A 56,208-nucleotide genomic window follows, 5' to 3' on the forward strand; every position below is an offset into this window, starting at 1 on the left:
TCTTTAGCCTGATGGTGGACCTGCTGGCGAGCCACGATGACGGCAAAGCCTATACCCGCTACCTGCCACAGCTGCAGAAAGAGTATGACTACTGGATGGCCGACAGTGACAAACTGGCCGCCGGCTCAGCCAGTAAACGCGCCATCAAACTCAGCGATGGCACGGTACTGAACCGCTACTGGGATGCGCGCGATGTGCCGCGTACCGAATCCTGGATGGATGATGTGACCACCGCGAAGAAAGCGCCACAGCGCGACAAGGCGGAGCTTTATCGCGATCTGCGTTCTGGCGCGGCATCGGGCTGGGACTTCAGCTCCCGCTGGTTCACTGATGCCCACAATCTGGCGACCATCCGTACCACCCAACTGGCACCGGTCGATCTCAACAGCCTGATGTTCCATCTGGAGCAGACGCTGTCGAAAGGCTATCAGATGAATAAGCAGGACGATCTGGCGAAGCAGTTTGCCGACCGTGCGGAGAAGCGTCAGGCCGCGATTAACCGTTACCTGTGGGACAGCAAACAGGGCTGGTATGCCGATTACGACTGGCAGAAAAAACAGGTGCATTCGCAGCTGACCGCCGCCACGCTGTTCCCGCTTTATCTGCGGGTTGCCAGCGATAAGCAGGCTGAAAGCACCGCCAGTGCGGTGGAAAAACAGCTGCTGAAACCGGGCGGACTGGTGACCACCACCGTCAATAACGGTCAGCAATGGGATGCCCCGAACGGCTGGGCGCCGCTGCAATGGGTGGCAGTGGAAGGTCTGGAACACTACAACCAACCTAAACTGGCGAAAGAGGTCGGGCTGCGCTTCCTGCAGAACGTGCAGAACACCTATGACCGCGAACACAAGCTGGTTGAAAAATATGTCGTTGAAGGCAAAAACCTCGGCGGCGGTGGTGGCGGTGAATATCCGCTGCAGGACGGCTTCGGCTGGACCAACGGCGTCACGCTGAAACTGCTGGATAAATATTGCCCGAAAGATAAAACCTGTAACAGCGCCCACGATATTCCTCAGGCGTCTGCCGCTCAACCCTGATGTTCTCTGGAGACCGTCGGCCTTGCCGGCGGTCTCTGCCCTCGCCTTTTAGCGAAATTTACTTGACGTTCTTCGATTGCCAGGCAAAATTGCAGCGAACTTACAAACGGTAATAATTCTCACTCTGATAATGAGAATGCTTATCGAGGCTATTATTCACCTGCTGAACCTCTGCCATGAAAGGAATTTCAATGAGATTGCCCTCGCCGCTGAAAGGTTATGTCCCGTTCTGCACCCTGGCGCTGACCGCGCCGGCTCTGAGTTTTGCTGCTGATATGGTGGTCACAGCCCAGCCGCAGGAGCAAGCTGACTCCCCGACACAGGGATATCTTGCCACGACCAGCCAGGGCGCGATGAAAAGCGATCGTCCGCTGATCACCACGCCACAGTCGGTGTCGGTGGTGACGCGCCAGCAGATGCAGGATCAGGGCGCGCTGATCCTGAATCAGGCGCTCGGCTATACCTCCGGCGTATTTACCAACTTCGGCGGTGCCGCGACCCGTTATGACACCATTGCCCTGCGCGGCTTCCACGGCGGCGATGTTGATAACACCTTCCTCGACGGATTACGGGTGATGAGCGACGGCGGCAGCTTCAACGTGTTGCAGGTCGATAACGCCTTCCTGGAACGGATCGATGTGATTAAAGGCCCCTCTTCTGCTCTGTATGGTCAGACGGTACCGGGCGGGCTGGTCAACATGGTGACGAAGCGTCCTCAGTTCAGTGAAGAAGGCCATATCCAGTTACAGGCGGGTAATAACGCCACCACCGGGGCGATGTTTGATTACACCAACGCGATTAACGATCAGTGGGCGTTTCGCCTGACCGGTGTGACCCGCAACAGCGATACGCAGTACGACCATACCCGTGAAGAGAAGTATGCGCTGATGCCACAGCTGATGTGGCAACCGGATGAAGATACCCATTTGATCCTCAAAGCCTATCTGCAGAAAGATCCGTCCGGCGGCTATCACGGCTCGGTGCCGGGCGACGGCAGCCTGAGTGAGCATAACGGCTATAAGCTGAGCAACGGTTTCTATGAAGGCAACAGCGATCTGGATCAGTTCAAGCGCCGTGAACAGATCTACAGCTACGATTTCGCCCATCGCTTTAACGACGTCTGGTCGTTCTCCTCCACCGGCAGCTACAGCCATTCCAACGTCGATCTCGATCAGGTTTATCAGATTGGCTGGAGTGCGGTAAATCCTGACCTGCTGAATCGCTACTATTCCGGTGAGCGCTCCTCTCTGGCCGGCTGGGCTACCGATAACCGGCTACAGGCGGAGTTCGCTACCGGGCAAGTGGAACATCGGGTGGCGATCGGTGCGGAGTATCATCGCTATAAGAATGAGATCAGCAGCGCGGCCGGCGGTGCCTCACAGCTCAATGCGGTGACCGGCGAACAGGTTGGCGCAATGCCGGCCTACAGCTGGAGCGATGAAACCCGCCGCTACTATCAGACCGGCCTCTACCTGCAGGATGAGATGAAGCTGGATCGCTGGCATCTCGATCTCTCTGGCCGCTATGACCGGATTGTCGCTAACAACAGCGGCAACGATCGGCGGCAGGATGACCACATCAGCGGCCGCGCGGCGCTGCTTTACGCGTTTGACAACGGTATCTCGCCTTATGTCAGCTGGAGCCAGGCGATCACCCCAACGGCACTGACCGATCCTGATAACAACCTGCTGAAACCAACCACGGCAGAGCAGTATGAAGCCGGGGTGAAATATCAGCCGAACGGCACCCGCGATCTCTATACGCTGGCGGTCTATGACCTGACGCAGAAGGATGTGGCTAACCGTAATGTCCAGGACGGCACCTATACGCCGTCCGGTAAAGTGCATTCGCAGGGGATTGAACTGGAAGCGCGTAATCAGCTAACGCCACGTCTGAGCACCGTCGCCAGTTACACCCTCAATCACCTGCGCTTTAAAGATTCAGTTGATGGCAATGAAGGTCACACGCCTTACGTGACGCCGAACAGCATGGCGGCCCTGTGGGGTCATTATCAGTTTGATTATGGCTTAAGCGCGGGCGCGGGCGTGCGTTACATCGGCAAACAGTGGGCAGACAACGAAAACACTACCCGTGTGCCGTCAGTTACCCTGTTTGATGCTTCGGTGCGTGCCGATCTCGGGGTCTGGAACAGCAGTCTGAAAGGCGCGTGGCTGCAGGTTAACGCCAATAACCTGACTGACCGTAAATATGTGGCGGGCTGCTACGGCACCGGCTATTGCTACTGGGGCGCGGAACGCAGCGTGATGGCGACGATAGGTTACGATTTCTGATCGCCAGAAGTGAAAAAGGGGACGAAGCGATTCGTCCCCTTTTTTTATTAAACTGTTACGATCAACTGCGTACTTTGCGGTAGATAAACAGCACCACGATGGCACCAATGACTGCAACTACGAAGCTGCCGAAGTTAAACCCATCGACACGACCGAAGCCAAACAGCGTACTGATCCAGCCACCCACTACGGCACCGATAATACCCAGCACGATAGTCAGAATGAAACCGCCACCGTCTTTACCCGGCATGATCCACTTCGCCAGAATACCTGCGATTAAGCCAAAGACGATCCAGGAAATAATACCCATCTGTTGCTCCTTCCTTTTTTTGATTAAATCGTGAACGCTTGATTAATCAAGCGGTTTACCGCGATAAGTATAGACAGGTTTTCAAAAAATGTTTACTTGCTCACAGTTATTATTGACCGGACAGAGGCTAAAGCTTTTTTTTGCCACGCCGATAACGGAGATGAGGCAAAAAAAACAGAACAAATAAAGCACTAACCTTTTGGAGCCAGGAAGTGAAAGAAGCCGATCAGGAACAATATTTAAAACGGGGCACGCTGGCCGTGCTGGGCGTAATGAAGGATCTGCTGCGTTTACAGACCCCGCTACTGGTGAGTTTTTCCCGTGGGCAATTTATCAGCCGCATGCTGGCTGCCGATGAAGGCCAGTTGCTGTTTGACCTCGGCAGTAACAACCTGGATAACGACTACGCCCTGAACTGCGATGACCTGAGCATTACGGCGGAAACCTATGGCGCTAAAGTAGAGTTCAGTCTCGCTGCGCTGACGCGGGTTGAGTTCGAGGGACTGCCTGCCTTCAGCGCGCCGCTGCCTGAACTGCTGTGGCAGATCCAGCGTCGCGAATTTTTCCGCGTCAATGCGCCGCTGGAACCGCAGTTCTGGTGCCACACCGAGTGGCCCGACGGCAATAAAGCGCGCCTGCGACTACAGGATTTATCGCTGGGCGGAATCGGTGTGCTGGTGGATGAACCCCTGCCTGAAGGGTTACAAACCGGCGACAACTTCAAAAAATTTCGCGTCGAGCTGGGCGAATATGGTCATTTTGAAGTGCCGGTAAAGCTGTTGCACATTGGCGAACGCAGCGTGGTCACCCATAAAAACGAAACCCGCATTACGCCGCGACTCAGCTTTCGCTTTTCAGCCCTCGATCCGGTGCAGGAGCGACAACTGCAGCAGGTTATTTTTGCCCTTGAGCGCCTGGCGCGCGATAAATCGACCCGTTTTCAATAAGTTCTTTTTCCGGATGCGCCGCACAGTTGCGCCGCATCCAGGCTATGCTTCTTGCTTGTTTTCTTTTAAACCGGAACCCAGCAAGGAGTATCTCCCCAATGGAAAACTGGCTTTCTTCACGTCATTTTCAATCCATTCTGTTTAATCAATCTTTCTGGCTCAACAGTGCCATCGTCATCGTCGCTACCCTCGTCATTTACTGGCTGCTGCGTACCCTGATCCGGTTTATCTCTAACCGTATTGCCCGCTATAGCGAACATCGCCATATTCGGGCCACCGGCATCCTGGTGGAAATTCTGCGCAGCACCAGTCAGACCCTGCTGCTGATTTTTTCGCTGCTTATCGCGCTGAAATTTGTCGATTTACCCGCCTCGTGGCGCGTAGCGATATCGCACGGCTGGTTCCTGGCGCTGATCGTTCAGCTGGCGCTGTGGATCGACTGCGGCATACGGCTCTGGCTGCACAGCCTGCTGCGCGATCCGCTGCACGTGCGCAATCCGGTCACCACGGTGATCCTCGGTATTTTGCTGCGCGTGGTGGTGTGGATCATGATGTTCCTCGCCATTCTGTCGAATATGGGCATCAACATTACCGCGCTGGTTGCCAGTCTCGGCGTCGGGGGTATCGCCATTGCGCTGGCGATTCAGACGGTACTCAGTGATGTCTTCGCTTCACTGGCCATCGGTTTCGATAAACCGTTTGAGCACGGCGACTTCATCGTGTTTGGTGATATTGCCGGTTCGATTGAGCATATTGGCCTGAAAACCACCCGCCTGCGCAGCCTGAGCGGCGAGCAGATTGTCTGCTCAAATACCATTCTGTTGCAGCAGACGATTCATAACTACAAGCGCATGCAGCAGCGCCGCATCGTGTTTAAGTTCGGTATCAGCTATGCCACGCCATCTGAGCAGGTGCGTGAAATCAGTCCGCTGGTAAAAGAGATTATCCAGAGCGTTGAGACCACCCGCTTCGACCGTGCCCATTTCCTGGCGTTTGAAGATTCGAAGCTTACCTTTGAAGTGGTCTACTTTGTGCTGGACGCCGATTACAACAAGTACATGGATATCCAGCAGGAGATTAACCTGCAGCTGATGGCAGCGCTGGAACAGCGCAACATTCGCTTTGCCTTCCCGATCCGTCAGGTCGAGTTCAGCGGCGGTAATCTGCCGCCGGTGGATCTGGTGGCGGTGGACAATGAGGATGGCGAGGTACGCAGAATGGCGCGCTAAGCCGGTTTTCTCGCCGATGCCGGCCTTCCCGCTGCTTAACGGCAAGGCCGGCGAAGATCATCCGCGCCTGTACTCGCCCGGCCCGCGCGGTCCAACGTGGGCCAGGCGAGCCACCTCTGTCCTGCTGACGCTCTCCTCGCGTACCGGCACTGAGCTACTGATGGCGGTAACAGCTGACGCCCAGATACTGGCTGAACGCCTCCTGTAACACCTCTGCCGTGGCGGAGTGGTTCATTGCCACATGATGTTCGAAACCGTTACGGCAAATCCACGCCAGCAATGACTCCAGCTGTGGCACCTGAATCACGGCGCGACAGCCCACCGTATCCAGCGGATCCTCTACTGAAAGGCCTTCGCCGACGTAGGCCTTAATTTCGCCGCTGAAATCATCAGTCGAGAGACGGAAATAGGTCAGATCGCCGCTTTTCATCCGACCATGCACCGCACCGCAGGTGTTCTCTTTGCCTACCGTGGTGCCAATAATGTCGGCCGTGCCCATAGTGGGCGATTCCAGACTGGCGCTGGCAAAATTGCCGCAGTGAAACAGCACGCATTTATCGCGATCGTCACCAAAGTTGTTATTCCAGTCCGCCAGCGAGGCGGGACTCAGCGAGCAGCTGGCCAGGGCATACATTGACAGCGCCCCCATGACATCCACTTCGCAGGCACTTGGCATCAGCTGTCCCGACATGACGCTCATGATCGAGCAGACGTTAATGCCGAGATTTTCCTGCAGCGAAGTCCAGCACTGAATCGCGGTGGTGTCGATATCGTTGTCACTGACCCACTCGCTGATCACCACGAACAGTTTCGCCATGGTTTGCAGTTTTTCGCCCGGTATGCCGCGCGCATCGGCGTTGGCTTCGAGAATCTCGCGCTTCTCCGCTACGCGGATATCATCATCACGCAGCCGGTTGGTACGGGTGAAAATCTCCGACAGATCGAGCGTTTCGACCGCAATACCCATCTTCTCCAGCAGCTTTTCGCTGTAGCGCACGGTATTGAATCCGGCGGGCCGGGCACCGATGGCCCCCACCCGCACCCGCCGCATCGCATTGACTACCCGGCAGAGCTGGCTGAACCGTTGCAGATCCTGCATGAAAATCTCACTGCTCAGGGCGCAGACGTGCTGACGGGTCAGGCTAAAGGGAATGCCATATTGCCGCAGGTTGTTGCACAGCGATATTTTGCCGCAGAAGCTGTCACGGCGGGTCGCCAGCCCCATTTTGTCGAGGTTATCTTCCTCGGCCTGCACCAGTACCGGCACATTCAAACCGGCGAGGCGTAACGCCTCTGCGATCGCTTTTTCGTCACCAAAGTTAGGCAACAACACCACCACACCGTGAATGGCATCCCGGTGCTGGCGAAACAGTTCGGCGCAGATTTTGGCTTCCTGCCGGGTCTCCACCCCGCCGAGATTGGTCTGGCTCTCATCCAGCATCACCGTATTGATGTTCATTTTTTCAAACAGCGCGACCGCCTGCTGGCGCGCCTCACCCACCAGATAGCTGGGAAAGAACCCGCGGTTGCCAATAATGACGCCGAAGGTTAACTGCTGAGGTAGTTTTGACATGGCTCTGCTCCGAAAGGGTTAATGTGGCTGATAACGACAGCGAGCGACGGCGTCGATCCAGCCTTTATAGTTTTCCTGCATCCGCTGCGCATACGCCTCACGTGGCGCGATTACGTTGCCGCCCTGCAACGCCTGCATATCACTGCCCTGCTGCCACCAGCCCAGTACTTTACCCGCCAGCAGCGCGGCTCCCAGCGCCGAGACTTCGGCGGTCGGGGCCCGCAGCAACGGGCGCTGCAACACATCCGCCTGCAGCTGCATCAGCCAGCTGTTTTCGGTGGCACTGCCATCAACACACAACGCTGGCAGCTGCTGGCCGCTGGCCTGTTCCATGGCAAAAAAGACGTCGGCGATCTGCCAGACAATCGACTCCAGCGCCACCCGCGCCAGTACCGCCGGGGTGGCCGCATCCGTCAGGCCGCACACCATGCCGCGTGCCTGCAAATCCCACCAGGGCGCGCCCAGCCCGGAGAGCGCCGGCACAAAATAGATGCCCTGATTATCTTCACTGGTTTGCGCCAGCGCGGTGAGCTGACGCGGGTCCTGAACCCCCAGCATGCTGCCGAGCCACGCCGCGCCGGAACCGGTGTGGGTGATGTTGCCTTCGAACGCAAAACGCAGGGTGCCGTCATGCCAGGCCACCGTGGTGCTGAGGCCGTTTTCGGTCAGCAGCGGCGTCGCCATTGACATCATCAGCGACGATCCGGTGCCGTAAGTGGCTTTTACCACTTCCGCTGTGCCACGCCGTTGTGCCTGCAGCGCGGCGTGGGAGTCGCCGATGCGTGCCAGAATCGGCGTGCCCGGCGCTAAGCCCGCAATATCATTCACCGCGACCACGCCCTGTTCGCTGGCGGAGGCGACAATACGCGGCAGCGCGGCGCGCGGCAGCCGGAACAGCGCCAGCAACTCATCGTCCCAGTCGTTAAGATGCAGGCTGTAGAGCTGGGTGCGTGAAGCATTGGCATGATCGGTAATAAAGGTCTCGCCCGCGCTGAGCTGCCAGCTAAGCCAGCTGTCCACGGTGCCAATACAGAGTTCACCCGCTTCGGCACGCGCCACGCCGTCAGGGATAGCTGCCAGCATGCCGGTCAGCTTGGCAGCCGGGAACATCGGGTCGACCGCCAGCCCGGTCAGGCCGGTGATACGGGGCGCTTTACCCGCCTGATGTAAATCCCGGCAGAACGGCTCGGAGCGCCGATCCTGCCAGCTCACCAGCGGCGTCAATGGCTGACCGTCGTGGCGCTGCCAGATCAGCACCGACTCACGCTGATTACTGATCGCCACCGCCGCCACGCTGGCCCCGCCACAGGACGCCAGGCACTGCGCGATCGCCTGCTTTACTGCCTGCCAGATCGCCAGCGGATCCTGCTCCGCCAGCCCCGGTTGCGGATGCGCCAGCGTTAACGCCTGGCTACCGCGCGCCACTACGCTGCCAGAACGATCAACCGCAATCGCTTTGGCATTGGTGGTGCCTTCATCAATCGCCAGGATCAGGGGTCCCACCATCGTTACGCTCCTGCGCAGATACGCGCTGCACTGTTAACCACGCTGCTGGCATCAATGCCATGGTGGGCTCGGGTTGAGGCGCGATCGCCGGCAATGGCATATTCGCCATCCGGAATACCGAGCCGCAGCAGCGGAATCGCACAGCCGCCTTCCGCCAGCACCTCAGCCACCAGGCTGCCGACACCGCCATTGACGTTATGCTCTTCAACGCTGATTACCGCTGGGTAGTGATTTAACAGGTTGCGCAGCTGTTGGGTATCACAGGGTCGAATCGATGGAACCGCGATCACACCGGCTGAAATCCCCTGCTCAGCCAGTTGCTCAGCCGCGTGAACCACCTCGTGAACCGTGGAGCCCATCGCCACCAGCGCAATGTCATGACCTTCGCGTAATACGTCGATCTGCCCCGGCCTGAACTGGTAGCTTTCATCGTGCAATTGCGGCAGATCTTTGCCATCCAGACGGATATAGACCGGCCCGACGTGCGCCAGCGCATAGTCGATAATCTGGCGGCACTCCAACGGACAGGAGGGCGCGTAGATCTCAATATTGCCGAAGCCGCGCATCACCGCGATGTCGTCGATACTGTGATGGGTACTGGCGAGCGGGCCATAGCTGGCACCGGCATTCAGGCCGAACAGTTTGACGTTGGTGTTGTTGTAGCAGACGTCGACTTTCACCTGCTCATTGGCCCGCGACACCAGAAACGGTGCGGCATTGCAGGTGACAGCAATTTTACCGCCCAGCGCCAGGCCTGCCGCAGTGCCGACCAGCGTCTGCTCAGCAATGCCGACGTTGATTAAACGATCGGGGAATGCCTTGATAAACGGCGCGATTTTGGCGGTTGAGGTCGAATCCGCCACCACCGGCACCAGATCCACGCCGCGATTCACCGCGTCAATAAAGGCCGTTACCATTACACTGGCTAAATGTTGTGCATTACTCATCTTTTAACTCCTCCAGCGCCTGCTCAATTTCCGCCCCTTTTGGTACCCGGTGATGCCACTCGGCTTTGCTCTGGATAAAGGAGACGCCAAATCCCTTCTCGGTATGCGCCACAATCACCTGCGGTTTGCCGTTCTGCGGCAGGCTTTCGATGGTTTCAACCACCGCCGCCATGTCATTGCCGTTGCACTCGGTGACTTCCAGTCCAAAAGCACGCCATTTTTCCGGCAGCGGATCGGTGTTCATGATCTCGCGGGTCGCGCCCGCCAGTTGCAGCTTGTTCTTGTCATTGATGATGATCAGGTTGTCGAGACCGTAATGGGCCGCCACCAGCGCCGCCTCCCAGTTACTGCCTTCCGCCAGCTCACCGTCGCCGGTGACTACAAAAATGCGGCGCGTGCTGCGGTCTTTCTTCGCCGCAATGGCAATCCCGACCGCCACCGGCAGCCCGTGTCCCAGTGCGCCGGTATTCAGTTCAACTCCAGGGGTTTTTTGCCGTACCGGATGCCCGGGCAGATGGGAATCCGCATGCTGATAGGTGGCGAGCCAGTCGGTCGGGAAGTAGCCCGCCTCCGCCAGCACGCAGTAGTAACCGCCGACCGCGTGCCCTTTTGACTGGATGTAGATGTCACGCTGCGGGTCATCGGTGCGATCCGGCGCGCAGTTGAGAATGCGAAAATAGAGCGCCGTGAGGATCTCTACCTGCGACAGATCGGCTCCGGTATGTCCCCCCGCCGGACTGCCCGCGTTAAGCTGGATAATACGACGACGGATCGCTCGTGCTCTGCGCTTCAGATCGTCTACCGGAAGAGTGAAAGGATTCATACGCTACCTCTGAATTTTAAATCGTTTATGAATAAATATTCACAAGGGTTAAAAAAAATGGCGTGCAAAGCGGCCGGCAAAACAGGCCTGCTTTATGGCTGCTGGCTGTTGTGGCGGCGGATGGACACGGAATATCGGATTCACCTGCGGGTTATCCGCTGATCGCCGGCTCAGTAAGCAGACAGAACGATTAAGGTTTGAGTGGCGCGCCCTCCTCTATCAGTGCTTTTTGCGCGACCACGGCCGCTTTTTGCTGCATCCGGCTTTGGGTCTGATCGATGATCACCGCAATGATGATCACGATGCCTTTAATCACCATCTGCCAGAACTCACTGACGCCCATCATGATCAATCCGTCCGCCAGGAAGCCAATCACAAACGCCCCAATCAGCGTGCCGACAATGGTGCCGCGCCCGCCCGCCAGCGAAGTGCCGCCCAGCACCACCGCGGCAATGGCGTTCATCTCGAATGCAGTACCGTTGGCCGGGTGGCTGGCGACCAGCTGCGATGAGACCACAATGCCGGCAATCGCCGCGCAGAAGCCGGAAAGCGTATAGACCAGTATTTTGACCTGACGGGTTTTCACCCCCGATAGCTCGGCGGCGCGTTCGTTATCACCGATGGCGTAAACCTGGCGTCCAAACGGCAGGCGGCGCGCGACATAAGCAATCACCAGCGCCAGCAGCACCATCATCCAGATGGCGTAGGGCAAGCCAAGAAAATGACCGGCACCAATCTGATCGAAACCGGTGTTGCCGAGCAGCGGATTACCCTGCAGGCCGGGAAAAGTTTCTCCGCCCGAGGTCAGCATTGCCGCGCCGCGCAGGATATACATGGTGCCGAGGGTGCAGATAAACGGCGCAACGTTATAGCGGGTGATAATCCAGCCGTTGCCAGCACCGATCAGCGCGCCGACCAGCAGAACAAACGGCACAATCAGCCAGACGCTGGGGAAGATCGCAATGCCGAACATCGGTAACACAATGCCTTTGGTGATCAGCCAGCCGGCGATCATGCCGCACAGCCCCAGCGTGGCACCAATCGACAGGTCAATGCCGGCGGTGATAATGACGAAGGTGATGCCGAGCGCCAGAAAAGCGTTGATGGCAATGTGTTTCACCATAATCACCAGGCTGCCGACCGCCAGAAAATCCGGCACGGTAATAGCAAAGAACCCGACGATCAGAATCAGCGCAATAAAGGTGCGCAGCTTCAGTAACAGCAGCAAAAAATTTTCACGCGAGTTAAACGCTTTAGCGGGAAGTGTGGCCAGCGCCACGCTGTTATTGCTTTTCATGCTCAGAACCCCTGCGCACTTGCTTTTACCAGCGCTGCCTCTTCCGCCTGCTCACGCGGAAGATCAGCCGTAAGTTTGCCGCCCGACATCACCAGGATGCGGTCGGCTACCGCCATGATCTCTTTCAGATCGGAAGTGGAAAACAGCACCGCAATACCCTGCTGCGACAGCGCCACCATCATGCGAAACACTTCCGCTTTTGCCCCGACATCAATGCCGCGACTCGGTTCATCCAGCAGCAGCAGGCGCGGATTGGTCAGCAACGCGCGGCCAATCACCACCTTTTGCTGGTTGCCTCCACTCAGGGCGCTGATTGCCACCTCCGGCGAGGAGATCTTAATCGCCAGATTGCCCACCGTCTGACTCACCGCCTGCTGCTCCTGCTGATGAGCAATGGCAAAACGGTGCGACAGCCGCCGCCACAGGCTGGCGATGGTGAGGTTACTCGCCACCGAGGAAACCGGAAAAATCCCTGACCGCTTACGGTCTTCCGGCACCAGACTCATGCCCATCCGGATGCGATCCGCAGTCGGCAGGCGGGTTGGCAGCGGTTTGCTGTCGAGCCACAGCTTGCCCAGGTAGTTGCGCTGGCTGCCCAGCAGGCACTCAAACAGCTCGGTACGGCCGGCCCCCATCAGGCCATAGATGCCGACAATTTCACCGGCCCGCACCTGGAAGCTGACATCATCGACCAGCGTATTGCCGTTCGGGCTGACGCAGGTGATGTGTTGCGCTTCCAGCATCGGGGCCCCGAACTGGCGTGATTCCGGCAGAAAAGTGGTGACCGGCTCGCTGCCCAGCATTTCCCGCACAATCCACGGCACGTCGATGCTGCTGACCGGCGCTTCGGCCTGGAAACGGCCATCGCGCAGGATGGTGATGACATCGCCAATCGCCATCAGCTCCTCCAGCCGGTGCGAGATGTAGATGATTGAGACCCCTTGCTGCGTCAGATCGCGAATCACCCGGAACAGGATCTCCACTTCGGTTTTGCTCAGCGCCGAAGTCGGTTCATCGAGGATCAGAATGTCCGCATCTTCGGCCAGCGCTTTGGCGATCTCTACCAGCTGCTGCTGACCGACTTTCAGGTTACCGACCCGTTCATTGGGCGAAATCGGCTGGTCGAGACGCGCCATCAGTGCCGCGGTGCGACGTGCCTGCTCCGCCTCATTAATCGGCGCTAAGCCACGCTGCAGTTCGCGTCCCAGAAACAGATTTTCCGCCACCGTCAGGTTCTCAAACAGATTGAGTTCCTGATGCACCATACCGATGCCGTGCCGTGCGGCGTCGCGGGTGCTGCTGAGCGTCAGCGGCGCGCCGTTGAGAAACAGCGCACCGGCGGTGGGTTGCTGCACGCCGGCAAGAATTTTCATCAGGGTCGATTTACCGGCACCGTTTTCACCAATGATGACGTTAACTTTGCCACGCCATACCCGGTAGTCGACGCGATCCAGCGCCAGCGTGCCGGGAAACAGCATTGAAATCTGCTCAGCCCGCAGAATGATCTCATCGTCCATCAGGGCGTCCCCCGCTTCAGTTCGACTGCCACCACCTCATCAACGCTGCCGTGTCCGATGCTCACCGCCAGCAGCGCCTGTACCGGCTGGTTGACCCAGCTGGCGTCCAGCGTCGGCAGCTGCTTCACCGCATGGCGATTAAGCGCCCGGGTCAGCTGGGCGTACTGCACCTGATTAGTAAACTCTTCAAAACGAAAACCGGCGGCATCGCGGATTGCATTACTGCGCAGCACCGGCCCGACGCTGACTTCAACCGGTTTGCCGTTCAGTATCAGGGTCAGGATACGCTCACGCGGATTGCTGTCATTCAGTGCGCTGACCGTGCCGCTGGCCCGGACAAACACGCTTTCACGGCCGCCCGCCTTCACCGTCTGACTTTTGGTTTGCATATCAGCCCAGCTCAGCGCATGGCTGTTGGCGGTGTCCATCACCCGTGATTGCCAGCTTTCCTCCGCGATTTGCTGCGGCGTCTGAGTCGCATAACCCGGTTTCGCCTGCGGATCTTTCGGCAGAATCGGCTGACCGTTTGCATCCAGATCCACCACGGTACAGGCGCTGAGCAGCGCCATCCCGGTTAATACCGCCAGTATCCGTTTCATGATTATTTCGCCAGGTTGAAGTTTTTCAGTCTGGCGGCGTTGCTGTCGTCAATCAGCACGCAGTCCATCAGCTGCTTCTCCTCTTTCTGCGCTTTGCCATTTTTCAGGTAGTAGTCGGCCTGACTGACCGCCATCTGCGCCTGATCCCAGCCCGGTTGCAGCACCGTGGCTTTGATATTGCCTTTATTGATAATCGAGTCGCGGGTGTAGTCGCTGCCGTCAAAGCCCACCACGATTACCGCGGTTTTGCCGGCGGCTTTCAGCGCGGCTTCAGCTCCCAGCGCCATGGTGTCGTTGCCGGAGATCACCCCGACGATATTGGGGTGCTTCTGCAGAATGGTTTCCATCCGGCTGAAGGCTTCAGTCTGGCTCCAGTTGGCGCTCTGCTGAGCCACCATTTTCATCTCGCTGTAATCATCCAGCACGTCGTGGTAACCCTGCGAACGCACGCCAGCGTTGGTGTCGGACTCTTTGCCGAGCAGTTCAACGTAGTCCCCTTTACCGCCCAGCAATTTGGCAAATTTCTCAGCCCCCAGCTGCGCGCCCTGATAGTTATTCGAGACGATCTGCGCCACCGCAATGCCGGTTTTATTGATCTCCCGGTCGATCAGGAAGGTCGGGATACCGGCATCTTTGGCTTTTTGCACCGGCCCGACCGTGGCATCGGCACCGGCGTTATCCAGAATGATCGCTTTGGCTTTGCGGGCGATCGCCGTTTCAATCAGCTGGTTTTGTTTGTTGACGTCATCATCATGCGAGGCCACCAGCGTGGTGTATCCCAGCTCTTTGGCTTTGGCTAACGCGCCTTCCGCCTCCGCTTTAAAGAAGGGGTTGTCGTGTGACGGGGTGATAATCGCCAGCAGCCCGGTTTCCGCTGCCAGCACCGAGGATGAGAAAGCGATGATTGAAGCCAGCAGGGTCAGTTTGATCAGAGGACGAGTCATTATTTTTCTCCGCTTGAATATATATTCACACGCGATTTTATATGCATAATGACTATGCACCGGCGGCGACACGCCGTCCAATGCGCGATCACTAAAAAGCGAAAACGATCACAAATTAACCTGCGTTGTGATTTTGGCGATCCTGGTTAACAATACCGGGCAGAATCAGAGAGGGAAAAACCGATGGCAAAACAGGATGAACAGCGACTGATGGTTAAGATTGCCACCCTTTACTACGTTGAAGGGCTCAAGCAGTCAGAGATTGCGCAGTCACTGAAGTTATCGCAGTCGTTTGTCTCACGCATTCTTAACCGCAGCGTCAAAGAGGGCGTGGTTAAGATCAGCGTGGTTCCGCCAGCCAATGTTTTTCCTGAACTGGAGAAAGCGATTGAGCAGACCTACGGCCTGCCGCAGGCGATCGTGGTGGATGTGCCGGATCAGGCCTCGACCTTACAGATTAAGCAGGCGATTGGATCGGCGGCGGCGCACTATCTTGAGACTCGCCTGCGGGATGATGAACTGATTGGCATTTCATCGTGGAGCGGCACCATCCGGGCGATGGTCGATGCGCTGCATCCGCTGAACAGCTCCTGCAAAGGGGTGATCCAGCTGCTGGGTGGGGTCGGCGCGAACGGCAATGTGCAGGCGACTATTCTGACGCAAAACCTGGCGGCGTTGCTCAACTGCCCGGCCTGGCTGCTGCCCTCGCAGTCGATTGAACGATCGGTCAGCGATCGCCAGCGGCTGTCGGCCAATGCTGAAGTGGCGGAGGTGTTGGGTAAATTTGATCAGGTCGATCTGGCCATCGTCGGGATTGGCGATCTCGAGCCGTCGGCGCTGCTGCGCAATTCCGGCAACTATTACGATGGCGAGATGCTCCGGACCCTGGCAGCGCGCGGCGCGGTCGGCGATATCTGTCTGCACTATTTCGACGCCAGTGGGCAGCCGGTATTGCAGGCTGAAGAAGATCCAGTCATCGGTATGGAACTGGCGCAGGTGAAGCGGTGTCCGCAGGTGGTGGCGCTGGCGGGTGGAACAGAGAAAGCCCAGGCGATCCGGGGCGCGCTGCGCGGCGGTTATATCAATGTGCTGATTGTCGATTATCCGACGGCGCGGCAGCTGCTGGCCTGCTGACGCGGCTAAGCAGCGTGTCGCCCGGCGGGTCCATCAGTGAACTCCGCCGGACGGATCATCAGATGGTGCGATAAGCGGTGGTCACTTTCCACAGATAGCGCGGTGCCTGAGCCGCCGGATGTTTATTCTGCACATGCTGATAAAACTCGTCCGGCGACATCGCATTAATCATCGCAATCGCCCGATCGCGGTCGCGCGAGAAGGTGCGCAGCAGTGCGCCAGCGCCGTTGGCATAAGAGACGATGGTGGCATAACGCAGCGTCAGCGGATCGCGGATGCCCGACAGGGCGGAGTCCTGCAGGATGCGGATATAGGCGGTGCCGATATCGATATTCTTCGCCGGATCGCGCAGCTCAGCGTTGGAAGGCTGTCCGCGGCGTCCGAGCGTTCGGTAGACTTCGCGACCCGCAGTAGAGGCTTTGATTTGCATCAGCCCGACGGCATTAGAGCGGCTGACCACACCCGGATTCCCACCCGACTCGACACTAATAATGGCGCTGATCAGCTTCTCATCAACACCATAATGACTGGCGGCATCTTCGGTAAACATCGACCAGGCATCATTGACGCTGGAGGGCGGTGCCTGGGTTAACGGCGTATTCCGCTGTTTAACAGCATGATGCGACGGCTCGCTGGCACAGCCGGTCAGGAATAACGCTGACAGGATAAGGTGTCGGAATTTCAGCAATTTTTCATCTCGTTGCAGAAGTGGCGAATGCTATCATACCCAGACAGACTCAGAGCAAAATTACCGTTTATCCTAAATGCAGTAATTCGCTTTCCGTACCGTGACTTCAGCGGCGCTTTTCGTCATCATCGGCCTGAGTCAGGTGCGCTAACAGCAGGAAAGTATGATGATTTCACGTTCAATCCGTCTTATCTCCCCGTCCGGTTACTGTCACAATCAGCCTGCAGCCCTGCTTGGCGTTGAACGGCTGCGCGCGGCGGGCCATCAGGTTGATAACCAGCAGGTGATTACCCGCCGTTTCCAGCGCTTTGCCGGCACTGACGCCGAGCGGCTGGCGGATATCAACCAGCTGGCTACGCTCAGCACCCTGCCCGATGTGGTGCTGGCGGTGCGCGGCGGCTACGGTGCCAGCCGGTTACTGGACGCGATCGATTACGTGGGACTGCAGCGTCGCCTGCTGAATCAGCCACTGGCGCTGAGCGGCCACAGCGATTTCACGGCGATCCAGCTCGCCCTGCTGGCGCAGGTAGGCTTGATCAGTTTCAGCGCGCCGATGCTGGCCGGCAATTTTGGCGCAACGACTTTATCTGAATTTACCCTGCAGCACTTCTGGCAGGCGCTGACATCACCTACAGTCAACGTAGACTGGCAGAGCGAATCGCCGGATCAGGGCGAATGGCAGGGTACGCTGTGGGGCGGTAACCTGGCGATGATCTGTTCGCTGATCGGTACGCCGTGGATGCCACAGGTCGAAAACGGCATTCTGGTGATCGAGGATGTGAATGAGCACCCGTTCCGCATTGAACGGATGCTGATTCAGCTGCAACAGAGCGGTATTCTGGCCCGCCAGCGCGCCATCGTCACCGGCAGCTTTACCAGTACCGGCCTGTCAGAATATGACAACGGATTTGATTTCAGCACCGTCTGGCAACGGCTGCGCGACACCTGCGGCTTGCCGGTGATCAGCGAGTTAGCGTTTGGCCATGCGGCTGACACCGTAACCCTGCCTTTAGGGGCCAGTGCCAGCTTACAGGTCAGTCAGGGGCACGCCCATTTGCAAGCGACCGGGCATCCCGTCCTGCGCGGATAAAAAACGTTTCAGGAGATCGACATTGAAGCCGTTGTATGACGATTTGTGGATCTCAACCCCGGAATTTCCGGTGGAAGATACCGTTAACGACCTGATGATGCATGGGTTTATGCTGCGTCACCCGCGCGGTAATCTGCTGATTGGCCGGGTGGAAAATCCGCTCGATCATGAAGTGATCGCCGATACCGGCGGAGTAATCCGCCACTATCTGACGCACTGGCATGAGTCTGCACCGGGTGCCGCGCTGATTCAGCAACGTTTCAGCAGTGCGCTTTACTGTCACAGCCGCTCGCTGGGTCCGATCAGCCGTTTCGTGGAGCCTGACGATACGTTTTCGCAGCAGGAGACCCATTTCGGCAATTTCCAGCTGCTGCCCACGCCGGGCCATACGCCGGGCAGCAGCAGCTTCCTTTATCATTCGCCACTCGGCCTGACCTATCTGTTTGTCGGCGATACGGTGACGCGGGCGCATGACCGGTGGGTTACCGTGCTGGTGCCGGACAGCAATCCGGCGGAGCTGAGCCAGACGCTGGAGTTTTACCGCACGCTGCGACCCGATGTGGTGCTGATGAGCACCACCCGTGGTCATCTGTCGTGGAAAAAAGTGACGCTGCAAAGCTGGCTGGCTGCGATTGATGAAGCAGAACAGCAGCCGCTGGATTTGCGCCAGCAGCCGCTGTTCTGATCACAAAGCTTTGGTCAGATAATGCCGCTGATGCTGGCGGGGATAGTGGTCAAGGCTGAAACGCAGGGTGAAGCCGAGCTTTTCATAGAAAGGACGAGCCTGAAAACTGGCGGTATCGACCTGAGCGAAACGGCAACCGCGCTGGCGCGCTTCCTGCTCTGCCGCCCTGATTAACCGGCTACCGACGCCCTGCCCGCGCAACGTATCACTCACCCACAGCATGTCGATTCGCAGCCAGTTGCCGGCGGTTGAGCCGGTCAGCCCCGCCTGCTTCCTGCCCTGCTCATCGCAGATAAACACCCCAATCGATTTGATCTCATCAACATTAATAAATTTGCTGTTGAACGCATTCAGCCCCAGACGGACTTCATCCAGATCCTGCGGTGTTACCTTATCGGTGATACTGAGTTGCATAGCGGCTCCTGTGACGAGGGATTAAGAGTTGGGCTGCTGACGATCATCGTAGCGCTCCAGGGTCAACGCATCGACATCACGTTTTTCGCTGCGGCTACAGGGCACCAGCTTATCGCTGTCGCGGTAAACAAAGAAGGTCGCCTGAGTGCGCTGGTTAACGATTAACTGGTCGCCGTTACGAAAGCGGGTTATCGCCACCTTATCGCCAGCCTGTAACTGGGTGCGCTGCTGGCCGGCAGCAATCTGGAAGTGTCGCTGCGGCCACATTAAGGTGGTTAAGCCGTACTCAGCGCGTGAGATGGTCATGGTCGGACGGCCAGGACAGGTAATCTGAAACTCGCTCTCGCTCCAGGCGGGGGCGATATAACAGGCCAGCAGGCCGAGGGTCATCAGTGCTGTCTTCATCTGATCTCTCCGCTGAATGGATGATTTTATTAGCAATTTTTTAGCTTAACACATCACAGGTGAGAGAAAATGTCATGCGGCGGGTAAAATAAGACCAGTGAAAGGTAGAATCGGGCGGAGGAGAATCTGAAAAGTTGAGCGTTTTTAAAGTAATCAGGCCAGCGTCCGGATCGGTTACGCTGGCCTGTCTGCCGTTATGCTGACGAGACCTCTGCAGCCACTAACATCAGGGCCAGTCCCGCATTTTCGCCGTCATATGCCTGCATGGCGGCGCGAATATCCGCTGCACAACTGACCACCTGATGCTTTTTATCGCTCTCAAGTTGCTCAATCGCGTGACGAATAATCATTAGATGTGCTTCTTCTTCGTTCATCATTTATCCCTGGTTTTGCCTAAGTGGTGCGCAAAGAAGCCAAGAATAACGTTAATTAATTAGCAAAGTCACCCTTTTACATTCCTGTTGCTTACCGATTAAACAAATTGCAAATGGGAAGCGGTGTTGAAACTGCTATGATCAAGCTATTAGTGACGCAACAAGATAGAATCAGCGCCACGAGATTCCCAGGGACTGAAGCAGGTAGAGGATCATGTTGCGACTCAGCATTTTCATATTCATCATACTGATGACTGGATGTTCATCTGGCCCGAAAGGCATTGAATGTCCCGGCGAAGTATCGACGATTTATGGCCAATCAATGGGACAAACGCAGGGTGTCATCTTTGACCTGGTGAGTTCGTTCAGCGTCAGCCGCGATGATGTCAGGGTAGACAGCGGGCCGCTGCAGTCGCTTGATCGTTTCAGGTATGTCCCTTCCGCCGTCACGCGCGAAGGTTACTATGCCCAGCGCCTGTCCGATAAACAGTTCCGCCTGATCAATCCGTATCAGAACACCCAGATTACCTGGACATGTCCATAAGGGGTGAAACCTGCTGCCAGATGGTTTATTGTCACGAAACGTCAAGCAGCAGGTCTCTTTCCCATGGAAAAGCGTCTGGATAACAACGGTTACATCGATTTCCCCTTCCCCGCCACCCGCAATGCCGATGGCTCGGTTAATCCGTGTGGTTTCGATCTTACGCTGGAAACCGGCCGGCTGGAGGAGATCGCGGTGCTGGCTCATTCGGTCAATCTGCGTCGGCTGGTGGAAGAGATTAATTTGCAGGATGGACTGTTTATGACGCTGGCCTGCGACTGGCAGCAGCAGACCAATGCGGTATGTGGCTTTGTTGACGTGGCGTTTCGCCCCGATCTGCCGCATCACGGCCATGATGAGGCGCTGGAACTTGAAGCCCGCTTTAATCTCTATCTGGCCGAGCAGGAGAAGCAACATCAGATGCCGCCCGGCACGCTGGTAAATTATGCCCGCTCGGTGCTCGACTGGAGCTGGTCACCGCTGCGTCAGCGGCAGCGCGAATATGAAAAAATCACCATTCAGTTCTATTGCCCGCAGGCTGATGACGCCGAATGGTGTTTCGACCATCTGCGCCATTTCCTGGTGAGCTGGTATCCGGCTTGCGTGGCGTCCCGTTAATCCCGCTTTCCCCTGCTACCGGAGCCGCTATGCGCCCTTTTGCGCTGCCTGTTGTAACGCTGATCTGTTCACTGTTGTTCACTGGCGCGGCCGCGGCCGAGGCGTGTCAGCAAATCCGGGCCGGCCTTGATATCGGCTCCGGCAGCACCAAAATCGCCGTCGCCCGGGTGGATGTCTGTCAGCATCGCATCGAGAAAATGCTGTATCAGGATCAGCGCGCCGTGCCGTACAACGACGCGTTGTCGGCGGCCAGCGATAACCGGCTGAGTCCGGCGATTATCCATCAGGGTGAAGTGGCGCTGCGGCAGCTAGTGAGCAATGCGCAACGTTATCACCCGCAGCGCATCAGCGGCGTGGCAACGGCGGTATTTCGTCGCGCCAGCAATGGTCCGGCGGTGGTGGCCGCGCTGGCCAGCCAGACCCGCACCCAACTGACTGTCATCTCACAGCAGCAGGAAGCAAAGCTCGGTTTTCTCTCGGCGAAAGCGGCGCTTAACGATCCGACACTCCGCGATGATCAGCTGCTGGTGTGGGATATTGGCGGTGGTTCGATGCAGATGACCGCCTGGCGACAGCAGCAGGGCCAGCCGGTCGCCGATATTTATCAGGGTAAGCTCGCCTCGGTGACGCTGAAGAATTTCATCCTGACGGTGCTGAAAAACACCCCGGACGCCGCGTCGCCAAACCCGATTGGTTCGTGGCGGCAATCGGTGCTGCGCTTTGTCGGGTTGTTTGCCCGTAACGATATCAGCCCCGAAATCATGCAGGATGTGGCCAGCCGCCGGGTGATTGGCATTGGTGGCGTGCACGGTTTTTCTATCCGTAATCAGTTAGCAGGCAAACCTCAGCATTACAGTCTGGCCACCTTAAGCGCGCTGGCGAAACAGCAGGTCTGGAAAGGCGACAGCGAACTGACCGGCGATTATCGGGCAACCGACGTCAGTAATCTGTTGCTGGTTGAAGGCTACATGCGGGCGCTGAAGATAGACGAGGTAACCATAGTCAATGCCAGTCTGATTCAGGGTGTGCTGTTGCAGTAGCGGAGTGGCAAGGTAAACCGGCCTCAGTGCCGGTTTTACGCTTCCGGTCTGGCGCAGAAAGCTCAGGGTTTGATCAAACGGATAGCGTGTTCCAGCATCTTTTGCTCGTCCCGTTCGCTGTGGGCGCGGTGCTGGCGGGTGCGTTTCAGCACGTCATAGATATCATCGCGTTTGGTTTCATGGCCACACTCCACCAGCATAATGACCGCGTCGCCTATCACCCGGCACACTTCGTCATAGTCGTCTTCTTTGAGTACATCACGTTTCATCGCCTCTCCTCCCATTACGCTTAACATCGACCCGGTTTTACAAAGGCTAGACAGGAAACGCTTTGCCTGCAAACAGAACGCCATTCACAGCCAGAAACGATTTTTACCGCTTCATTTACCGCTTAACGGCGCAGAGTTCGCCATCTTTGCTACGCTTGGAGAGTCTCACTAAAACCAAGGAGCACTAAATGTCAGGAAAAATCGAAGATAAAGTTAAAGAAGCCGCTGGCGCAGTTCAGGAACAATTTGGCGCAGCAACCGGTTCATCTGAGCATCAGGCGAAAGGCGCGGCCCGTCGTTATACCAACCAGGCCAGTTATGCCGCGCGTGATGCAGCGGATTGCATCAAGGATCAGGTTCAGTCTAATCCTTTTGCCGGTCTGGCTGTTGCCGCAGGCGTGGGCGTATTCATCGGCTTCCTGCTGGGCCGCAAGTAATTCGGCAGAATACGTGACAGAACGGAAGCCGCTGGCTTCCGTTTTTTTTTGGCTGTCGCGTCCCGCCCGGTGCTGAGAAATCTCTGAAAAATCAGATCCCTTCAGGCTGAATGTTATTTTTCAACCAGGCTTAGTCAGGTACGTGCTTACAGATTCTTTTTACTTTTCTGAATAAATAAAAGGTGGTCACATGAAAGCATTCCCTGCCCTGTTGCTGGTTGCAGCAACCCTGACGTCACTGGCAGGCTGTTCACACCAGAGCAGCGCGATTAAAGAAGATGGCCGTCCTCATGCGCCAAGCGGTCAGTCTTCACCAGGCGGTACGCTGGGTTCAGGCCCGGTCGGTCAGCCTCAGTCATAACACGCTCCCCCGGCACCGTTGCCGGGGGCTGTTTCATCTGTCCGGCAGATAGTTAAGCGGGCAGTCATATAAATAGCATGCAGACTAATAATTACCCGACTATTAATCACTGATAAAATAAAAAAACATCCTCTCACTTATATTAATTTGCAGAATCATCCTAATCCATTCCTGAATATTTCCCTTACGCCAACGCCCTATTGTAAAGATTATACTCATATACAGTAAAAAGACTGTTTATAAGTTCAACGCTTGCTCTACGGCCACCTGAAATAAGCCATGAGAATGAACTTTCCCCGTTACCTTATTATCTAATTCTTCATACTGCTTTCTGTTCAATAAAATTAATACGTTTAAGAGAATCCAGACGTGAAGAAAAAAAAGATTTATCTGATAGATCGGTTGTTAACGCTTTATTCCCGATTCTCCAGCCGGAAAAAACCCCACAGCCTGCAGGGTCTGACACCAGAGACGGTGGTTATCTACTCCACCACCGCGCTGGGAGACTTCCTGATGAATACGCCGGCAATCTGGAGCCTGAAAAACCGTTTTCCCACCAGTAAATTTATTCTGGTCTCCAGTAAGAAAAATAAAGATTTAGTCACCCGCTATCACTGGTTTGACGATATCTATATCTGGGATAATAAACTGCTGAATTTTTTACCCTTGCTATTCAAGCTGCGACGTAAAAAACCCGACCTGTCCGTGATATTACACGCCCATTTTCCGTACGATATTTTGAGTTCGGTTATCACCGGCAGCCAGACAATAATTCGCGATCACTATGGCAGCGAATCCACGCTATTAAATAAACACCTTGACCATTACTCGGGTTATTTCGACGATCACACCATTAAGCGCAAATTAAAATTAGTAGAATCGCTGGGTGCCGAAACCCACCAGACGGAGATGCATTTGCCGGGGCTGGACAGCCCGGCCGCTGCACCCTGTGCCCATCGGCGGATTGGGTTTCAGCTGGGCGCGTCGAAAGATATCCGGCGCTGGCCGCTGGCGCATTTTAGCCAGCTGGCCACGGACTTGCTGGAGAGCTGGCCTGACTGTGAAATCATTGTCACCGGCACCGCAGCAGAGCAGCCGCTTGAGCAGCAATTTATCGACAGCCTGCCGCTGCAATACCGTAAAAACGTCACGCCAATGGCGGGTAAAACCAATCTCAGCGGACTGATTACGCTGATCCGCAGCCTGGATTTGCTGGTCACCGGTGATACCGGCCCGCTGCACATCGCTGTCGCGGCACAGGTTCCCACCGTCAGCCTGTTCTCCACCGCCAACCCGCGTTATACCGGTCCGTGTCAGGACAGCGATCGCCATATCGTTATCCATCGTCCGGAACGCCACGCCTCACAACATCCGATGGCCTCAATCAAGGCTGAGGAAGTCCATCAGGCCGTGACCCAGCTGGTGGGATAATGGAGACGTCCCGCAAGCCCTGTTCGCCACAAGCAGTGATCGATTTGATTGAGTACCATAATCAGCCAACGGTGTTTGGCCGGTTCAGGAAAATTGATCGTCACGACTTCTACCTGCAGCAGTTGCCGCTGAGTGAGGTGGAATTCGCGATACTGATGAGTGATTTTTTTATTACCTTTGACGTCTGTTCAAAACGCTACGATGAGACCCGCTATTTTCCGGCGTCACCTTCCGCGCTGTTGGTGCTGGCCGGGCGGTTGGGGTTCAGTGCAGGCTTACCCTACCGTCCACTGACGGTAGCATTACTGTGTGAGGCGGCCAGCCTGGGCCGCTGGCCTGAGGGGAATGACTGAATAACGGTGTTCGCAAACGCGTCGTATACCTCGCGGCTGCTGAGCGAGGTCACGTCACGCGATGCCGGTTGCAGTACCTGATGCTTCACCTGCCACGGATGCCAGCAGGCCGGATCGCTGTCGCCAAACATCGCCACAACCGGCAGACCAAGCGCCGCCCCGATATGCATCGCCCCGCCATCACTGGTGACCAGTCCCTGACACAACGACATCGCCGCAATCAATTGCGGCAGGCTGGTGGTCGCCACCGCTTTCAGCGCCAGCTGCGGGCACAGCGCCATAATCTCGTGGGCCTTCTCGTCATCGCCAGGATGGCGCGGATTATCGCGACGACCAGGCGACCACAACAGCATGATCTGGCATGAATGCCGGGCGGCGAGGGTTTCGGCCAGTTCAGCAAAGCGCTCAGCTGGCCACTGCTGGCTCGGCTTACGGGCGCTGATTTGTAATGCATAGACCGGCTGAGAGGAGTCGATGGCGTAGCTTTTTCGCAGGTCGGCGGCAATCTCTGCATCCGGCATCAGCGTCAGCTTGCCCGGCGCAGCGGCGGCAAGGTTGAAAGGACGGGCCAGACTGTACAGGATCTCAGCGATATGAGCCTGCGCGGATGCCTGCGGCGCTAACAAGTGGGTGATCAGCGGATGTGGCTCTTCTCCCAGCGCAATCACCTGCCCCGGACGCACCATTTTCACCCACTTCAGGCCATGCTGATCCCAGCGGCTTTTCGCCAGAATCACCGTATCGTATCGGTTCTTTTTCAGCGTCAGCATCAGTTGCAGACGCTGCAGCAGGCAGGCGATTCTGCCCTGTCCCGCCTCGCGATGATGCGACTTGGTATAGTAAAACAGTTGCCGGATATCAGGATTGTGCTGCAGTACCGGTGCCGCATAATTGTTGGTTAACACATCAACCTGATGCTCACATGACTGATGCAGCGCGCTGATCAGCGGCGTAGTCAGTAAGGTATCGCCAATATTATCCCGGCAAATAATCAAAACCCGCATCTCTGACATCCTTTGCGCAGCGGCTATGCCGTCTGGCTGGCTAAAAATAAGGCTCGCCACTGGCGTCCGCAAAGGGATAACCGTGACGGCATAAGTCAGCAATTAGTCAGCGCAGATCGGGGTTGGTTCAATAGCGGGAATAGCGGAAAGGGTAAAGCAGGCAACAAATAAAACAGGCCGCCCTGCTGGCAGCCTGAGAACATGCCCCACCCGGCGCTTATCTCCGGCACTCGCAATGGCTTAGCTCTTGAAGGGGCGTAAGAATCATCTCATTGTGCGGAGTTACCGGCTTAACAATAATTGCGGTTGTTACTATTAATCTGCGAAGTAAAAATGCACCCCCCACAACACACTCCGTTTCTGGCGGCGGGTTACTTTTCAACGTCACGAGCGGGCAGAACAGCGAACGTCGGGGTGACCGCAACGACGATATCGTTCTGGTCTGCCGATAATTCGATTGTTCTGCCTGGGTGATCGGCGCTTTACTGGCTCTGATTGATGGCCGATTGGGTCAGGGCTGGTCACAATCGACGCTACGCAACCCCAGCGCCAGACAGAAGGAAATCCTGTGCCCTACCAGCGCTTTATGTATCTCACCACCATACTGGCGGTGGTATTGAGTTATCTGACCCTGCCCGCGGTGATTAAGGGAATAAAGGTCAATCCGCAGATTGCCTGGCTGATCGCGCATCCCGACATCACTTTTGATCGGTTCAGCGAGTGTAAGCAGCACGTTTCTGATGCCAATGGGTGTTACAACGCTTACAGCGCCGCGGTTCAGCTTGCTGAGGCGCATGACTGTTCAGAAGATGGTCTTAAACGCAGGCTCAGATTCAAACGGCTGACCGAACATGCTGCGGATAGCGTGCTTGAAAGTGAATTAAACAAGGCTTGCCCGGGACGGGTTGAAGCCAGCCGAATTGCCACTGATCAGCTCACAGTAACGCCGTCAGCGGCCAGGTGAGACGGTTAGCGCGGCTGTTGCCAGGTTTTAGTATGACCTTAGTTTTTCCAGCCTGACGCCGGATGCGCTCTGGCTGGCGAGCCAGTTTTTCCATAAAAAAACGGGAACGTTTCCGCTCCCGTTTTTAATCCACGTCATCCCGTCAGGGATTACATATTTTCGATGATCGCGTCACCAAACTCTGAACATTTCAGCAGTTTAGCGCCATCCATCAGGCGTTCGAAATCGTAAGTCACGGTCTTGTTAGCGATAGCGCCTTCAACACCTTTAACAATCAGGTCTGCCGCTTCGAACCATTCCATGTGACGCAGCATCATTTCTGCTGACAGGATCACTGAACCTGGGTTCACTTTATCCTGACCGGCATACTTAGGTGCAGTACCGTGCGTGGCTTCGAACAGCGCGCACTCATCACCAATGTTAGCGCCTGGTGCAATACCGATACCGCCAACCTGCGCCGCCAGGGCGTCGGAGATGTAGTCACCGTTCAGGTTCATACAGGCGATAACGTCATATTCAGCCGGACGCAGCAGGATTTGCTGCAGGAACGCATCGGCAATCACATCTTTAACGATGATCTCTTTACCGGTGTTCGGGTTTTTGAACTTCATCCACGGGCCGCCGTCGATCAGTTCGCCGCCGAACTCTTCTTTCACTAACTGGTAACCCCAGTCTTTGAACGAGCCTTCGGTGAACTTCATGATGTTGCCTTTGTGGACCAGAGTCAGGGAATCACGATCGTTGGTGATGGTGTATTCCACTGCCGCGCGTACCAGACGCTTGGTACCCTCTTCCGAGCACGGCTTAACGCCGATACCACACTGCTCAGGGAAGCGAATTTTCTTCACGCCCATCTCTTCGCGCAGGAACTTGATCACTTTGTCCGCTTCGGCAGAACCCGCTTTCCACTCGATACCGGCATAGATATCTTCGGAGTTTTCACGGAAGATCACCATGTCGGTCTCTTCAGGACGTTTAACCGGGCTTGGCGTGCCTTTGTAGTAACGTACCGGACGCAGGCAGACGTAGAGGTCCAGCTCCTGACGCAGGGCAACGTTCAGTGAACGAATACCGCCGCCGACCGGGGTGGTCAGTGGGCCTTTGATGGCAACGCGATATTCTTTAATTAAGTCGAGGGTTTCCTGTGGCAGCCAGACGTCCTGGCCGTAAAGTTCCACGGATTTCTCACCGGTGTAAATCTCCATCCAGGAGATTTTGCGCTCGCCGTTGTAGGCTTTCTTCACCGCAGCGTCGACCACTTTCAGCATCACTGGTGAAACATCAACGCCGATACCGTCACCCTCAATGTAAGGAATGACCGGATTATTCGGGACAACCAGTTTGCCCTGGTTCAGGGTGATTTTTTGACCTTCCGCCGGAACAACTACTTTGCTTTCCATTAACCTCTCCTAGGCGATTTTGTTAATGATTTGTAAGATGCGGGTCAATACTACTTGAATATTTCCGTCACGCCAATCACCGCAATTTCGCGTTATAATGCGCCCATTGTTTCTGACTGCAAAGCCCATGCGAAAAACATCTCAACGAATTCACCAGGATAAACGATTCAGCCGCCCGACGCGTGATGCGCGACGGGCCCCTGAGCGTAGTGCCGCGCCGCGCCGCGTGGTGCTGTTTAACAAACCCTTCGATGTTTTGCCACAGTTCACCGATGAAGCGGGCCGTCGTACCCTGAAAGATTTCATCAGCGTGGCCGGGGTCTATGCCGCGGGCCGTCTCGATCGCGACAGCGAAGGGTTGATGGTACTGACCAACGAGGGTGCCTTACAGGCCGCGCTAACCCAGCCCGGCAAACGCACCGGCAAGATCTACTATGTTCAGGTCGAAGGCGAGCCGCAGGAGAGCGACCTGCAACCGTTGCGGGATGGGGTTAGTCTGAAAGATGGCCCAACCCTGCCGGCGCAGGTCGAGAAAGTCGTCGAACCGGCGTGGCTCTGGCCGCGCCAGCCGCCGATTCGCGAGCGTAAAAATATCCCGACCCAGTGGCTTAAAGTGACGCTGTATGAGGGCCGCAACCGCCAGCTGCGCCGGATGACGGCCCATATTGGTTTTCCAACTCTGCGGCTGATCCGTTATGCGATGGGCGGCTATACGCTCGATAATCTGGCACCCGGCGCATGGCGCGATGCTGACGACAGTCCAGCCTGACAGGGCGATTTTTTATAACGTCAGGTTAACAATTCCGGAGGAACGATGTTTAAACCTCATGTCACGGTCGCCTGTTTAGTGCAGGCGGAAGGTGAACTGCTGGTGGTAGAAGAGACCATTAAGGGACAGCCTACCTGGAATCAGCCAGCCGGACACCTTGAAGCGGACGAAACGCTGCAGCAAGCCGCGCAACGTGAATTATATGAAGAGACCGGTATCGCGGCAGAAATGGCCTATTTCATCACCGTTCATCAGTGGATAGCGCCTGATAATACGCCTTTTGTGCGTTTTCTGTTTGGCCTCGATCTGGCCAAAAAGCAGCCAACCCAGCCGCAGGATAGCGATATCGATTGCTGCTGGTGGTTGCCGCCAGCGCAGATTCTCACCGCGTCTAACCTGCGTTCACCGTTGGTGGCGGAAAGCGTACGGCTGTGGCAACAGGGCGCGCGCTATCCGTTACATCTGGTCAGCGCGTTCCGCTGGCCGTTTCATGAGGGTGCGCGCCCGTCTTCTGCATGGTAGAATGCGCCGCCTGTTTTTTTATCGTTATGCGAGCGTGTCATGTCTGACAACAGCCAGAAAAAAGTGATCGTCGGTATGTCCGGCGGCGTCGATTCTTCCGTTTCCGCCTGGTTACTGCAACAGCAGGGCTACCAGGTCGAAGGCCTGTTCATGAAGAACTGGGAGGAGGACGATGGCGAGGAATATTGTACTGCCGCGGACGATCTGGCGGATGCGCAAGCGGTGTGCGACAAACTGGGTATTAAGCTGCACAAGGTCAACTTTGCCGCTGAATACTGGGATAACGTCTTTGAGCACTTCCTCGAAGAGTATAAAGCGGGTCGTACGCCGAACCCCGATATCCTGTGCAATAAAGAGATCAAATTCAAAGCGTTCCTCGAGTTCGCGGCTGAAGATCTCGGCGCGGATTTCATTGCCACCGGCCACTATGTTCGTCGTCAGGACGTAGAGGGTCAGAGCCAGCTGCTGCGCGGCCTGGATGGCAACAAAGATCAGAGTTACTTCCTGTATACCCTGAGCCACCAGCAGATTGCTCAGAGTCTGTTCCCGGTCGGCGAGCTGGAAAAGCCCGAGGTGCGCCGCATCGCTGAACAGCTGGATTTAATTACCGCCAAAAAGAAAGACTCTACCGGCATCTGCTTTATCGGTGAGCGCAAATTCCGTGACTTCCTGGCGCGTTATCTGCCGGCTCAGCCCGGTGAGATTGAGACCGTGGACGGTCAGATCGTCGGCGAACATCAGGGTCTGATGTACCATACGCTGGGCCAGCGCAAAGGTCTGGGTATCGGCGGCCTGAAAGAGAGCAAAGATGATCCCTGGTATGTGGTCGACAAAGATGTGGCGCGCAATCGCCTGATTGTCGCACAGGGTGGCGATCATCCGCGTCTGATGTCGGTCGGCCTGATCGCGCAGCAGCTGCACTGGGTCGATCGTCAGCCAATCGCGGCTCCGCTGCGCTGTACGGTTAAAACCCGCTATCGCCAGACCGACATCCCGTGTGAGATCATCCCGCATGGCGAAGACCGGATTGAAGTCCGTTTTGATGAACCTGTCGCGGCGGTCACGCCCGGACAATCTGCGGTGTTCTATCTTGGCGAGGTCTGCCTGGGTGGCGGCATTATCGAAGAGCGTCTGCCGTTAGTCGCAAAATAAGCCGCCTTAACCCGGCGTTCATGACGCGTAAACAGGAGTAACCGTGGCTAAGAACTATCAGGAAATCACACTGGCGCTGGCAGGCATCTGTCAGTCGGCCCATCTGGTGCAGCAGCTGGCACAGCAGGGTCACTGTCAGCCCGAGGCGTTTACCGTGACGCTGCGCAGCGTGCTGGATCTCAATCCCAGCTCGACGCTGGCGGTGTTTGGCAACAATGAAGCCAACCTGCGCCTCGGCCTCGAAACCCTGATGGCGGTGCTCAACAGCAGCAGTCGTCAGGGCGCGGGCGCTGAACTGACGCGTTATACCCTTAGCATGATGGTGCTGGAACGTAAGCTCAGCGCCAATAAATCAGCGATGGCGACGCTGGCCCAGCGTATCAGCCAGCTCGACCGTCAGCTGGCGCACTACGAACTGGAATCCGATACCATTCTGAGCGCTATGGCCGGCATCTACGTTGACGTTATCAGCCCGTTAGGTCCGCGTATCCAGGTGACCGGTTCACCCGCCGTGCTGCAGAACCCGCAGTTGCAGAGTAAAGTCCGGGCCACGCTGTTAGCCGGCATTCGTGCCGCCGTTTTGTGGCAGCAGGTCGGCGGTGGCCGTCTGCAACTGATGTTTTCGCGCCAGCGTTTGCTGCGTGAAGCAAAGACCCTCTTATCCCGGCTGCCACTGACTTACTAAGTCGGTGCGGCAAAATACTGTTAAATGATTCAGGAGTTGCACTGATGGAATTATCCTCTCTGACCGCCGTCTCACCTGTCGATGGTCGTTACGGCGATAAAGTCAGCCCGCTGCGTGCGATTTTTAGCGAATTTGGTTTGCTGAAATTCCGCGTTGAGGTTGAAGTTCGCTGGTTACAAAAACTGGCCGCGACCGCAGAGATCAAGGAAGTTCCTGCATTTGATGCCGACGCAAACGCTTTCCTTGACGCGATTGTCAGCAACTTTTCGGAAGACGATGCGGCGCGCATCAAGACCATTGAGCGCACCACCAATCACGACGTTAAAGCGGTCGAATATTTCCTGAAAGAGAAAGTGGCGGACGTCCCTGCCCTGCATGCGGTATCTGAGTTCATTCACTTCGCCTGCACCTCCGAAGATATCAACAACCTCTCTCATGCGCTGATGCTGGAAACCGCGCGCCGCGAGGTGATCCTGCCTTACTGGCAGCAGCTGATCGCCGCTGTAAAAGGCCTGGCGTCAGAATACCGTGATATTCCGCTGCTCTCCCGCACGCATGGCCAGCCCGCCACGCCGTCCACCATGGGCAAAGAGATGGCCAATGTCGCCTATCGTCTGGAGCGCCAGCTGCGTCAGCTGAGCCAGATTGAGGTGCTGGGCAAAATCAACGGTGCGGTCGGTAACTATAACGCCCACATCGCCGCGTATCCGGAAGTTGACTGGCATCAGCTGAGCGAGCGTTTTGTCACTTCGCTGGGGATCAGCTGGAACCCCTACACCACCCAGATTGAGCCGCATGACTACATCGCAGAGATGTTCGACTGCATCGCCCGCTTCAACACCATCCTGATCGATTTCGATCGTGATATCTGGGGCTACGTGGCGCTGAATCATTTCAAACAGAAAACCATCGCTGGCGAAATCGGCTCCTCAACCATGCCGCACAAAGTGAACCCGATCGATTTCGAAAATTCCGAAGGCAATCTGGGTCTGGCAAACGCGGTGATGCAGCATCTGGCCAGCAAGTTGCCGGTCTCCCGCTGGCAGCGCGACCTGACCGACTCCACCGTACTGCGTAACCTCGGCGTCGGTATTGGCTATGCGCTGATCGCCTATCAGGCAACGCTGAAAGGTATTTCAAAACTGGAAGTGAACCGCGATCGTCTGCTCGATGAACTGGATCACAACTGGGAAGTGCTGGCCGAACCGATCCAGACGGTGATGCGCCGTTATGGCATTGAAAAGCCGTACGAGAAGCTGAAAGAGCTGACGCGCGGCAAACGGGTTGATGCGGCGGGCATGCAGGCCTTTATCGACAGCCTGGCGCTGCCGGAAGAGGAAAAAGTGCGTCTGAAGCAGATGACGCCAGCCAACTATATCGGCCGTGCTATCCAGATGGTTGACGATCTGAAATAATCCCCTCCGCAGACCGGTTCAGGCCGGTCTGCGTTAACATCTTGTTTAGTTCATTTCGCGTATACTTTCTGCAATTTGACTCATTCAGATAGTAAGGAATTCCTATGCGTGTTCTGGTAGTGGAAGACAATGCTCTGCTGCGCCATCATCTCGCCGTGCAGTTACGTGATATGGGCCATCAGGTTGATGCCGCCGAAGACGCCAAAGAAGCCGACTATTTTCTTCGCGAGCACCTGCCGGACATCGCGCTGGTCGATTTAGGCCTGCCGGATGAAGATGGCATGTCACTGATCCGCCGCTGGCGCAGTGATGCCGTGCGTCAGCCGATTCTGGTGCTGACCGCCCGTGAAGGCTGGCAGGCAAAAGTGGAAGCGCTGGAAGCCGGTGCGGATGATTACGTCACCAAGCCGTTTCATATTGAAGAGGTGGCGGCTCGGCTGCAGGCGCTGATGCGGCGCAATAGCGGCCACGCATCGCAGATCATCGATATGTCGCCGTTTCAGGTTGATTTGTCCCGTCGCGAACTGACGGTGAATGAGCAGCCGGTGAAGCTGACCGCCTTTGAATATACCATCGTCGAAACCCTGATTCGCAACGCCGGTAAAGTGGTGAGCAAGGATTCGCTGATGCTGCAACTCTATCCCGACGCAGAACTGCGTGAAAGCCACACCATCGACGTGCTGATGGGGCGTCTGCGCAAAAAGATTCTGGCGTTGCATCCCGCCGACGTCATCGCCACCGTGCGTGGCCAGGGTTACCGCTTTGATCTCTGACCATGTCCTGGTTTAGTCGTTATCGCCCGATTTCGCTGCGCGCCCGTTTTCTGCTGGCCTCCGCAGCGATTGTCCTGTTCCTCTCCCTCTCCTATGGCATGGTCGCGGTTATTGGCTATGTGGTGAGCTTCGATAAAAACACCTATCGGGTGATGCGGGGCGAAAGCAACCTGTTCTTTACGCTGGCGCAGTGGCATGACAATCAGCTCACCATTGCCCAGCCGGAACGGATGACGCTTAACTTCCCGACGCTGGTGTTCATTTACGACGAGCACGGCAAGCTGCTGTGGCAGCAACGCGACGTGCCGGAGATCCGCAAGAAAATCCACCGTGACTGGCTGATCAAACCGGATTTCTACGAGATTGATACCAGCAACGGCACCAGCCTGGCGGCGATGGGGGATAACCTCAGCGCGAAACGGCGACTGCATGCCTGGGATACCGACAGTGACGATACCTTCACCCACTCCGTTGCGGTTAACCGCTATGACGCTACCACCAATCTGCCAGCGCTGACCATTGTGGTGGTCGACTCGATCCCGCAGGAGTTACAGCATTCGGATGTGGTGTGGTCATGGTTCAGCTATGTGCTGGCGGCTAACCTGATCCTGATCGTGCCGCTGCTGTGGCTGGCGGCGCACTGGAGCCTGCGTCCGATTGGCGCACTGACTCAGCAGGTGCGGGAACTGGAGACCAGCCAGCGTGAAAAACTGGATGATAATCCGCCGCAGGAATTGCGCAGCCTGGTGCGCAACCTCAACCTGCTGCTGACGAACGAACGGCAGCGCTATACCCGTTATCGCACCACTCTGTCGGACCTGACGCACAGCCTGAAAACCCCGCTGGCGGTACTGCAAAGCACCCTGCGGTCGCTACGCAGCGGCAAAGAGTTGACGGTAGAAGAGGCTGAACCGGTGATGCTGGAGCAGATCAGCCGCATCTCGCAACAGGTCGGTTATTACCTGCATCGCGCCAGTATGCAGGCCGATCACAATCCGCTGCAGCGCGACCTGCATTCGGTCTCCGGTCTGCTCGACAGCCTGTGTTCGGCGCTGAACAAGGTTTATCAGCGTAAAGGGGTGGCAATCACCCTCGATATCTCACCGGAACTCACTTTCGTCGGCGACCAGAACGATTTTATGGAAGTGATGGGTAACGTGCTGGATAACGCCTGTAAATATTGCCTCGAGTTTATTGAAGTCAGCGCTTATCAGAGCGAAAAAGCGCTGCATCTCTACATAGACGACGACGGTCCCGGTATTCCGGAGAGCAAACGCGATCTGGTGTTTGTCCGCGGTCAGCGCGCCGACACCCTGCGCCCCGGTCAGGGACTGGGGCTGGCGGTGGTGCTGGATATACTTGAGCAATATGCGGGTAAGGTTATCGCTTCAGGCAGCGCACTGGGTGGCACCCGGATGGAAGTAGTCTTTCAGCGCCAGGAAGTCGAACATCGCCGCGAGTAGAAAACCGTCCGGGCTGTTATACTTGCTGGCATTTACAGCCCTAAGCGGAACCCTTGTATGGACTATCAGCTCGATCTCAACTGGCCCGATTTTATTCAACGCTACTGGCAAAAACGCCCGGTGGTACTGAAGCGTGGCTTCAAAAACTTTGTCGATCCCCTTTCTCCGGATGAACTGGCCGGACTGGCGATGGAAAACGAGGTAGATAGCCGCCTGGTGAGCCATCAGGATGGCAAATGGCAGGTCAGTCACGGCCCGTTTGAGAGCTACGACCATCTGGGTGAGAATAACTGGTCGCTGCTGGTGCAGGCGGTTAATCACTGGCATGAACCTTCTGCCGCCCTGATGCGCCCTTTCCGCTTTTTGCCTGACTGGCGTATCGATGACCTGATGGTGTCGTTCGCGGTGCCGGGAGGCGGTGTCGGTCCGCATTTCGATCAGTATGACGTCTTCATTATTCAGGGCAGTGGCCGTCGCCGCTGGCGCGTCGGTGAAAAAGTGCCGATGAAGCAGCATTGCCCTCATCCGGATCTGCTGCAGGTGGAACCGTTCGATGCCATTATTGATGAAGAGATGGAGCCGGGCGATATCCTCTACATTCCGCCTGGATTCCCGCACGAAGGCTATTCGCTGGAAAATGCGCTGAACTATTCGGTGGGTTTCCGTGCGCCAAGCGGACGTGAACTGATCAGCGGCTTTGCCGATTACGCGCTGTCCAACGAGCTGGGCAGCCTGCGCTTTAGCGATCCGGACGTGCCGTCGCGCGAGTGTCCTTCACAGATCCTGCCGCAGGAGATTGAAGGCGTCCGTCAGGTGATGCTGGACGTGATCAACCAACCGGAACACTTTGCTCAGTGGTTTGGCGAGTTTATTTCTCAATCCCGTCATGAGCTGGATGTCGCGCCGCCAGAGCCGCCTTATCAGCCTGATGAGATTTATGACGCGCTGCAACAGGGTGATGCGCTGAGCCGGTTAGGTGGCCTGCGGGTCCTGACAATTGGCGATGCGGTCTACGTCAACGGTGAGCGGGTTGAATGTTCACATCCTGAAGTGATGGCCGTGCTGGCGCATCATTATCGCATCACGCTGGAAGATCTCGGGGATGCGCTGGACGATCCGGCGGTGCTGGCGCAGATTGCCGGTCTGGTGAATGCCGGATACTGGTATTTTGGCGAAGAATAACTGACCTGGAGGGCAGACGCACCCGCCGCCTGCCCTCCGCAAGCCCTCCGCAAGCCAATCTCCTCATCAGGCTCTCCGCCATTAGCGGCAGAGAGCCTGCTTCAGTAAAACCCCGTTCGCAACTTAACCTTTCTTCTGCGCCGCCAGTTCCGACAACCGCACAATCACCTCCACTGACTTCGCCATGATATTCAGCGAGGCAAATTCATGTTTGCCGTGATAGTTGTAGCCGCCGGTAAACAGGTTCGGACACGGCAAGCCTTTCCATGACAGCGCGGATCCGTCAGTACCGCCGCGAATCGGTTTGACCACCGGCTCAATAGCGCAGTCACGCATCGCCTGTAGCGCTAACTCAATGATATGCGGGAAAGGTTCCACCTTTTCACGCATGTTGCGATAGCTGTTGGTGATCTCTACGGTGACGGAACAATCTTTATGCAGGGTTTTGGTCATCTCCGTCGCAATCTGCTGTAGCGTCTGTTTGCGCTGCTCAAAACTGTCGGTATCAAAGTCGCGAATAATGTAGTGCAGCTCAGCGTGTTCAACCGTGCCTTTCATCTGGTGCAGATGATAGAAGCCCTCATAGCCTTCGGTGTACTGCGGTTTTTCATTGGCCGGCACGGCAGCATGAAACTGATTGGCCAGATCCAGCGCGTTAACCATCACCCCTTTGGCTGAGCCAGGATGCACATTATTGCCCACGATTTTGACCGTGGCGGAGGCGGCATTAAAGTTTTCATACTCAAACTCCCCCAGGTCGCTGCCATCAACGGTGTAGGCCCAGTCAGCGGCAAAGCCTTCGACATCAAAATGCGAGGTGCCGCGCCCAATCTCTTCGTCGGGCGTAAAGGCGACGCGGATGGCACCATGCGGAATATCGCTGTCCGCCAGCCGCGCCATCGCCGTCATAATTTCGGCAATACCGGCCTTGTCGTCCGCGCCCAGCAGGGTTTTGCCATCGGTGGTAATCAGCGTGTGGCCGATCAGCTTGTGCAGCACCGGAAACATCACCGGCGAAAGGATCTCATCGCCATTGCCCAGCGCAATGTCACCGCCGCGGTAATTCTCAATAATCTGCGGATTAACATGTTTCGCGGTAAAGTCAGGCGAGGTATCCATATGGGAGATAAAACCAATCACCGGCGTTGGCCAGTCTACATTGGCCGGCAGCGTGCCCATGACGCAACAGTGATCGCTTAACGTGACGTCAACAAAACCCAACGCCAGCAGTTCTTCCTGCAGCTGACGCGCCAGCGTCCACTGCCCTTCACTGCTTGGCACCTGACGCGCCTGCGGTTTTGCCTGGGTTTCGACTGCGACGTAACTCAAAAAACGCTCAAGTAACTGTTCCATATCCCATCCTTTAAAAGTGCCGTCCGTTATTATTCACAGACCAGCCGGACGCAACGTTGCGTCAAATCATCAGCAGACAGGTTAGCGCTGTCGATCCCATTTGGGGAAGCGATCACGCCGAAAAAAAAGCCGGATTGTGAGATTGTTGCGGCAAGTCTCGCAATGTGTTGTTAACAATCCTGATTATCGCCTGCCCGGTGGGGTCAAAACATGGCATTGCCACATTTTTCAGGTATCATCCGCCCCTTCTTGCTGGCTGGCCGCATTAGACGGCTATGCTGTAACCTGTTCGACCTTTGACAGACTGAGACTAAAATGACGCAAACACGCGCACAGCAGGCGCTGGTTACGCTTTCTGGCATCAGTAAAGCTTTCGATGGCAAAACCATCATTGATGATTTTAATCTGACCATTCATCACGGCGAATTTATTACCCTGCTCGGTCCGTCGGGCTGCGGCAAAACCACCATTCTGCGACTGATCGCCGGTCTGGAAGAGGCGGATCGCGGTCGCATCCTGCTGGACAATCAGGATATTACTGACACCGTGGCCGAACACCGCCACGTCAATACGGTGTTTCAGAGCTACGCGCTGTTCCCGCATATGACGGTATTTGAGAACGTCGCGTTTGGTCTGCGGATGCAAAAAACGCCGGCGGCACAAATCACTACCCGGGTTAATGATGCGCTGGCAATGGTGCAGCTGGAAAGCTTTGCCGATCGGCGTCCCCATCAGCTGTCGGGCGGACAGCAACAGCGCGTCGCTATCGCCCGCGCGGTCGTTAACCGGCCAAAAGTTCTGCTGCTGGACGAGTCACTCTCTGCGCTGGACTACAAGCTGCGTAAGCAGATGCAGAATGAGCTAAAAGCGCTACAGCGCAAGCTGGGTATTACCTTTGTTTTCGTCACCCACGATCAGGAAGAGGCGCTGACCATGTCCGATCGGATTGTGGTGATGCGCGACGGGAAAATTGTGCAGGATGGCACGCCACGTGAGATCTACGAAGAGCCTGATAATCTGTTTGTCGCCCGCTTTATCGGTGAGATCAACGTCTTTGATGCCGAAGTGATCGCCAGCGACAGCGCGCCATTAATACGCGCCAGAGTGGAAGGTCGTGAGTGTGATATCCACTGTGCTTTCCCGGTCCGGCCAGGCGATCGGCTGCACGTGATGCTGCGCCCGGAGGATTTGCGGGTGGAGGAGATTCATGGTGATAGCGCGGCTGACGGCCTGATCGGTTATATCCGTGAGCGTAACTACAAAGGCATGACGCTGGAATCTACCGTAGAACTGGAGAACGGCAAGCTGGTAACGGTGAGCGAGTTCTTTAATGAAGACGATCCTGACTTTGACCACTCACTGAACCAGAAAATGGCGGTGAACTGGGTGCCCAGCTGGGAGGTGGTATTGCCGTATGAAGCTGATGCGTAATGGTTTCCAGAAAAGCGTCATTGCGCTGATAGTTGGCTGGCTGGCGCTGTTTGTCTTTCTGCCCAATCTGATGATTTTTATCACCAGCTTCCTGACACGTGACGATGCACACTTTGTCAGCGCGGTATTTACCCTTAGCAACTACACGCGCCTGCTTGATCCGCTGTATGCCGAAGTGCTGCTGCATTCGCTTAATATGGCGCTGATTGCCACCCTCTGCTGCCTGCTGCTGGGCTACCCGTTCGCCTGGTGCCTGACGATGTTACCGGCGCGACTGCGTCCGCTGATGCTGTTTCTGTTGATAGTTCCGTTCTGGACCAACTCACTGATCCGCATCTATGGGCTGAAAATATTCCTCAGTACCCGCGGCTGGCTGAATGATTTTCTGCTGTCGATCGGCCTGATCGATAAGCCGTTTCGTATTATCTATACCCCGGAAGCGGTGGTGCTCGGGCTGATCTACATTCTGCTGCCGTTTATGGTGCTGCCGCTTTACTCCAGTCTGGAGAAGCTGGATAAACCGCTGCTCGAAGCGGCGCGTGATTTGGGTGCCGGAAAAATACAGACCTTTTTCCGCATCATCCTGCCGCTCACCATGCCGGGAATTATCGCCGGATGCCTGCTGGTGTTGATCCCGGCGATGGGGCTGTTCTATGTGGCGGATTTGATGGGCGGTGCGAAAAACCTGCTGATTGGCAACGTGATCAAGAGTCAGTTCCTCAACATTCGAGACTGGCCGTTTGGTGCCGCCACCAGCATTGTGATGACGCTGTTAATGGGCCTGCTGCTGCTGATTTACTGGCGCGTTGCGCGACTGCTGAATAACAAGGTGGATTTAGGATGATGACACGCCTGTTACGCGGCAGTTTTATGACGCTCATTTATGCCTGGTTCTATATTCCGATTGTGATTTTAATCGTGAATTCGTTCAACGCTTCCCGCTTTGGCATTAACTGGCAAGGGTTCACTACCCGGTGGTATCACCTGCTGCTGAACAACGACAGCCTGCTGCAGGCGGCGCAGCATTCGCTGATCATGGGCGTGCTGTCGGCCAGCTGTGCGACGCTGATAGGCTCGCTCACTGCGGTAGCGCTCTATCGCTATCGCTTTCGCGGCAAGCCTTTTGTCAGCGGCATGCTGTTTGTGGTGATGATGTCGCCAGATATTGTGATGGCGATTTCGCTGCTGGTGCTGTTTATGCTGCTGGGGATCTCGCTGGGATTCTGGTCGCTGCTGTTCTCCCACATCACCTTCTGTCTGCCGTTTGTGGTGATCACCGTTTACTCGCGGCTGAAAGGCTTTGATGTGCGGATGCTGGAAGCGGCAAAAGATCTGGGTGCCAGCGAGACCACAATTCTGCGCAAAATTATCCTGCCGCTGGCTATGCCAGCCGTCGCGGCCGGATGGTTGCTGAGCTTTACCCTGTCAATGGATGATGTGGTGGTCTCTTCGTTTGTGACCGGCCCCACCTTTGAAATATTGCCGCTGAAAATTTACTCAATGGTAAAAGTGGGCGTTTCGCCTGAAGTGAATGCGCTCGCCACGATTCTGATGTTGCTGTCGTTGCTGCTGGTGGCGGGCAGTCAGTGGTTACTGCGTGACAGAAATAAATAACCGAGGATTGATAATGAAAAAATGGTCTCACTGGCTGGCGGCTGGCGCGCTGGCACTGGGGATGCAGTCTGCTCAGGCGGACGACGGTAAAACGCTCTACTTCTATAACTGGACCGAGTATGTCCCGCCGGGTCTGCTGGAACAGTTCACCAAAGAGACCGGCATCAAGGTGATCTACTCGACTTATGAATCCAATGAGAGCATGTACGCCAAGCTCAAAACCTGGAAAGATGGCGCTTACGATCTGGTGGTGCCCTCAACCTATTTTGTCGCCAAAATGCGTAACGAAGGCATGTTGCAGAAGATCGACAAGAGCCAGTTGAGCAACTTCAGCAATCTGGATCCGAATCTGCTGAACAAGCCGTTCGATCCCAATAACGATTACTCCATTCCCTACATCTGGGGTGCGACCGCCATTGGCGTGAACAGTGACGAGATCGATCCAAAGAGCGTCACCCGTTGGGCCGATTTGTGGAAGCCTGAATATAAGCAGAGCCTGTTGCTGACCGACGATGCGCGGGAAGTGTTTCAGATGGCGCTGCGTAAGCTGGGTTACTCCGGAAACACCCGCGATCCGGCGCAGATCAAGGCTGCCTATCAGGAGCTGAAAAAGCTGATGCCCAACGTGCTGGCGTTCAACTCCGATAATCCGGGCAACCCGTTTATGGAAGGCGAAGTGAATCTGGGGATGATCTGGAACGGATCGGCCTATGTGGCCCGGCAGGCGGGCACCCCACTGACGATCGTCTGGCCTGCAGAAGGCGGCATTTTCTGGATGGATAATCTGGCCATTCCCGCCAACGCGAAGAACAAAGCGGGCGCGCTGAAGCTGATCAACTTCCTGCTGCGCCCGGACGTGGCGGCAAAAGTGGCGGAAACCATCGGTTACCCGACGCCGAATCTGGCCGCGAAGAAGCTGTTACCGGCCTCGGTGGCAAACGATCCGTCACTCTATCCGTCTGCTGACGTCATTCAGCACGGTGAATGGCAGGATGATGTCGGCGATGCCAGCGTGCAGTACGAGACGCTGTTCCAGCAGCTGAAAGCGGGCCGCTAAGCCACAGAAGCCGGGCGGCCCGTCGTCACCCGGCTTATTTATACAGGCCACGCAGCAGCGTATGCACAAACTCCGGCACCACTTCACTGGCCAGGCCGTAATGCCGCTCGGCAAACTCATTGCCAACCTGACTCGGTTCCAGATTCAGCTCAACGGTATGCGCACCCTGCAGTTTGGCTTCATGGACAAAGCCTGCTGCCGGATAGACATGGCCAGAGGTCCCGATAGCAATAAAGTAATCGGCCTGCTCCAGTGCCTGATAGATCTGCTCCATGCCCAGCGGCATTTCACCAAACCACACCACATGCGGACGCAGCGCTGAAGGAAACTGGCAGCAGGTACAGCGGTCGTCAGGAGTAATATCCCCGGTCCACTCAATCACCTGACCGCTGTTGACGCAGCGCACTTTCAGCAGCTCACCGTGCATATGCAGTACCCGGGCATTGCCGGCACGCTCATGCAGATTATCAATATTCTGGGTTACCAGCAGGAAGTTATCGCCTAACACCTGTTCCAGTTCGGCCAGCGCCAGATGGGCGGCATTAGGCTGAATCTCTGCCTGCTGCAGTTGCTGACGACGGGCGTTATAGAAACGTTGCACCAGCGCAGGATCGCGCTGAAAGCCTTCCGGGGTCGCAACATCTTCGACATGATGCTCTTCCCACAAACCATCAGCGGCGCGGAAGGTGCGGATACCGGACTCGGCTGAAATGCCAGCGCCGGTCAGCACCACAACGTGCGGCTGTGGATGGGCGGCCAGCTCGGCCTGACGATCACGCTCGAAAATTCGCTGGCGAAAGCGCTGATGCACCTTTCTCCGGGTCTTTTTAAGGCGGGCAAGTCGTATGCGGCGACGTGGTGTACGCATAAAATCTCCTGGAGCAGCGGCTTCGGCGAGCCGCTATAAACAAATTCTGGGCTGAATTCACCCGATAATAACGGTTGCGCATGACAGCGCCATGCAGCAGAGGCCGAAAATGTGCGCGGCGCGAAGAGTGAATTCGCGCCGCGTGTCAATTACTGTCCGCTCAGTACCCGAGCCGGGTCGATGCGGCTGGCGCGTCTGGCTGGATACCAGCTGGCCACCAGGCTCAGCACGATGGCGGTGATCAGGACCGAGAACACATCGACCCAGTGCAGCTCCGACGGCAGGAAGTCGATAAAGTAGATATCGCCGGCCAGCAGATGATGGCCGGTGAGCGACTCCAGCCCGCGCACCAGATGCGTCAGGTTCAGTGATACCAGCACGCCCACCACCACGCCGCTGACGCTGCCGAGCAAGCCCGCCAGCAGACCGTACCAGATGAAGATGGCGCGGATCAGGCGATCTTTGGCACCGAGCGTCCGGAGCACCGCAATGTCGCTGCTTTTGTCTTTGACCGCCATCACCAGGGTGGAAACGATGTTGAAGCAGGCGACGCCAATTACCAGCACCATCGCCAGATACATAATGGCGCGAATCATCTGAATGTCGCGGTACATGTAGCCGTAGGTGCCGATCCAGCTTTTGATATAGACATAGGAATGGGTCGCTTCACCAGCGTCACGCACCAGCTTAACCGCCTGGAACGGATCGTTCATTTTCAACGCAATGCCGGTTACGCTGTTGCCCATATCAAGATACTGTTGCGCATCGGCCAGCGGCACCAGCGCCAGGCTGTGATCGAGCATGCCACTCAGTTGCAGGATACCACTGACCTGAAGCCGGATGCGCTTCGGTTGCAGCAGTTTGTTATCCCCATCGTTATTCGGGATCATGATGGTGATCCAGTCACCCTGTTTGACTTTGAGCGTAGTGGCAATGCCGCCGCCGAGGATGATCTGCTGCTTACCGGCGGCAAACGTCGACCAGCCGTTGTTAGCGACAAACTGCGGCAGTGCGCTCAGTCGCGGCTCCTGCGCCGGATCCACGCCTTTAACCTGCAGCGCTTCGAGTCGCGCACCGCTTTCAATCAGTCCGGTGAAATTGACATACGGGGCCGCCGCCGCAATGCCGGGCACCTTTTCAATCGGCGCAATCATTGATTGCCAGCGCTGAAACGGCTGATTGACCGCCTCAATCTCACCGTGCGGGACCACGGCCAGAATGCGGTTATTTAGCTCACGCTCAAACCCGTTCATCGCGCTCAGGCCAATGATTAATACCGCCACACCCAGCGCAATACCGATGGTTGAGATCACCGAAATCAGCGATACCATGCCGCCACGGCGGCGACCACGGCTAAAGCGCAGGCCTAACAGCAGCGATAACGACGATCCCATTACTCTGCTCCTGCCATGCTCAGCTGTTCGCTTAACTGACCATCACGCATCTCCATCTGGCGCGACATCCGTTTCGCCAGTTGCAGATCGTGGGTCACCACCAGGAACGCGGTGCCCTGACGCACGTTGAGTTCACCCAGCAGGGCAAAAATGGCATCGGCGTTGCGCGCATCAAGGTTACCGGTGGGCTCATCCGCCATCACCAGACGAGGGCGGTTGACCAGTGCCCGGGCAATCGCCACGCGCTGACGCTCGCCACCCGATAATTCTGACGGGCGGTGTGCGGCGCGATGATCCAGCCCGACGGCAGCCAGCATCTCGCGGGCGCGGTCCTGCGCTTCAGCTTTGGCGACTTTGCCAATCAGCAGCGGCATCGCCACGTTCTCCAGCGCACTAAAATCGGGCAGCAGATGGTGGAACTGATAGATAAAGCCCAGCTCGCGGTTGCGCAGATCCGCTTTAGCGGAGGAGGACATGGCGTTCAGCGACTGACCATCAAAGATCACGTCACCCGAGGTCGGGGCATCCAGACCGCCCAGCAGGTGCAACAGGGTACTTTTACCCGATCCGGAACTGCCGACAATCGCCGTCAGTTCGCCAGGCTGCAGGCTGAAAGCCACATTGCGCAGCACATCGGTCTGCACGCTGCCTTCCTGATAGCGTTTGCACAGGTCGCGACACTGCAACAAAGGAGAGTTACTCATAACGTAAAGCCTCAGCGGGTTGAACGGCGGCAGCGCGCCACGAAGGATAGAGCGTAGAAAGCAGCGCCACTACCATCGCGCTCAGGGCGATGGTCACCACTTGCCACAGATTAATGTCGACCGGCAGCGCTGCGCCATCGAGGAACAGGCCGATCACCGGCATCAGGTTATTCAGCTGGCTGGCCAGCAGTACGCCCAGCAGCGTACCGAGTAAGGTGCCGATAATGCCGGCGCTGGCGCCCTGTACCATGAACACCGCGACAATCTGCCGGCGTGTCAGCCCCTGCGTTTGCAGAATCGCTACTTCACCCTGCTTCTCCATAATCAGCAGGCCCAACGAGGTAATGATGTTAAAGGCGGCGACCGCAATGATCAGGCTCAGCAGCAGCCCCATCATGTTTTTCTCCATCCGCACCGCCTGGAACAGATCGCCCTTACGCTCGCGCCAGTCTTTCCACACCAGCCCGGCCGGCAGAGTTTGCTGACTGAGACTATCAACCTCCAGCGGCTTATCCAGCCATAAGCGCCAGCCGGTAATATTCCCGGCCGGATAGCGCATCACGCGCGACGCATCCTGTTGATTGACCAGAATCTGGTAGCCATCGACTTCGCTGTTGGCGGCATAGGTGCCCGCCACGGTGAACAGACGCTGACTCGGGACCCGCCCCATCGGGGTAAACTGACTGACCGACGGCACCATCAGACGCAGCTGATCGCCGCGCTTCACGCCAAGTTGTGATGCCAGCTGTTCGCCGAGGATCACATTATACTGGCCGGGTTGCAGCACGCTCTGTTGGGTATTGACCAGGAAAGGCGTCAGCGGATCTTTTTCATCCGGCTGAATACCGAGCATCACGCCGACCGAGACGCTGTGCGGACTTTGCAGCACCACGTTAGCGGTGGTCAGCGGCGCAATGCGGCTGACGCCCTGCAGCGCCAGGCTGGAAGGCGGTTGTTGTTGCGGGTTGAGACTGCCTTTGTCGCTGGTAATCAGCGCCTGCGGCATCAGCCCAAGAATATTGCCTTCAAGTTCACGTTCGAAGCCGTTCATGACTGACAGAACCGTCACCATCGCCAGCACGCCAAGCGTAATGCCAATAGTAGAAAGCCAGGAGACAAAGCGACCGAAGCGATCCGATGCGCGTCCGCGCATGTAACGCAGACCGATAAATAGCGCGACAGGTTGATACATGGAATCCAGTAAGCCGTTGCCTGAAAATAGGTAGTGGGATGATAAAGGAGCCGCTGCCTTTATGAAACCTCTAACCCTCTGAGTCGGCAGCAAAGTTGCATCAGAATAGGTCACGGCGAGCCACAAAGCGCAGGTATAGCGCCTAAAGCAGTCGGTTATTGGCGGATCATCCGCCACTCATCGCGCTAGACTACAATCAGTAAGACGATAAAGCGTGACGTTATCGCACAGCGGTAGAGGTAGCGACCATGTTTAAATTTCCCAAAGGCAGCATTGTAAAACATAAATCCGGGGAGATCAGAGGCGAAGTTATCAACGTCTTTGCGCAGGGAGATGCGCCAGCCGGCTACTACATAAAATGGGATGATGGCAATCATAGCTATCATTCTGAGCAGGAATTAACCTGGGCGAACATTGACCGCCCGCGCATGTATTACACACAGCAATCTATAAAATAAAATCCCCCCTGTCCGGGTCTTAACCCTCGTCGCCAGCGCGCGACGGGGGTTTTCCCGTTCCCTCTTCTCTGCAGGCCATTACCGCTGACCGTCGGGCAGCAGGAAAATTGTGCCGCAGAGGTGATCGCCATGACGTAATATGGAATGATTACGTCATGGTAAAAATGGAGCAACCCCGAGATCCCATGTCCGAACAGACTCGCTATACCCTGCCCGTTAAATCCGGCGATCACCGTCAGCTCGGCCAGCTCATTGGCGCTGCGCACGCGGTGGAGTGTGCCAGCATTACCGAGCGACATGCCGGTCCGGTGTTAATGATTACACCCGATACCCAAACCGCTCTGCGTCTGCTGGACGAAATCCGCCAGTTTACCGACCTGCCGGTGGCGCATCTCGCCGACTGGGAGACGCTGCCCTACGACAGCTTTTCACCGCATCAGGATATTATCTCTGCCCGTCTGTCGACGCTTTATCAGCTGCCGGTGATGCAGCGCGGCATGCTGATTATGCCGGTCAATACCCTGATGCAGCGCGTCTGCCCGCACAGCTTCCTGCACGGCCATGCGCTGGTGATGAAGCAGGGACAGAAACTGTCGCGCGATCGCCTGCGCGATCAGCTGGAGCAGGCGGGTTACCGCCATGTCGATCAGGTGATGGAGCACGGTGAATACGCTACGCGCGGCGCGCTGCTCGACCTGTTCCCGATGGGCAGCGACCAGCCCTATCGCATCGACTTTTTTGATGACGAGATCGACAGCCTGCGCCTGTTCGATGTCGACAGCCAGCGTACGCTGGAAGCGGTCGCGGAAATCAACCTGCTGCCCGCGCATGAGTTCCCCAGCGACAAAGCGGCAATTGAACTGTTCCGCAGCCGCTGGCGCGAAATTTTTGATGTGCGCCGCGAGTCGGAGCATGTCTATCAGCAGGTCAGCAAAGGCACCCTGCCCGCCGGTATCGAATACTGGCAGCCGCTGTTTTTTGAGCAGCCGTTACCCAGCCTGTTCAGCTATCTGCCTGACAATACACTGATTGTTAACTGTGGCGATCTGGAAGGCAGCGCGACCCGCTTCTGGCAGGACGCTGAAGCTCGCTATGAGAACCGTCGGGTTGATCCGATGCGTCCGCTGCTGGAACCCACCAACCTGTGGTTACGCCCTGATGCGTTAATGGGTGAGCTGAAAAGCTGGCCGCGAATCCAGATGACCAATGAGCAGTTGCCCGCTAAAGCCGCCAACACCAATCTGGGTTATCAGCCGCTGCCCGACCTGACGGTGCAGGCGCAGGCTAAAGCGCCGCTGGATCATCTGCGTCAGTTCATCGAAACCTTCAGCGGTGCGGTGGTCTTCTCGGTCGAAAGTGAAGGTCGCCGCGAAAGCCTGCAGGAGCTGCTGGCACGGATTAAACTTCGTCCTCAACCGGTAAAACGCTTCGATCAGACCGGCGAAGAACGTTTCAGCCTGATGATCGGCGCCAGCGAGCGCGGTTTTATCGATACCCAGGGTAACCGGGCGTTGATTTGTGAGAGCGATCTGCTGGGCGAACGCGTCAGTCGTCGTCGCCAGGATACCCGCCGCACCATCAACCCGGATATTCTGATTCGTAACCTGGCCGAGCTGCATCCTGGCCAGCCGGTGGTGCATCTTGAGCACGGTGTGGGTCGCTATATTGGCCTGACCACGCTGGAAGCAGGCGGCATCCAGGCTGAATACCTGATGCTCTCCTACGCTAACGACGCCAAACTGTATGTGCCGGTCTCCTCGCTGCACCTGATCAGCCGTTACGCCGGCGGTGCCGACGATAATGCTCCGCTGCACAAGCTTGGCAGCGATGCCTGGTCACGCGCCCGGCAGAAAGCGGCCGAAAAAGTTCGTGACGTGGCGGCAGAACTGCTGGATATCTACGCCCAGCGAGCCGCTAAAACCGGCTTCGCCTTTAAGCACAACCGTGAGCAATATCAGTTGTTCTGCGAAAGCTTCCCGTTTGAGACCACGCCCGATCAGGCGCAGGCGATCAATGCGGTGCTCAGTGATATGTGTGAACCGCTGGCGATGGATCGTCTGGTGTGCGGTGACGTGGGCTTTGGTAAAACCGAAGTGGCCATGCGCGCCGCGTTTCTGGCGGTGGAAAACAACAAGCAGGTGGCGGTGCTGGTGCCGACCACCCTGCTGGCGCAGCAGCACTACGATAATTTCCGCGATCGCTTCGCTAACTGGCCGGTGCGGATTGAAATGCTGTCACGTTTCCGCACGGCAAAAGAGCAGGCGCAGGTGCTGGAGCAGGCCAGCGAGGGCAAGATCGATATCCTGATCGGCACCCACAAGCTGCTGATGAGCGATCTCAAATGGCGCGATCTCGGCCTGCTGATCGTCGATGAGGAGCACCGCTTCGGCGTGCGTCACAAAGAGCGGATTAAAGCGATGCGGGCCGATGTGGATATCCTCACCCTGACCGCTACGCCGATTCCGCGCACCCTGAATATGGCGATGAGCGGCATGCGCGATCTGTCGATCATTGCCACCCCGCCTGCTCGTCGCCTGGCGGTAAAAACCTTTGTGCGTGAATTTGACGATCTGGTGATCCGGGAAGCGATTCTGCGTGAGATTTTACGCGGTGGTCAGGTCTACTACCTCTACAACGACGTGGAGAATATCGAGAAAGCGGCTCAGCGTTTAACCGACCTGGTGCCGGAGGCGCGCGTCGCCATCGGCCATGGACAGATGCGTGAACGCGACCTGGAGCGGGTGATGAACGATTTCCATCATCAGCGGTTTAACGTGCTGGTCTGTACCACCATCATTGAAACCGGTATCGATATTCCGACCGCGAACACCATCATTATTGAACGTGCGGACCACTTTGGTCTGGCGCAGCTGCATCAGTTGCGTGGCCGCGTCGGCCGCTCGCATCATCAGGCTTACGCCTGGCTGCTGACCCCGCATCCTAAAGCGATGACCGCCGATGCGCAAAAGCGCCTCGAAGCGATCGCCTCGCTGGAAGATCTGGGCGCCGGTTTTGCCCTGGCTACTCACGATCTGGAGATCCGCGGTGCCGGTGAACTGTTGGGTGAAGAACAGAGCGGCCAGATGGAGACGCTTGGCTTCTCGCTCTATATGGAGCTGCTGGAAAATGCGGTGGATGCGCTGAAAGAGGGTCGTGAGCCGTCGCTGGAAGATCTCACCAGCAACCAGACCGAAGTGGAGCTGCGGATGCCAGCTCTGTTGCCGGAAGAGTTTATTCCGGATGTCAGTACCCGTCTGTCACTGTATAAACGCATCGCCAGCGCAGAAAGCGAGGAAGAGTTGCAGGAGCTGAAGGTAGAGATGATCGACCGCTTTGGCCTGTTGCCCGATCCGGCGCGTAACCTGCTGGACGTGGCAATTTTGCGGCTTAAAGCCCGCGCCGTGGGTGTCCGGAAGATTGAAGCCAGTGACAAAGGCGGCTATTTCGACTTTGCCCCCAACAACAGCGTTGATCCAGCCTGGTTAATCGGTCTGCTGCAGAAAGATCCTAAGCAGTGGAAGCTGGAAGGTCCGACGCGTCTGCGCTTTAACCGTGAACTGTCGGAAAGAAAAATCCGCATGGAGTGGGTGCAGGGATTCGTCTCCCAGCTGGCGGAAAACCGCGCGTAATCCCCTTACCTGCCGCCATCAGTTGAAGACGAAGCGGAACGCAACAACAAAAAGGCGCATCCCGAGATGCGCCTTTTTCTTTACGTCGGTGCTGTGTGGCCGCTTACGCGGCAAAAGACTTTGCCCAATTACGCCTGGTCGCTGTTAAGAATCAGCTGACCATTGCGATCCAGTGGAATACGTGTGCCAGGGTCACTTTCCATGCGGATTTTGCCCTGCTGGTCGCCTATTTTATAGGTCACGTCATATCCCAGCATTTTCTCTTGTTTGTCATAGACCGTTTTGCAGCGCTGTTCAGTCGTGGTGTAGGTATCACGGTTTTGCATGCCTGCCTGGACCTGATTACCGGCATAACCGCCTGCTACTACGCCCGCCACGGTCGCCACGTCTTTACCGCGACCGCCACCAAACTGGTGACCTAACACTCCACCCGCCACTGCGCCTAATACTGAGCCAGCAATACGGTTTTCATCCTGGACCGCACGACGGTGCGTCAGTGTCACATTACGACATTCCTGACGTGGCTGTTTGATGCTCTCTTTAATCGGCGTTGCAGCCAGCACCTGAGCGTATTGTGGACCGCGATCAAACACATTCATGCCTGCCACGGCGGCAACACCTAACGCAGCTGCCACACCAATACCGATACCCGCTAACATTGATTTATTCACAGGAAGTTCCTCCTGAAAAGTGTTACCGCGCATTCCTGCCGCTGAAGCATCCTCTTCAACTGAGGCAGATCGGCGTGCGCGACTCGCCGTGTTTGTTGGGATGAAGTTTTACAGATGGACCGAAATTGCAACATCAGATAAATGGAGGAAAACGGTCACTTACGCAACAGGACCAGTTTTTAGGAGAGTTCTGAGGCGGAAAAAGCAGCAGCGAAATTACCCGATGTGGCGGGATGGAAAGCGCAGGATAGAGCTGCTGCGCGATATACTCCCCACCGTCCCGCCTGATGCCCCCGTCAGTGCGGAGTTACCCTGCGCCTGCGCTACCGCCGCGCCCAGCGCCGCGTGGGCAATCAGGTTTGCCTGCACATTCACCGTGCCGTCAGCGTTCAGCGTCTGATTATGGATAAGCTCAGCCAGGTACGGTGCAGAGGCGCCGGAGATAGCCGCGGCCACGTTGCCGGTAACCTGCCCGCCGATGCTGATGCCCGCGCTCTGATGCTCTGCCCTGTAATCTGCGTGGTTCACGATGTCGCCGAAGCCCAGCGTGCCGGTCTCCAGCCTGTTCAGGCGGCCGTCTGCGGCAGAACTGATGACCGCGCTTTTAAGCTGGATGTGCTCCCCCGCCGTCACATCGAAGCCGCCCTTCCCGGCGAAGATGTCGGTCTGCTCCTGCACACTCTCATAAGTGCTGTGCATTTTGTCCCGGCTCAGGGCTGATATAGCGGTTGCCGGTCAGCTGGATAATCTGATCGCGCACCAGTCGCTGCTCGTAATAACCATCGCCCAGCCGCTTCAGGATCCGGCTGCTGTCGGTGGTCAGGGCGTTCTGCATATAGTCGCTGCTGAGCCACTGCTTCTGATTCACAAAGCGCGGACGGTCTCGACCAGGTAATGGCTGTCACTGCCAGGTTGCAGCTGGTAAAGGCTGTTGTCCGGCAGCCGGATATCCGGTGAGACGGCGCGGATCACCGGCTTAATTGGGAAAACAAATCGAAGGCAGGTTAACGCGAGTTCACAGCATGAAAGTCCACCCGTAACAGTTAATACAGAAGGCTACACGATGAAAAAATGAACGAAAGCCAGACCGGAGAAAACTATCTGCTTTTCAGAGACAGCTCGCAATTTATTACTTAGCTTTCAGCGAGTTCACCTGGCAGGTGGTGTATATTTAAACAGGTAAAAACAGAACAGGAAGCACATAACGAGAGATTTTTTAGCGCGGGCTGAAGGTGCTACCAACACCAACAGCCCGCTGACCACAACCAACTGAACAGGAGTTGATCATGGCTGCACACGATACTAAGCCAGAAACGCGCACGCCCACAACCGCCGCCAGCGGAACGCAGGCACATTATTACAAAGTGGGATACCGGCCTAATAAAGGCCAGCCGAACCCGCTGCCGCAGCTCACCATCAAAGGCCGCTGGCTGGAAGCACTGGGATTTACGACCGGGCAGAAGATCGAGATGATCACCGGGCCGGGGCAGTTGATCATCCGGCTGGCTGAAGGGTAACTGACTGATAAAATTAACATCCCAGCCGGGTGGCTGGGATTTATTGAGTTAAAATTATAAGTACAGGCTATCGTCGTAAGGACTGGCAGCAAGAACTTCTTCAAAATGTTTTCGAGCTCTTATTCCCCAGTCGATGTTGATTTTGCTCATAAGCTCAATAATCTTTGGAAAATAAATACGCCGACTATCTTTACCGGGAATCCGATTATTTAACTCGTACTCCACTGCTACAGCATGTATAAAATCATACATAATCCAATAAAGTAACTCATCTGTTGAATCTGTAACCTTTCTATAGAACTCATACCCTCTCTCGGAACAGATATAATTATACTTTCCGTTCTCAAATGAAATATACGGTGTTCCATCACCAATAGGTGCTGAGCAAAGGTTAATTGAGTGAACCGGAAAACCTAATACCGAAACCAGCGCATCTACTTTTTTCTGAAGATCATTAATACTCAACAGCATTTCAATTAACCTTTTCAATATATTTGTTGTCTAACAACCATTGTACATTTACTCGTTCCTGCATATTAGGCAAAATCTGGATACTTCCTCCAGGCTCACCAAAAGCAGGAGCTATTTTCCCTTGCATAATTGGCAACGGTTTGATAACGACATATTCATGGTACTGATCCGCTAAGGAACCAAGGGCTAAAGCGCGCTGTTCCTGAGGCATACCCTGTGGTGCCAGGAAAGAACCATTTGTCTTGCCATACCTATCCAAACAAGTACCTACAGGAAGCGTTGTTTTAACTGGTTCTTCGGCAAAACCTAATTTTGCAGGCCAGTTCCAGTCTCCATTTTCATTACGGTATTTATCGTACTGTGACCATCCTGAAGCTTCCTCGTCAGCAGCAATTCTAGTTGGCTCTGCTGTTCTTCCCGTTGAAGAATGAGATTGTTGTTTAGCTGAACTCTCTTTTGTTGGTTCCTTAATTACACTCTTCAGCCCATAAGCACCAGCAAGAGCGGCAGTCAGTTCCTGAGTTTGCATTGCTGTATCATAACGGCCTGCTGCTGTTTCCCAGCTTACACCGGAGGCCTGTGCTATTGCTGTGATGGCTTGGTCGCGGCTGATGCTGCCTGCATCCAGTCCCTGCAAAACACCTTCCAGATTTTTTACATCCTGTGGGTATAAATCTTTGTACAACAATGAGTAGGTAGCATTTTCCCCGTATTTATTCAATGCTTCCTGCGCCGGAACAATTAACGCACCACAGGCCGAACCACCTTTATTACCATCCGTACAGACCGCTTTTATCGCTTCATTACGCGCTTTATCTGTCTGATTAATCGTCGCCAGCGCTTTTGCTTCAGCCGGTATTAACTCCTGTTTCAGGTAGTCGCGCTTCGTCTCCAGCTGTTTCTTTCTGTCAGCTTCCTGCACGCTCAGCCAGTTATTCTCAACCGCATTTTTACCCGCCTGCGCGCCCGCCACCGCACCGCCCGTGCTGTCTCCGGCCACGCCGCCCGCAAGTCCCGCCGCCAGCGTCCCCAGCGCGCTGATGGTCTGCCGCTGCTCCTCACTCAGGTCTTCGCGCTTAACTCCCGGATACATCTGCTGCGCGATGTACTCGCCCATCGCCGCGCCAGAAGCACCCGCAAGTGCAGGATTACCCGACGCGTATGACGTCACCGCGCCCACCACCGCGTGCGCAATCAGGTTCGCCTGAACGTTCACCACCTCTTTGCCGTCCGGGCCTTTCGTGGTCGTCAGCTTGTGTATCTGCTCCGCCAGATACGGTGCGGCCGCCCCGCTCACCGCTTGGGTCAGGTTCCGGCCCACTAGCAAGATTCAGCTATTTGATTATTCTATTAATTTTCAGTATATCCTTTCTCAAATCATCGTTAACATCTGAGGAGGGTAATTGATTTACAATCTTCTGTATTTTGATAAAAGTACTCGCCTGCTCTTTTAGCTCGCTTTCTTTTATCGTCGATAAAGCGGCTATTAGTTCTCCATCGTAATACCCTCCAGCCAACGGATCATCAGTTAGAATCTCCAAAACGCGTGGCATCAATTGGGCTATGCATATTTCTTGCCGAATCGCACGACAAATATCTTCCACGGTTAGCTCTTCAATAGGTGTGTCAATAACACCTTCGAACCATAGCTCAAGCGAAGATTTCTGACTTAACTCTTTAGTTAGATTAATATTTCCTATTAATTTACGGAAGGTCATCATATTCCATGTCCTTTTAAAGCTGATTCTATTTTATTAATAGCATCCGTCGCTCTACCATATGCAGCTTGTGCTTCGGAATTATTTACGTTCTTCAACGTATCTGCATGATTCCTCAATCCTCTGAGTGTGTTTTGCATTTCCTGCATATGATGGCTTTGTTGAATAAATAAGATTTCTTGCGAACGACCCTGTAGCTGGCTGGATTTTCAGGCAATACGCACGCTTTCTGGCATCCCAGCCTTTGTCATCCTGTTCAACGCACGCACCATGGCCATAGCTTCCGCTACCTGACCATCGTAGTCACGCAGCGTCAGTGAATCTCCCAACAACTGCTTCATTCTGTACATTGCCGTTTCCGCTATCGAGCGACGGTTATATTCCGTTGTCCATTTCCACCGTGCATTGCTTCCGCTCAGCCGCTGATTAGCAACGGCACGGTTGCGGTCTGCGTACTCACCGGGCCAGTAACCTGCTCCTTTTCGGGGAGGAATAAGCGCGCTGATTTTTTTGCGGCGCAGTTCATCGTGACAGAGCCGGGTATCGTAAGCCCCGTCTGCCGCGGCTGCCCTGATTTTTCTGTGAGTCTGCCGGATAAGGCCCGGGAAGGCTTCTGAGTCCGTGACGTTATTCAGCGACAGGTCTGCACAGACAACTTCATGTGTGTTGCTGTCAACAGCAAGATGCAACTTTCGCCAGATACGACGGCGCTCTTTGCCGTGCTTTCTGACTTTCCATTCGCCTTCACCAAAGACCTTCAGCCCGGTGGAATCAATCACCAGGTGTGCGATTTCACCCCGGGTGGACGTTTTGAAACTGACATTAACCGACTTTGCCCGCTTACTGACACTGGTGTAATCCGGGCAGCGCAACGGAACGTTCATCAGGGCAAAAATGGAATCAATAAAACCCTGCGCAGCCCGCAGGGTCAGCCGGAATACGCGTTTAATCACCAGAACGGTGGTGATGGCGAGATCAGAATAGCGCTGGGGCCTTCCTCGTGATGAAGGCGTTGCCGACTCATACCAGGCCTGAATCGCCTCATCATCCAGCCAGAAAGTGAGGGAGCCACGGTTGATGAGAGCTTTGTTGTAGGTGGACCAGTTGGTGATTCTGAACTTTTGCTTTGCCACGGAATGGTCTGTGTTGTCGGGAGGATGCGTGATCTGATCCTTCAACTCAGCAAAAGTTCGATTTATTCAACAAAGCCGCATATGATCCCAATGCTCACCGGCGTAATTGGGAAAACAAATCGAAGGCAGGTTAACGCGGGTTCACAGCATGAAAGTCCACCCGTAACAGTTAATACAGAAGGCTACAGGATGAAAAAATGAACGAAAGCCAGACCGGAGAAAAACTATCTGGTTTTCAGAGACAGCTCGCAATTTATTACTCAGCGTTCAGCGAGCTTACCTGGCAGGTGGTGTATATTTAAACAGGTAAAAACAGAACAGGAAGCACATAACGAGAGATTTTTTTAGCGCGGGCTGAAGGTGCTACCAACACCAACAGCCCGCTGACCACAACCAACTATCGAGGAGTTGATCATGGCTGAGACGCATCATAAGTCAGAAACGCGCACGCCCACAACCGCCGCCAGCGGAACGCAGGCACATTATTACAAAGTGGGATACCGGCCTAACTGGGGCCAGCCGAATCCGCTGCCACAGCTGACCATTAAAGGCCGCTGGCTGGAAGCACTGGGATTTACGACAGGGCAGAAGATCGAGGTGATCACCGGGCCGGGACAGTTGATTATCCGGCTGGCTGGGGAGTGATCGGCAGATAAAAAATCCCGGCGCTGTGCGGCCGGGATTTCTTCAGTGACTTAACGAGTAAGCTTTTACAAAATCATTATACGTTTCATGAAGATGGTAAAATTTTGCATCGGGATCATCTTTCAATTCTTCATATCTTTTCATTAGCTTTTTGAATAATCCCT

The 56,208-nt window shown here is 55.9% G+C and carries 58 protein-coding genes and 4 pseudogenes (2 of these 62 cut by a window edge); 31 read left to right on the forward strand and 31 right to left on the reverse strand.

Annotation, left to right across the window (positions count from 1 at the left end; genetic code table 11):
• Positions 1-1,037, forward strand: partial view of an alpha,alpha-trehalase TreA gene (treA, locus tag ACLIBF_RS13060; RefSeq protein ID WP_031377878.1) — the 3' portion only. The gene continues 649 nt to the left of window position 1, outside the view; the window shows 1,037 of its 1,686 coding nt (coding positions 650-1,686); its start codon lies off the left edge, out of view; the stop codon is at positions 1,035-1,037.
• Positions 1,038-1,228: 191 nt separating this feature from the next.
• Positions 1,229-3,328: a TonB-dependent siderophore receptor gene (locus ACLIBF_RS13065; protein WP_448309936.1), complete on the forward strand. Its 2,100-nt coding sequence runs from the start codon at positions 1,229-1,231 to the stop codon at positions 3,326-3,328.
• 61 nt (positions 3,329-3,389) lie between these two features.
• Here the strand turns inward: ACLIBF_RS13065 and ACLIBF_RS13070 are convergent, their stop codons facing one another.
• Positions 3,390-3,638 (reverse strand): GlsB/YeaQ/YmgE family stress response membrane protein, encoded by a 249-nt coding sequence (locus tag ACLIBF_RS13070; RefSeq protein ID WP_031375306.1) that lies wholly within the window; start codon positions 3,636-3,638, stop codon positions 3,390-3,392.
• A gap of 212 nt (positions 3,639-3,850) precedes the next feature.
• On the opposite strand from ACLIBF_RS13070, the gene ACLIBF_RS13075 reads away from it, so the two are divergent.
• Together ACLIBF_RS13075 and ACLIBF_RS13080 are read left to right on the forward strand one after the other, a co-directional pair.
• On the forward strand, positions 3,851-4,585 hold the full coding sequence (locus ACLIBF_RS13075; protein ID WP_089561028.1) for a flagellar brake protein: 735 nt from the start codon (positions 3,851-3,853) through the stop codon (positions 4,583-4,585).
• A gap of 98 nt (positions 4,586-4,683) precedes the next feature.
• On the forward strand, positions 4,684-5,814 hold the full coding sequence (locus ACLIBF_RS13080; RefSeq protein WP_031375304.1) for a mechanosensitive ion channel family protein: 1,131 nt from the start codon (positions 4,684-4,686) through the stop codon (positions 5,812-5,814).
• Between the two features lie 154 nt (positions 5,815-5,968).
• On the opposite strand, the gene ACLIBF_RS13085 is transcribed toward ACLIBF_RS13080, so the two are convergent.
• The 8 genes from ACLIBF_RS13085 to ACLIBF_RS13120 all read right to left on the reverse strand — a co-directional run bounded on the left by ACLIBF_RS13085 (position 5,969) and on the right by ACLIBF_RS13120 (position 15,020).
• Entirely contained in the window at positions 5,969-7,387 is a 1,419-nt protein-coding gene (locus tag ACLIBF_RS13085; RefSeq protein ID WP_031375303.1) for an L-fucose/L-arabinose isomerase family protein, read from the reverse strand.
• A gap of 18 nt (positions 7,388-7,405) precedes the next feature.
• Entirely contained in the window at positions 7,406-8,893 is a 1,488-nt protein-coding gene (locus ACLIBF_RS13090; protein ID WP_448309939.1) for an FGGY family carbohydrate kinase, read from the reverse strand.
• A gap of 2 nt (positions 8,894-8,895) precedes the next feature.
• Positions 8,896-9,840, reverse strand: a complete 945-nt coding sequence (locus ACLIBF_RS13095) for a transketolase family protein (protein WP_031374505.1) — start codon at positions 9,838-9,840, stop codon at positions 8,896-8,898.
• Positions 9,833-10,663, reverse strand: a complete 831-nt coding sequence (locus ACLIBF_RS13100; protein ID WP_069729182.1) for a transketolase — start codon at positions 10,661-10,663, stop codon at positions 9,833-9,835. Before ACLIBF_RS13100 ends, ACLIBF_RS13095 begins: the two co-directional genes overlap by 8 nt.
• A gap of 190 nt (positions 10,664-10,853) precedes the next feature.
• Positions 10,854-11,960: an ABC transporter permease gene (locus ACLIBF_RS13105; protein WP_031374503.1), complete on the reverse strand. Its 1,107-nt coding sequence runs from the start codon at positions 11,958-11,960 to the stop codon at positions 10,854-10,856.
• Positions 11,961-11,962: 2 nt separating this feature from the next.
• A complete protein-coding gene (locus tag ACLIBF_RS13110) occupies positions 11,963-13,477 on the reverse strand; it encodes a sugar ABC transporter ATP-binding protein (RefSeq protein ID WP_159223636.1) in 1,515 nt (504 codons plus the stop codon).
• On the reverse strand, positions 13,477-14,076 hold the full coding sequence (locus tag ACLIBF_RS13115) for a DUF2291 family protein (RefSeq protein ID WP_031374502.1): 600 nt from the start codon (positions 14,074-14,076) through the stop codon (positions 13,477-13,479). The genes ACLIBF_RS13110 and ACLIBF_RS13115 overlap by 1 nt, the downstream gene beginning before the upstream one ends.
• Before the next feature lie 2 nt (positions 14,077-14,078).
• Positions 14,079-15,020 (reverse strand): D-ribose ABC transporter substrate-binding protein, encoded by a 942-nt coding sequence (locus ACLIBF_RS13120; protein ID WP_069729181.1) that lies wholly within the window; start codon positions 15,018-15,020, stop codon positions 14,079-14,081.
• Positions 15,021-15,203: 183 nt separating this feature from the next.
• Between ACLIBF_RS13120 and ACLIBF_RS13125 the strand changes: the two genes are divergently transcribed.
• On the forward strand, positions 15,204-16,154 hold the full coding sequence (locus tag ACLIBF_RS13125) for a sugar-binding transcriptional regulator (protein ID WP_031374500.1): 951 nt from the start codon (positions 15,204-15,206) through the stop codon (positions 16,152-16,154).
• A 58-nt stretch (positions 16,155-16,212) separates the two neighbouring features.
• Here the strand turns inward: ACLIBF_RS13125 and emtA are convergent, their stop codons facing one another.
• Entirely contained in the window at positions 16,213-16,842 is a 630-nt protein-coding gene (gene emtA / locus ACLIBF_RS13130) for a membrane-bound lytic murein transglycosylase EmtA (protein WP_084227875.1), read from the reverse strand.
• 166 nt (positions 16,843-17,008) lie between these two features.
• On the opposite strand from emtA, the gene ldcA reads away from it, so the two are divergent.
• A complete protein-coding gene (gene ldcA, locus ACLIBF_RS13135) occupies positions 17,009-17,932 on the forward strand; it encodes a muramoyltetrapeptide carboxypeptidase (protein WP_031374498.1) in 924 nt (307 codons plus the stop codon).
• Between the two features lie 22 nt (positions 17,933-17,954).
• Positions 17,955-18,617 (forward strand): MBL fold metallo-hydrolase, encoded by a 663-nt coding sequence (locus tag ACLIBF_RS13140; RefSeq protein WP_031374497.1) that lies wholly within the window; start codon positions 17,955-17,957, stop codon positions 18,615-18,617.
• On the opposite strand, the gene ACLIBF_RS13145 is transcribed toward ACLIBF_RS13140, so the two are convergent.
• The 3 genes from ACLIBF_RS13145 to ACLIBF_RS13155 all read right to left on the reverse strand — a co-directional run bounded on the left by ACLIBF_RS13145 (position 18,618) and on the right by ACLIBF_RS13155 (position 19,810).
• Positions 18,618-19,031, reverse strand: a complete 414-nt coding sequence (locus tag ACLIBF_RS13145; protein WP_031374496.1) for a GNAT family N-acetyltransferase — start codon at positions 19,029-19,031, stop codon at positions 18,618-18,620.
• 21 nt (positions 19,032-19,052) lie between these two features.
• A complete protein-coding gene (locus tag ACLIBF_RS13150) occupies positions 19,053-19,436 on the reverse strand; it encodes a hypothetical protein (RefSeq protein ID WP_031374495.1) in 384 nt (127 codons plus the stop codon).
• 194 nt (positions 19,437-19,630) lie between these two features.
• A complete protein-coding gene (locus ACLIBF_RS13155) occupies positions 19,631-19,810 on the reverse strand; it encodes a hypothetical protein (protein WP_031374494.1) in 180 nt (59 codons plus the stop codon).
• A gap of 214 nt (positions 19,811-20,024) precedes the next feature.
• On the opposite strand from ACLIBF_RS13155, the gene ACLIBF_RS13160 reads away from it, so the two are divergent.
• From ACLIBF_RS13160 to ACLIBF_RS13170, 3 genes are all read left to right on the forward strand, one after another.
• Positions 20,025-20,354: a hypothetical protein gene (locus ACLIBF_RS13160; protein WP_031374493.1), complete on the forward strand. Its 330-nt coding sequence runs from the start codon at positions 20,025-20,027 to the stop codon at positions 20,352-20,354.
• Between the two features lie 63 nt (positions 20,355-20,417).
• A complete protein-coding gene (locus ACLIBF_RS13165) occupies positions 20,418-20,969 on the forward strand; it encodes a hypothetical protein (RefSeq protein ID WP_031374492.1) in 552 nt (183 codons plus the stop codon).
• A 29-nt stretch (positions 20,970-20,998) separates the two neighbouring features.
• Positions 20,999-22,009: a Ppx/GppA phosphatase family protein gene (locus tag ACLIBF_RS13170; protein ID WP_279810313.1), complete on the forward strand. Its 1,011-nt coding sequence runs from the start codon at positions 20,999-21,001 to the stop codon at positions 22,007-22,009.
• 62 nt (positions 22,010-22,071) lie between these two features.
• Here ACLIBF_RS13170 and ACLIBF_RS13175 read toward each other — a convergent pair whose 3' ends face one another.
• On the reverse strand, positions 22,072-22,278 hold the full coding sequence (locus ACLIBF_RS13175) for a DUF2767 family protein (protein ID WP_031374490.1): 207 nt from the start codon (positions 22,276-22,278) through the stop codon (positions 22,072-22,074).
• A gap of 188 nt (positions 22,279-22,466) precedes the next feature.
• On the opposite strand from ACLIBF_RS13175, the gene ACLIBF_RS13180 reads away from it, so the two are divergent.
• The 4 genes from ACLIBF_RS13180 to ACLIBF_RS13195 all read left to right on the forward strand — a co-directional run bounded on the left by ACLIBF_RS13180 (position 22,467) and on the right by ACLIBF_RS13195 (position 24,860).
• On the forward strand, positions 22,467-22,715 hold the full coding sequence (locus ACLIBF_RS13180) for a DUF883 family protein (protein WP_031374489.1): 249 nt from the start codon (positions 22,467-22,469) through the stop codon (positions 22,713-22,715).
• A 190-nt stretch (positions 22,716-22,905) separates the two neighbouring features.
• Positions 22,906-23,076: a hypothetical protein gene (locus ACLIBF_RS13185; protein ID WP_031374488.1), complete on the forward strand. Its 171-nt coding sequence runs from the start codon at positions 22,906-22,908 to the stop codon at positions 23,074-23,076.
• 369 nt (positions 23,077-23,445) lie between these two features.
• Complete coding sequence (locus ACLIBF_RS13190; protein WP_046288380.1) at positions 23,446-24,507, forward strand: glycosyltransferase family 9 protein; 1,062 nt, start codon at positions 23,446-23,448, stop codon at positions 24,505-24,507.
• Positions 24,507-24,860, forward strand: a complete 354-nt coding sequence (locus ACLIBF_RS13195; protein ID WP_089561033.1) for a DUF1493 family protein — start codon at positions 24,507-24,509, stop codon at positions 24,858-24,860. The genes ACLIBF_RS13190 and ACLIBF_RS13195 overlap by 1 nt, the downstream gene beginning before the upstream one ends.
• On the opposite strand, the gene ACLIBF_RS13200 is transcribed toward ACLIBF_RS13195, so the two are convergent.
• Positions 24,788-25,864, reverse strand: a complete 1,077-nt coding sequence (locus ACLIBF_RS13200) for a glycosyltransferase family 9 protein (RefSeq protein ID WP_279810314.1) — start codon at positions 25,862-25,864, stop codon at positions 24,788-24,790. The genes ACLIBF_RS13195 and ACLIBF_RS13200 overlap by 73 nt on opposite strands.
• Positions 25,865-26,432: 568 nt before the next feature.
• On the opposite strand from ACLIBF_RS13200, the gene ACLIBF_RS13205 reads away from it, so the two are divergent.
• A complete protein-coding gene (locus tag ACLIBF_RS13205) occupies positions 26,433-26,828 on the forward strand; it encodes a hypothetical protein (RefSeq protein WP_448309946.1) in 396 nt (131 codons plus the stop codon).
• A 149-nt stretch (positions 26,829-26,977) separates the two neighbouring features.
• On the opposite strand, the gene icd is transcribed toward ACLIBF_RS13205, so the two are convergent.
• Positions 26,978-28,228 carry an NADP-dependent isocitrate dehydrogenase gene (icd, locus tag ACLIBF_RS13210; protein ID WP_046288384.1) on the reverse strand — a complete coding sequence of 417 codons (1,251 nt, stop codon included), beginning with the start codon at positions 28,226-28,228 and terminating at the stop codon, positions 26,978-26,980.
• Between the two features lie 97 nt (positions 28,229-28,325).
• Here icd and rluE point away from each other — a divergent pair, with 97 nt between their 5' ends.
• The 8 genes from rluE to ACLIBF_RS13250 all read left to right on the forward strand — a co-directional run bounded on the left by rluE (position 28,326) and on the right by ACLIBF_RS13250 (position 36,189).
• Entirely contained in the window at positions 28,326-28,997 is a 672-nt protein-coding gene (gene rluE / locus ACLIBF_RS13215) for a 23S rRNA pseudouridine(2457) synthase RluE (RefSeq protein WP_448309948.1), read from the forward strand.
• 45 nt (positions 28,998-29,042) lie between these two features.
• Positions 29,043-29,519 (forward strand): NUDIX domain-containing protein, encoded by a 477-nt coding sequence (locus ACLIBF_RS13220; RefSeq protein ID WP_031374486.1) that lies wholly within the window; start codon positions 29,043-29,045, stop codon positions 29,517-29,519.
• Between the two features lie 39 nt (positions 29,520-29,558).
• Entirely contained in the window at positions 29,559-30,671 is a 1,113-nt protein-coding gene (gene mnmA / locus ACLIBF_RS13225; protein ID WP_046288385.1) for a tRNA 2-thiouridine(34) synthase MnmA, read from the forward strand.
• Between the two features lie 43 nt (positions 30,672-30,714).
• On the forward strand, positions 30,715-31,356 hold the full coding sequence (gene hflD / locus ACLIBF_RS13230; protein ID WP_031374485.1) for a high frequency lysogenization protein HflD: 642 nt from the start codon (positions 30,715-30,717) through the stop codon (positions 31,354-31,356).
• A gap of 44 nt (positions 31,357-31,400) precedes the next feature.
• Positions 31,401-32,771, forward strand: a complete 1,371-nt coding sequence (purB, locus tag ACLIBF_RS13235; protein ID WP_031374484.1) for an adenylosuccinate lyase — start codon at positions 31,401-31,403, stop codon at positions 32,769-32,771.
• A 104-nt stretch (positions 32,772-32,875) separates the two neighbouring features.
• A complete protein-coding gene (gene phoP / locus ACLIBF_RS13240) occupies positions 32,876-33,544 on the forward strand; it encodes a two-component system response regulator PhoP (RefSeq protein WP_031374483.1) in 669 nt (222 codons plus the stop codon).
• Positions 33,545-33,546: 2 nt separating this feature from the next.
• Positions 33,547-35,007 carry a two-component system sensor histidine kinase PhoQ gene (phoQ, locus tag ACLIBF_RS13245; RefSeq protein ID WP_031374482.1) on the forward strand — a complete coding sequence of 487 codons (1,461 nt, stop codon included), beginning with the start codon at positions 33,547-33,549 and terminating at the stop codon, positions 35,005-35,007.
• A 57-nt stretch (positions 35,008-35,064) separates the two neighbouring features.
• Positions 35,065-36,189 (forward strand): ribosomal protein uL16 3-hydroxylase, encoded by a 1,125-nt coding sequence (locus tag ACLIBF_RS13250; protein ID WP_279810316.1) that lies wholly within the window; start codon positions 35,065-35,067, stop codon positions 36,187-36,189.
• 123 nt (positions 36,190-36,312) lie between these two features.
• Here the strand turns inward: ACLIBF_RS13250 and pepT are convergent, their stop codons facing one another.
• On the reverse strand, positions 36,313-37,542 hold the full coding sequence (pepT, locus tag ACLIBF_RS13255) for a peptidase T (protein ID WP_031374480.1): 1,230 nt from the start codon (positions 37,540-37,542) through the stop codon (positions 36,313-36,315).
• Positions 37,543-37,857: 315 nt separating this feature from the next.
• Between pepT and potA the strand changes: the two genes are divergently transcribed.
• From potA to potD, 4 genes are read left to right on the forward strand one after another with little or no spacing between them, the layout of a single operon-like run.
• Positions 37,858-38,973, forward strand: coding sequence for a spermidine/putrescine ABC transporter ATP-binding protein PotA (potA, locus tag ACLIBF_RS13260; RefSeq protein WP_279810317.1), 1,116 nt, complete (start codon positions 37,858-37,860; stop codon positions 38,971-38,973).
• Positions 38,966-39,817: a spermidine/putrescine ABC transporter permease PotB gene (gene potB / locus ACLIBF_RS13265; protein ID WP_089561182.1), complete on the forward strand. Its 852-nt coding sequence runs from the start codon at positions 38,966-38,968 to the stop codon at positions 39,815-39,817. Before potA ends, potB begins: the two co-directional genes overlap by 8 nt.
• Positions 39,814-40,587: a spermidine/putrescine ABC transporter permease PotC gene (gene potC / locus ACLIBF_RS13270; protein WP_031374478.1), complete on the forward strand. Its 774-nt coding sequence runs from the start codon at positions 39,814-39,816 to the stop codon at positions 40,585-40,587. Before potB ends, potC begins: the two co-directional genes overlap by 4 nt.
• Positions 40,588-40,600: 13 nt before the next feature.
• The gene (gene potD, locus ACLIBF_RS13275) at positions 40,601-41,644 is read left to right on the forward strand and encodes a spermidine/putrescine ABC transporter substrate-binding protein PotD (protein ID WP_069729173.1); all 1,044 of its coding nucleotides are present in this window, start codon (positions 40,601-40,603) and stop codon (positions 41,642-41,644) included.
• A 34-nt stretch (positions 41,645-41,678) separates the two neighbouring features.
• On the opposite strand, the gene cobB is transcribed toward potD, so the two are convergent.
• The 4 genes from cobB to lolC form a co-directional block, all read right to left on the reverse strand.
• Positions 41,679-42,512, reverse strand: coding sequence for a Sir2 family NAD+-dependent deacetylase (gene cobB / locus ACLIBF_RS13280; RefSeq protein WP_031374476.1), 834 nt, complete (start codon positions 42,510-42,512; stop codon positions 41,679-41,681).
• 149 nt (positions 42,513-42,661) lie between these two features.
• Entirely contained in the window at positions 42,662-43,906 is a 1,245-nt protein-coding gene (gene lolE / locus ACLIBF_RS13285) for a lipoprotein-releasing ABC transporter permease subunit LolE (protein WP_031374475.1), read from the reverse strand.
• A complete protein-coding gene (lolD, locus tag ACLIBF_RS13290) occupies positions 43,906-44,610 on the reverse strand; it encodes a lipoprotein-releasing ABC transporter ATP-binding protein LolD (protein WP_031374474.1) in 705 nt (234 codons plus the stop codon). Before lolD ends, lolE begins: the two co-directional genes overlap by 1 nt.
• A complete protein-coding gene (gene lolC / locus ACLIBF_RS13295; protein ID WP_031374473.1) occupies positions 44,603-45,802 on the reverse strand; it encodes a lipoprotein-releasing ABC transporter permease subunit LolC in 1,200 nt (399 codons plus the stop codon). Before lolC ends, lolD begins: the two co-directional genes overlap by 8 nt.
• A 248-nt stretch (positions 45,803-46,050) precedes the next feature.
• On the opposite strand from lolC, the gene ACLIBF_RS13300 reads away from it, so the two are divergent.
• Both ACLIBF_RS13300 and mfd read left to right on the forward strand, forming a co-directional pair.
• Entirely contained in the window at positions 46,051-46,260 is a 210-nt protein-coding gene (locus ACLIBF_RS13300) for a hypothetical protein (protein ID WP_031374472.1), read from the forward strand.
• A 185-nt stretch (positions 46,261-46,445) separates the two neighbouring features.
• Positions 46,446-49,889: a transcription-repair coupling factor gene (gene mfd / locus ACLIBF_RS13305; protein WP_046288387.1), complete on the forward strand. Its 3,444-nt coding sequence runs from the start codon at positions 46,446-46,448 to the stop codon at positions 49,887-49,889.
• A 128-nt stretch (positions 49,890-50,017) separates the two neighbouring features.
• Here mfd and ACLIBF_RS13310 read toward each other — a convergent pair whose 3' ends face one another.
• The 3 genes and pseudogenes from ACLIBF_RS13310 to ACLIBF_RS13320 all read right to left on the reverse strand — a co-directional run.
• Complete coding sequence (locus ACLIBF_RS13310; RefSeq protein ID WP_031374471.1) at positions 50,018-50,560, reverse strand: glycine zipper 2TM domain-containing protein; 543 nt, start codon at positions 50,558-50,560, stop codon at positions 50,018-50,020.
• A 456-nt stretch (positions 50,561-51,016) separates the two neighbouring features.
• Positions 51,017-51,277, reverse strand: a pseudogene (locus ACLIBF_RS13315) (VENN motif pre-toxin domain-containing protein); the annotation flags it as partial.
• Positions 51,252-51,541: pseudogene (locus tag ACLIBF_RS13320) on the reverse strand (hypothetical protein); the annotation flags it as partial. The pseudogenes ACLIBF_RS13315 and ACLIBF_RS13320, both read right to left, overlap by 26 nt.
• Before the next feature lie 305 nt (positions 51,542-51,846).
• Between ACLIBF_RS13320 and ACLIBF_RS13325 the strand changes: the two are divergent.
• Complete coding sequence (locus ACLIBF_RS13325; RefSeq protein WP_316552341.1) at positions 51,847-52,077, forward strand: SymE family type I addiction module toxin; 231 nt, start codon at positions 51,847-51,849, stop codon at positions 52,075-52,077.
• Between the two features lie 54 nt (positions 52,078-52,131).
• On the opposite strand, the gene ACLIBF_RS13330 is transcribed toward ACLIBF_RS13325, so the two are convergent.
• From ACLIBF_RS13330 to ACLIBF_RS13355, 6 genes and pseudogenes are all read right to left on the reverse strand, one after another.
• Positions 52,132-52,548, reverse strand: a complete 417-nt coding sequence (locus tag ACLIBF_RS13330) for an Imm63 family immunity protein (protein ID WP_069730122.1) — start codon at positions 52,546-52,548, stop codon at positions 52,132-52,134.
• 1 nt (position 52,549) lies between these two features.
• Positions 52,550-53,077 carry a TNT domain-containing protein gene (locus ACLIBF_RS13335; RefSeq protein ID WP_448310401.1) on the reverse strand — a complete coding sequence of 176 codons (528 nt, stop codon included), beginning with the start codon at positions 53,075-53,077 and terminating at the stop codon, positions 52,550-52,552.
• A 189-nt stretch (positions 53,078-53,266) separates the two neighbouring features.
• Positions 53,267-53,872 (reverse strand): annotated as a pseudogene (locus ACLIBF_RS13340) (VENN motif pre-toxin domain-containing protein); the annotation flags it as partial.
• 10 nt (positions 53,873-53,882) lie between these two features.
• Complete coding sequence (locus ACLIBF_RS13345; RefSeq protein WP_448309954.1) at positions 53,883-54,269, reverse strand: contact-dependent growth inhibition system immunity protein; 387 nt, start codon at positions 54,267-54,269, stop codon at positions 53,883-53,885.
• Positions 54,266-54,418, reverse strand: a pseudogene (locus ACLIBF_RS13350) (ShlA/HecA/FhaA protein); the annotation flags it as partial. The gene ACLIBF_RS13345 and the pseudogene ACLIBF_RS13350, both read right to left, overlap by 4 nt.
• A 57-nt stretch (positions 54,419-54,475) precedes the next feature.
• The gene (locus ACLIBF_RS13355; RefSeq protein WP_001118645.1) at positions 54,476-55,399 is read right to left on the reverse strand and encodes an IS5 family transposase; all 924 of its coding nucleotides are present in this window, start codon (positions 55,397-55,399) and stop codon (positions 54,476-54,478) included.
• A gap of 414 nt (positions 55,400-55,813) precedes the next feature.
• On the opposite strand from ACLIBF_RS13355, the gene ACLIBF_RS13360 reads away from it, so the two are divergent.
• Positions 55,814-56,044: a SymE family type I addiction module toxin gene (locus ACLIBF_RS13360; protein ID WP_176035885.1), complete on the forward strand. Its 231-nt coding sequence runs from the start codon at positions 55,814-55,816 to the stop codon at positions 56,042-56,044.
• A gap of 42 nt (positions 56,045-56,086) precedes the next feature.
• Here ACLIBF_RS13360 and ACLIBF_RS13365 read toward each other — a convergent pair whose 3' ends face one another.
• Positions 56,087-56,208, reverse strand: the end of a protein-coding gene (locus tag ACLIBF_RS13365) for a hypothetical protein (RefSeq protein ID WP_316552335.1). The gene runs 367 nt beyond the window's last position; the window shows 122 of its 489 coding nt (coding positions 368-489); the start codon falls outside the window, past its right edge; its stop codon occupies positions 56,087-56,089.

It is taken from the genome of Pantoea sp. PGP6, assembly GCF_053474785.1.

Coding starts and splice junctions, on each gene's coding strand:
- phoP (WP_031374483.1), top strand. CDS start 32,876: ATGCGTGTTCTGGTAGTGGAAGACAATGCTCTGCTGCGCCATCATCTC.
- ACLIBF_RS13080 (WP_031375304.1), top strand. CDS start 4,684: ATGGAAAACTGGCTTTCTTCACGTCATTTTCAATCCATTCTGTTTAAT.
- ldcA (WP_031374498.1), top strand. CDS start 17,009: ATGATTTCACGTTCAATCCGTCTTATCTCCCCGTCCGGTTACTGTCAC.
- ACLIBF_RS13180 (WP_031374489.1), top strand. CDS start 22,467: ATGTCAGGAAAAATCGAAGATAAAGTTAAAGAAGCCGCTGGCGCAGTT.
- ACLIBF_RS13335 (WP_448310401.1), bottom strand. CDS start 53,077: ATGCAAACTCAGGAACTGACTGCCGCTCTTGCTGGTGCTTATGGGCTG.
- lolE (WP_031374475.1), bottom strand. CDS start 43,906: ATGGGATCGTCGTTATCGCTGCTGTTAGGCCTGCGCTTTAGCCGTGGT.
- mnmA (WP_046288385.1), top strand. CDS start 29,559: ATGTCTGACAACAGCCAGAAAAAAGTGATCGTCGGTATGTCCGGCGGC.
- ACLIBF_RS13100 (WP_069729182.1), bottom strand. CDS start 10,663: ATGAATCCTTTCACTCTTCCGGTAGACGATCTGAAGCGCAGAGCACGA.
- ACLIBF_RS13325 (WP_316552341.1), top strand. CDS start 51,847: ATGGCTGCACACGATACTAAGCCAGAAACGCGCACGCCCACAACCGCC.
- icd (WP_046288384.1), bottom strand. CDS start 28,228: ATGGAAAGCAAAGTAGTTGTTCCGGCGGAAGGTCAAAAAATCACCCTG.
- ACLIBF_RS13070 (WP_031375306.1), bottom strand. CDS start 3,638: ATGGGTATTATTTCCTGGATCGTCTTTGGCTTAATCGCAGGTATTCTG.
- mfd (WP_046288387.1), top strand. CDS start 46,446: ATGTCCGAACAGACTCGCTATACCCTGCCCGTTAAATCCGGCGATCAC.
- cobB (WP_031374476.1), bottom strand. CDS start 42,512: ATGCGTACACCACGTCGCCGCATACGACTTGCCCGCCTTAAAAAGACC.
- ACLIBF_RS13110 (WP_159223636.1), bottom strand. CDS start 13,477: ATGGACGATGAGATCATTCTGCGGGCTGAGCAGATTTCAATGCTGTTT.
- rluE (WP_448309948.1), top strand. CDS start 28,326: ATGCGCCCATTGTTTCTGACTGCAAAGCCCATGCGAAAAACATCTCAA.
- ACLIBF_RS13195 (WP_089561033.1), top strand. CDS start 24,507: ATGGAGACGTCCCGCAAGCCCTGTTCGCCACAAGCAGTGATCGATTTG.
- ACLIBF_RS13145 (WP_031374496.1), bottom strand. CDS start 19,031: ATGCAACTCAGTATCACCGATAAGGTAACACCGCAGGATCTGGATGAA.
- ACLIBF_RS13160 (WP_031374493.1), top strand. CDS start 20,025: ATGTTGCGACTCAGCATTTTCATATTCATCATACTGATGACTGGATGT.
- ACLIBF_RS13200 (WP_279810314.1), bottom strand. CDS start 25,864: ATGCGGGTTTTGATTATTTGCCGGGATAATATTGGCGATACCTTACTG.
- ACLIBF_RS13185 (WP_031374488.1), top strand. CDS start 22,906: ATGAAAGCATTCCCTGCCCTGTTGCTGGTTGCAGCAACCCTGACGTCA.
- ACLIBF_RS13085 (WP_031375303.1), bottom strand. CDS start 7,387: ATGTCAAAACTACCTCAGCAGTTAACCTTCGGCGTCATTATTGGCAAC.
- ACLIBF_RS13150 (WP_031374495.1), bottom strand. CDS start 19,436: ATGAAGACAGCACTGATGACCCTCGGCCTGCTGGCCTGTTATATCGCC.
- potC (WP_031374478.1), top strand. CDS start 39,814: ATGATGACACGCCTGTTACGCGGCAGTTTTATGACGCTCATTTATGCC.
- lolD (WP_031374474.1), bottom strand. CDS start 44,610: ATGAGTAACTCTCCTTTGTTGCAGTGTCGCGACCTGTGCAAACGCTAT.
- ACLIBF_RS13175 (WP_031374490.1), bottom strand. CDS start 22,278: ATGAAACGTGATGTACTCAAAGAAGACGACTATGACGAAGTGTGCCGG.
- ACLIBF_RS13300 (WP_031374472.1), top strand. CDS start 46,051: ATGTTTAAATTTCCCAAAGGCAGCATTGTAAAACATAAATCCGGGGAG.
- potD (WP_069729173.1), top strand. CDS start 40,601: ATGAAAAAATGGTCTCACTGGCTGGCGGCTGGCGCGCTGGCACTGGGG.
- ACLIBF_RS13330 (WP_069730122.1), bottom strand. CDS start 52,548: ATGCTGTTGAGTATTAATGATCTTCAGAAAAAAGTAGATGCGCTGGTT.
- ACLIBF_RS13220 (WP_031374486.1), top strand. CDS start 29,043: ATGTTTAAACCTCATGTCACGGTCGCCTGTTTAGTGCAGGCGGAAGGT.
- ACLIBF_RS13105 (WP_031374503.1), bottom strand. CDS start 11,960: ATGAAAAGCAATAACAGCGTGGCGCTGGCCACACTTCCCGCTAAAGCG.
- potB (WP_089561182.1), top strand. CDS start 38,966: ATGCGTAATGGTTTCCAGAAAAGCGTCATTGCGCTGATAGTTGGCTGG.
- ACLIBF_RS13155 (WP_031374494.1), bottom strand. CDS start 19,810: ATGAACGAAGAAGAAGCACATCTAATGATTATTCGTCACGCGATTGAG.
- lolC (WP_031374473.1), bottom strand. CDS start 45,802: ATGTATCAACCTGTCGCGCTATTTATCGGTCTGCGTTACATGCGCGGA.
- ACLIBF_RS13120 (WP_069729181.1), bottom strand. CDS start 15,020: ATGACTCGTCCTCTGATCAAACTGACCCTGCTGGCTTCAATCATCGCT.
- ACLIBF_RS13170 (WP_279810313.1), top strand. CDS start 20,999: ATGCGCCCTTTTGCGCTGCCTGTTGTAACGCTGATCTGTTCACTGTTG.
- ACLIBF_RS13250 (WP_279810316.1), top strand. CDS start 35,065: ATGGACTATCAGCTCGATCTCAACTGGCCCGATTTTATTCAACGCTAC.
- ACLIBF_RS13345 (WP_448309954.1), bottom strand. CDS start 54,269: ATGATGACCTTCCGTAAATTAATAGGAAATATTAATCTAACTAAAGAG.
- pepT (WP_031374480.1), bottom strand. CDS start 37,542: ATGGAACAGTTACTTGAGCGTTTTTTGAGTTACGTCGCAGTCGAAACC.
- potA (WP_279810317.1), top strand. CDS start 37,858: ATGACGCAAACACGCGCACAGCAGGCGCTGGTTACGCTTTCTGGCATC.
- ACLIBF_RS13125 (WP_031374500.1), top strand. CDS start 15,204: ATGGCAAAACAGGATGAACAGCGACTGATGGTTAAGATTGCCACCCTT.
- purB (WP_031374484.1), top strand. CDS start 31,401: ATGGAATTATCCTCTCTGACCGCCGTCTCACCTGTCGATGGTCGTTAC.
- ACLIBF_RS13065 (WP_448309936.1), top strand. CDS start 1,229: ATGAGATTGCCCTCGCCGCTGAAAGGTTATGTCCCGTTCTGCACCCTG.
- ACLIBF_RS13095 (WP_031374505.1), bottom strand. CDS start 9,840: ATGAGTAATGCACAACATTTAGCCAGTGTAATGGTAACGGCCTTTATT.
- ACLIBF_RS13360 (WP_176035885.1), top strand. CDS start 55,814: ATGGCTGAGACGCATCATAAGTCAGAAACGCGCACGCCCACAACCGCC.
- ACLIBF_RS13165 (WP_031374492.1), top strand. CDS start 20,418: ATGGAAAAGCGTCTGGATAACAACGGTTACATCGATTTCCCCTTCCCC.
- ACLIBF_RS13090 (WP_448309939.1), bottom strand. CDS start 8,893: ATGGTGGGACCCCTGATCCTGGCGATTGATGAAGGCACCACCAATGCC.
- phoQ (WP_031374482.1), top strand. CDS start 33,547: ATGTCCTGGTTTAGTCGTTATCGCCCGATTTCGCTGCGCGCCCGTTTT.
- ACLIBF_RS13115 (WP_031374502.1), bottom strand. CDS start 14,076: ATGAAACGGATACTGGCGGTATTAACCGGGATGGCGCTGCTCAGCGCC.